This window comes from Methanospirillum sp. (assembly GCF_035560735.1).
Classification (GTDB): Archaea; Halobacteriota; Methanomicrobia; order Methanomicrobiales; family Methanospirillaceae; genus Methanospirillum.
Window position 1 is genome coordinate 1 of record NZ_DATMYY010000291.1, and the last position, 49,227, is coordinate 49,227.

General features: G+C 48.8%; 51 protein-coding genes. 27 read left to right on the forward strand and 24 right to left on the reverse strand.

The features are described from left to right. Nucleotides 1-62 precede the first annotated feature (62 nt). Complete coding sequence (locus tag VN429_RS08260) at nt 63-680, forward strand: RAD55 family ATPase (protein WP_325631986.1); 618 nt, start codon at nt 63-65, stop codon at nt 678-680. A 31-nt stretch (nt 681-711) separates the two neighbouring features. On the opposite strand, the gene VN429_RS08265 is transcribed toward VN429_RS08260, so the two are convergent. Genes VN429_RS08265 through VN429_RS08290 form a run of 6 tightly spaced genes read right to left on the reverse strand, consistent with a single transcriptional unit; the run spans nt 712 to nt 4,961 of the window. Beyond that, on the reverse strand, nt 712-1,068 hold the full coding sequence (locus VN429_RS08265) for a hypothetical protein (protein ID WP_325631988.1): 357 nt from the start codon (nt 1,066-1,068) through the stop codon (nt 712-714). A 3-nt stretch (nt 1,069-1,071) separates the two neighbouring features. Further along, nucleotides 1,072-1,626: an aldolase gene (locus VN429_RS08270; RefSeq protein ID WP_325631991.1), complete on the reverse strand. Its 555-nt coding sequence runs from the start codon at nt 1,624-1,626 to the stop codon at nt 1,072-1,074. A gap of 18 nt (nt 1,627-1,644) precedes the next feature. Beyond that, nucleotides 1,645-2,295 (reverse strand): NADPH-dependent F420 reductase, encoded by a 651-nt coding sequence (gene npdG / locus VN429_RS08275; protein WP_325631993.1) that lies wholly within the window; start codon nt 2,293-2,295, stop codon nt 1,645-1,647. 1 nt (nt 2,296) lies between these two features. Next, nucleotides 2,297-2,569 (reverse strand): thioredoxin family protein, encoded by a 273-nt coding sequence (locus VN429_RS08280; RefSeq protein WP_325631995.1) that lies wholly within the window; start codon nt 2,567-2,569, stop codon nt 2,297-2,299. 55 nt (nt 2,570-2,624) lie between these two features. Further along, the gene (locus VN429_RS08285; RefSeq protein ID WP_325631998.1) at nt 2,625-4,079 is read right to left on the reverse strand and encodes a preprotein translocase subunit SecD; all 1,455 of its coding nucleotides are present in this window, start codon (nt 4,077-4,079) and stop codon (nt 2,625-2,627) included. Beyond that, entirely contained in the window at nt 4,080-4,961 is an 882-nt protein-coding gene (locus VN429_RS08290) for a protein translocase subunit SecF (RefSeq protein WP_325632000.1), read from the reverse strand. It abuts the gene before it with no gap. Nucleotides 4,962-5,084: 123 nt separating this feature from the next. Here VN429_RS08290 and VN429_RS08295 point away from each other — a divergent pair, with 123 nt between their 5' ends. The 14 genes from VN429_RS08295 (at nt 5,085) to VN429_RS08360 (ending at nt 15,985) form a co-directional block, all read left to right on the forward strand. Beyond that, nucleotides 5,085-5,483 carry a DUF2551 domain-containing protein gene (locus VN429_RS08295; RefSeq protein WP_325632002.1) on the forward strand — a complete coding sequence of 133 codons (399 nt, stop codon included), beginning with the start codon at nt 5,085-5,087 and terminating at the stop codon, nt 5,481-5,483. Then, the gene (locus VN429_RS08300) at nt 5,476-5,769 is read left to right on the forward strand and encodes a hypothetical protein (RefSeq protein WP_325632005.1); all 294 of its coding nucleotides are present in this window, start codon (nt 5,476-5,478) and stop codon (nt 5,767-5,769) included. Before VN429_RS08295 ends, VN429_RS08300 begins: the two co-directional genes overlap by 8 nt. Before the next feature lie 2 nt (nt 5,770-5,771). Beyond that, a complete protein-coding gene (locus VN429_RS08305; RefSeq protein ID WP_325632008.1) occupies nt 5,772-6,179 on the forward strand; it encodes an archease in 408 nt (135 codons plus the stop codon). Between the two features lie 8 nt (nt 6,180-6,187). Continuing rightward, nucleotides 6,188-7,621 carry an RtcB family protein gene (locus VN429_RS08310; protein WP_325632010.1) on the forward strand — a complete coding sequence of 478 codons (1,434 nt, stop codon included), beginning with the start codon at nt 6,188-6,190 and terminating at the stop codon, nt 7,619-7,621. A 2-nt stretch (nt 7,622-7,623) separates the two neighbouring features. Further along, nucleotides 7,624-8,244, forward strand: a complete 621-nt coding sequence (locus tag VN429_RS08315) for a type 1 glutamine amidotransferase family protein (protein WP_325632013.1) — start codon at nt 7,624-7,626, stop codon at nt 8,242-8,244. 30 nt (nt 8,245-8,274) lie between these two features. Continuing rightward, nucleotides 8,275-8,697 carry a DUF2111 domain-containing protein gene (locus VN429_RS08320; protein ID WP_325632015.1) on the forward strand — a complete coding sequence of 141 codons (423 nt, stop codon included), beginning with the start codon at nt 8,275-8,277 and terminating at the stop codon, nt 8,695-8,697. Between the two features lie 4 nt (nt 8,698-8,701). Further along, nucleotides 8,702-9,682 carry a biotin--[acetyl-CoA-carboxylase] ligase gene (locus VN429_RS08325; RefSeq protein WP_325632017.1) on the forward strand — a complete coding sequence of 327 codons (981 nt, stop codon included), beginning with the start codon at nt 8,702-8,704 and terminating at the stop codon, nt 9,680-9,682. 2 nt (nt 9,683-9,684) lie between these two features. Next, nucleotides 9,685-10,233 carry a biotin transporter BioY gene (locus VN429_RS08330; protein ID WP_325632020.1) on the forward strand — a complete coding sequence of 183 codons (549 nt, stop codon included), beginning with the start codon at nt 9,685-9,687 and terminating at the stop codon, nt 10,231-10,233. Continuing rightward, nucleotides 10,230-10,940 (forward strand): energy-coupling factor ABC transporter ATP-binding protein, encoded by a 711-nt coding sequence (locus VN429_RS08335; protein WP_325632024.1) that lies wholly within the window; start codon nt 10,230-10,232, stop codon nt 10,938-10,940. Before VN429_RS08330 ends, VN429_RS08335 begins: the two co-directional genes overlap by 4 nt. Continuing rightward, the gene (locus VN429_RS08340; protein WP_325632028.1) at nt 10,924-11,622 is read left to right on the forward strand and encodes an ATP-binding cassette domain-containing protein; all 699 of its coding nucleotides are present in this window, start codon (nt 10,924-10,926) and stop codon (nt 11,620-11,622) included. The genes VN429_RS08335 and VN429_RS08340 overlap by 17 nt, the downstream gene beginning before the upstream one ends. Next, complete coding sequence (locus VN429_RS08345; RefSeq protein ID WP_325632031.1) at nt 11,604-12,230, forward strand: hypothetical protein; 627 nt, start codon at nt 11,604-11,606, stop codon at nt 12,228-12,230. The genes VN429_RS08340 and VN429_RS08345 overlap by 19 nt, the downstream gene beginning before the upstream one ends. A gap of 69 nt (nt 12,231-12,299) precedes the next feature. Beyond that, the gene (locus tag VN429_RS08350) at nt 12,300-14,036 is read left to right on the forward strand and encodes a pyruvate/oxaloacetate carboxyltransferase (RefSeq protein ID WP_325632033.1); all 1,737 of its coding nucleotides are present in this window, start codon (nt 12,300-12,302) and stop codon (nt 14,034-14,036) included. Continuing rightward, nucleotides 14,033-15,508: an acetyl-CoA carboxylase biotin carboxylase subunit gene (locus VN429_RS08355; protein WP_325632038.1), complete on the forward strand. Its 1,476-nt coding sequence runs from the start codon at nt 14,033-14,035 to the stop codon at nt 15,506-15,508. The genes VN429_RS08350 and VN429_RS08355 overlap by 4 nt, the downstream gene beginning before the upstream one ends. A gap of 6 nt (nt 15,509-15,514) precedes the next feature. After that, nucleotides 15,515-15,985, forward strand: coding sequence for a pyridoxamine 5'-phosphate oxidase family protein (locus tag VN429_RS08360; RefSeq protein WP_325632042.1), 471 nt, complete (start codon nt 15,515-15,517; stop codon nt 15,983-15,985). A 27-nt stretch (nt 15,986-16,012) separates the two neighbouring features. Here VN429_RS08360 and VN429_RS08365 read toward each other — a convergent pair whose 3' ends face one another. Next, nucleotides 16,013-16,891 (reverse strand): CBS domain-containing protein, encoded by an 879-nt coding sequence (locus VN429_RS08365; RefSeq protein ID WP_325632044.1) that lies wholly within the window; start codon nt 16,889-16,891, stop codon nt 16,013-16,015. A 473-nt stretch (nt 16,892-17,364) separates the two neighbouring features. Here VN429_RS08365 and VN429_RS08370 point away from each other — a divergent pair, with 473 nt between their 5' ends. Next, nucleotides 17,365-18,465: an NOG1 family protein gene (locus tag VN429_RS08370; protein WP_414675298.1), complete on the forward strand. Its 1,101-nt coding sequence runs from the start codon at nt 17,365-17,367 to the stop codon at nt 18,463-18,465. On the opposite strand, the gene VN429_RS08375 is transcribed toward VN429_RS08370, so the two are convergent. Beyond that, nucleotides 18,358-19,344, reverse strand: a complete 987-nt coding sequence (locus VN429_RS08375) for a presenilin family intramembrane aspartyl protease PSH (protein ID WP_325632048.1) — start codon at nt 19,342-19,344, stop codon at nt 18,358-18,360. The two genes, VN429_RS08370 and VN429_RS08375, sit on opposite strands and share 108 nt — an antisense overlap. Nucleotides 19,345-19,619: 275 nt before the next feature. On the opposite strand from VN429_RS08375, the gene fen reads away from it, so the two are divergent. Together fen and VN429_RS08385 are read left to right on the forward strand one after the other, a co-directional pair. Further along, nucleotides 19,620-20,621 (forward strand): flap endonuclease-1, encoded by a 1,002-nt coding sequence (gene fen, locus VN429_RS08380; protein ID WP_325632050.1) that lies wholly within the window; start codon nt 19,620-19,622, stop codon nt 20,619-20,621. Nucleotides 20,622-20,758: 137 nt separating this feature from the next. Continuing rightward, the gene (locus VN429_RS08385; protein ID WP_325632052.1) at nt 20,759-23,293 is read left to right on the forward strand and encodes a PKD domain-containing protein; all 2,535 of its coding nucleotides are present in this window, start codon (nt 20,759-20,761) and stop codon (nt 23,291-23,293) included. Between the two features lie 22 nt (nt 23,294-23,315). Here VN429_RS08385 and VN429_RS08390 read toward each other — a convergent pair whose 3' ends face one another. The 6 genes from VN429_RS08390 to VN429_RS08415 are packed head-to-tail and all read right to left on the reverse strand — an operon-like array spanning nt 23,316 to nt 29,121. Beyond that, nucleotides 23,316-23,912: a CDP-alcohol phosphatidyltransferase family protein gene (locus tag VN429_RS08390; protein ID WP_325632054.1), complete on the reverse strand. Its 597-nt coding sequence runs from the start codon at nt 23,910-23,912 to the stop codon at nt 23,316-23,318. Then, on the reverse strand, nt 23,909-24,421 hold the full coding sequence (locus VN429_RS08395; protein WP_325632059.1) for an adenylate kinase family protein: 513 nt from the start codon (nt 24,419-24,421) through the stop codon (nt 23,909-23,911). Before VN429_RS08395 ends, VN429_RS08390 begins: the two co-directional genes overlap by 4 nt. Beyond that, complete coding sequence (gene hisC / locus VN429_RS08400) at nt 24,415-25,488, reverse strand: histidinol-phosphate transaminase (protein WP_325632063.1); 1,074 nt, start codon at nt 25,486-25,488, stop codon at nt 24,415-24,417. The genes VN429_RS08395 and hisC overlap by 7 nt, the downstream gene beginning before the upstream one ends. Continuing rightward, nucleotides 25,457-26,611: an acetylornithine transaminase gene (locus VN429_RS08405; RefSeq protein WP_325632066.1), complete on the reverse strand. Its 1,155-nt coding sequence runs from the start codon at nt 26,609-26,611 to the stop codon at nt 25,457-25,459. Before VN429_RS08405 ends, hisC begins: the two co-directional genes overlap by 32 nt. 9 nt (nt 26,612-26,620) lie before the next feature. Then, on the reverse strand, nt 26,621-27,538 hold the full coding sequence (gene guaA / locus VN429_RS08410; RefSeq protein WP_325632068.1) for a glutamine-hydrolyzing GMP synthase: 918 nt from the start codon (nt 27,536-27,538) through the stop codon (nt 26,621-26,623). After that, nucleotides 27,538-29,121 (reverse strand): CTP synthase, encoded by a 1,584-nt coding sequence (locus VN429_RS08415; RefSeq protein WP_325632070.1) that lies wholly within the window; start codon nt 29,119-29,121, stop codon nt 27,538-27,540. Before VN429_RS08415 ends, guaA begins: the two co-directional genes overlap by 1 nt. 185 nt (nt 29,122-29,306) lie before the next feature. Here VN429_RS08415 and VN429_RS08420 point away from each other — a divergent pair, with 185 nt between their 5' ends. The 4 genes from VN429_RS08420 to brxD all read left to right on the forward strand — a co-directional run bounded on the left by VN429_RS08420 (nt 29,307) and on the right by brxD (nt 33,534). After that, nucleotides 29,307-29,714, forward strand: coding sequence for a PaaI family thioesterase (locus VN429_RS08420; protein WP_325632073.1), 408 nt, complete (start codon nt 29,307-29,309; stop codon nt 29,712-29,714). Between the two features lie 62 nt (nt 29,715-29,776). Next, nucleotides 29,777-30,472, forward strand: a complete 696-nt coding sequence (locus tag VN429_RS08425; protein ID WP_325632076.1) for a dolichyl-phosphate beta-glucosyltransferase — start codon at nt 29,777-29,779, stop codon at nt 30,470-30,472. Then, nucleotides 30,465-32,249, forward strand: coding sequence for a tetratricopeptide repeat protein (locus tag VN429_RS08430; RefSeq protein ID WP_325632078.1), 1,785 nt, complete (start codon nt 30,465-30,467; stop codon nt 32,247-32,249). The genes VN429_RS08425 and VN429_RS08430 overlap by 8 nt, the downstream gene beginning before the upstream one ends. After that, nucleotides 32,236-33,534: a BREX system ATP-binding protein BrxD gene (gene brxD, locus VN429_RS08435; protein ID WP_325632080.1), complete on the forward strand. Its 1,299-nt coding sequence runs from the start codon at nt 32,236-32,238 to the stop codon at nt 33,532-33,534. Before VN429_RS08430 ends, brxD begins: the two co-directional genes overlap by 14 nt. On the opposite strand, the gene hisD is transcribed toward brxD, so the two are convergent. Further along, complete coding sequence (gene hisD, locus VN429_RS08440) at nt 33,535-34,785, reverse strand: histidinol dehydrogenase (protein WP_325632116.1); 1,251 nt, start codon at nt 34,783-34,785, stop codon at nt 33,535-33,537. Between the two features lie 55 nt (nt 34,786-34,840). Next, entirely contained in the window at nt 34,841-35,386 is a 546-nt protein-coding gene (locus VN429_RS08445) for a chemotaxis protein CheW (protein ID WP_325632082.1), read from the reverse strand. Between the two features lie 238 nt (nt 35,387-35,624). Between VN429_RS08445 and VN429_RS08450 the strand changes: the two genes are divergently transcribed. Continuing rightward, the gene (locus VN429_RS08450; protein WP_325632087.1) at nt 35,625-36,209 is read left to right on the forward strand and encodes a chemotaxis protein CheW; all 585 of its coding nucleotides are present in this window, start codon (nt 35,625-35,627) and stop codon (nt 36,207-36,209) included. Between the two features lie 5 nt (nt 36,210-36,214). On the opposite strand, the gene VN429_RS08455 is transcribed toward VN429_RS08450, so the two are convergent. The 3 genes from VN429_RS08455 to VN429_RS08465 all read right to left on the reverse strand — a co-directional run bounded on the left by VN429_RS08455 (nt 36,215) and on the right by VN429_RS08465 (nt 38,487). Beyond that, on the reverse strand, nt 36,215-37,135 hold the full coding sequence (locus VN429_RS08455) for a hypothetical protein (RefSeq protein ID WP_325632090.1): 921 nt from the start codon (nt 37,133-37,135) through the stop codon (nt 36,215-36,217). Between the two features lie 73 nt (nt 37,136-37,208). Beyond that, nucleotides 37,209-37,694 (reverse strand): flavodoxin family protein, encoded by a 486-nt coding sequence (locus VN429_RS08460; RefSeq protein ID WP_325632092.1) that lies wholly within the window; start codon nt 37,692-37,694, stop codon nt 37,209-37,211. A gap of 160 nt (nt 37,695-37,854) precedes the next feature. Next, nucleotides 37,855-38,487, reverse strand: coding sequence for a peptidase M50 (locus VN429_RS08465; protein ID WP_325632094.1), 633 nt, complete (start codon nt 38,485-38,487; stop codon nt 37,855-37,857). A gap of 69 nt (nt 38,488-38,556) precedes the next feature. Between VN429_RS08465 and VN429_RS08470 the strand changes: the two genes are divergently transcribed. Next, nucleotides 38,557-38,880 (forward strand): chorismate mutase, encoded by a 324-nt coding sequence (locus tag VN429_RS08470; protein WP_325632096.1) that lies wholly within the window; start codon nt 38,557-38,559, stop codon nt 38,878-38,880. 8 nt (nt 38,881-38,888) lie between these two features. Here VN429_RS08470 and VN429_RS08475 read toward each other — a convergent pair whose 3' ends face one another. Genes VN429_RS08475 through argC form a run of 5 tightly spaced genes read right to left on the reverse strand, consistent with a single transcriptional unit; the run spans nt 38,889 to nt 43,598 of the window. Then, nucleotides 38,889-40,082, reverse strand: a complete 1,194-nt coding sequence (locus VN429_RS08475) for a cytochrome c biogenesis CcdA family protein (RefSeq protein ID WP_325632098.1) — start codon at nt 40,080-40,082, stop codon at nt 38,889-38,891. Next, a complete protein-coding gene (gene argB / locus VN429_RS08480) occupies nt 40,082-40,966 on the reverse strand; it encodes an acetylglutamate kinase (protein WP_325632100.1) in 885 nt (294 codons plus the stop codon). Before argB ends, VN429_RS08475 begins: the two co-directional genes overlap by 1 nt. Next, nucleotides 40,963-42,114, reverse strand: coding sequence for a bifunctional glutamate N-acetyltransferase/amino-acid acetyltransferase ArgJ (gene argJ, locus VN429_RS08485; protein ID WP_325632119.1), 1,152 nt, complete (start codon nt 42,112-42,114; stop codon nt 40,963-40,965). The genes argB and argJ overlap by 4 nt, the downstream gene beginning before the upstream one ends. A gap of 1 nt (nt 42,115) precedes the next feature. Next, nucleotides 42,116-42,604 carry a CBS domain-containing protein gene (locus VN429_RS08490; protein ID WP_325632102.1) on the reverse strand — a complete coding sequence of 163 codons (489 nt, stop codon included), beginning with the start codon at nt 42,602-42,604 and terminating at the stop codon, nt 42,116-42,118. A 7-nt stretch (nt 42,605-42,611) separates the two neighbouring features. Beyond that, nucleotides 42,612-43,598, reverse strand: a complete 987-nt coding sequence (gene argC / locus VN429_RS08495) for an N-acetyl-gamma-glutamyl-phosphate reductase (protein ID WP_325632105.1) — start codon at nt 43,596-43,598, stop codon at nt 42,612-42,614. A 221-nt stretch (nt 43,599-43,819) separates the two neighbouring features. On the opposite strand from argC, the gene mutS reads away from it, so the two are divergent. From mutS to VN429_RS08510, 3 genes are read left to right on the forward strand one after another with little or no spacing between them, the layout of a single operon-like run. Then, a complete protein-coding gene (mutS, locus tag VN429_RS08500) occupies nt 43,820-46,492 on the forward strand; it encodes a DNA mismatch repair protein MutS (protein WP_325632107.1) in 2,673 nt (890 codons plus the stop codon). 5 nt (nt 46,493-46,497) lie between these two features. Then, a complete protein-coding gene (gene mutL, locus VN429_RS08505; RefSeq protein ID WP_325632109.1) occupies nt 46,498-48,276 on the forward strand; it encodes a DNA mismatch repair endonuclease MutL in 1,779 nt (592 codons plus the stop codon). Between the two features lie 51 nt (nt 48,277-48,327). Beyond that, nucleotides 48,328-49,191, forward strand: a complete 864-nt coding sequence (locus tag VN429_RS08510) for an HhH-GPD family protein (RefSeq protein WP_325632111.1) — start codon at nt 48,328-48,330, stop codon at nt 49,189-49,191. Nucleotides 49,192-49,227 lie beyond the last annotated feature (36 nt).

Below are 49,227 nucleotides of genomic sequence, written 5' to 3' on the forward strand. Positions count from 1 at the left end.
CTAATTACTAGAGGAAAATATAATGATACCGTACGCATCATCAGATTATTATCAGATAATTCATGCCCGATGATACAGATACCGGCCGGGTTGTAATCCGAGCTTATAAAGGGAGAAGTCCAACCGGAATTAACGGTCTTGATCTTGCCCTTGAAGGTGGATTCATTCCAGGTAGTTCAATCCTTCTTATTGGATCTGCAACATCAGGAACTGACAGGTTTGCCAGACAGTTCTGGTCCATATCACCAGAAAAACGATCATTTTTCATGATAGATGGATACCTGGAAGAGGGAATGATCGATTCCAGAACTATGCGGTGCTCTGATATTTTTAAGGAAGAAGGAAAAGGGATAATCGTTGATTCTCTCTCTACATTGATCATAAGAGAGGGGATTGAGCCGGTTCTTTCAGGAGTAGCCTCCTGTCGGCAGGGGATTTCAGATTCGCATGATCACGCTTTTTTTACCCTTTACCGGGGCCTTCATGATCTCTATAATGAGATACTTCTGATACGGCTCTGCGACGTAGTCATTGAACTACATGAGGAGATGCGGGGAAATGAGGTTATCAGGGCTCTTGAAGTGAAAAAAATTGCAGGGATGCAACCACCCGGCAGAGTACTGCCATTCATTGTAACCGAGAAGGGCATTGAACTCTCGACCACATCACGTGTAGTGTAATCATCAACAAAAGAAGTGACATCAACTGGTATCAGAGCCAGTCAAACATTTTTTTCTGCCTTACAGGACCGGCCTTATCTTTCGCGCCTTTTTTTGGATCTTTTGGGGCAAATCTGGTGTTGATATCAGCAAAATCGATAACACTCTCTTCCTCGATCATGCGTTCTTCTGCAAGGATGATACCTGAGTTATCAGTCCCGGAGGATTGGAATTCATTACTTTCCGTCTGATTCATGGCAGGATCTGATTCAATACTTCCAAACTCCTCGCTCATCTCTTCATCGGAAGAGAAACCACGCTCTTCACGGGAGAGAAGAAAATCAATGAAAGCCTCTGCTGCATTCTGAGCTGCCGGGTTCAGTCTTTCAAACTTCTCTTCAATACTCATGTTCTACCCCTGAAACGATCGTGTGAGCGAGAGAACACGGCATGCATGTTCTCCAAGAGAGGTGAAGAGGTAACCCTCTTCAATAGTCTTGCCTGCTGCAAATGTCCCATGCCCCCGGGCGATGCAGAGCGGTGAGAGTGCAAGACATTCGGCAATATCTTCAGCGAGTTCCTGTGTTCCCGGTTCGCCATGAGCAATTGGAATGATAGGACAGAACATCTTTCCTTCACTATCAAGAGGAACCACCTCATCAAGCATGAGAGATGCAGCGACAGCATAAGGAGGATGAGCATGGACAATAGCATGGTGCCTAGTATTCTGGTATACTGCCCGGTGAACACGCCACTCACTGGATGCGGTTTTTGAAACTTCTCCAGACATTGGAGCGTAAACCAATTCTCCCGGATCATCCAGGTAAGAACCGGTTCTGGTTATTAAAAACCCATCATCTTCCGTTTTGACGCTCATATTACCGAAGTTTGCACCGACAAGATGCTCAACAACCAGCCGGTTGCCAAACCTCTTGAACTCAGCACTCACCTCTTCTCCTGATACCATAAATTTACCAGATGATAATCAGACGAATCTGACCCCAACATCTTTCATATGATTACACTTGGCGATATTATTCACCAGGGCAGTCAAACCCTCGATGACAGGCGACATCGTGAGCGGACCGGCATCATATGATTTGAGCAGGGAGATTCGATCAATCATATCCATAACAATGAGTTTGGACTCTGCATCGTCACCGCATACTGCAACTGAATATTCCAGTTCGCCATCGATGTCACGCCACCGGTTTCCTGCAATATTGTTGAATGCAACGCAGAGACGGGTTGATTCAGGAAGAATCTTCTTCAGGTGAAGAGCAGCAGATCCCTCTACAGGAGGAATATACTCAAAGAAATCGTGCTTTTCCATCGGATTGATAGGACTTATCACGATCTTCCCTTCAAGACCATGGAGCCCGGCAATCGTTGAATCAAGATGCTTGTATGGGATAGCCAGAATGATTACATCCGCTCCATCCACAACCTCCTGGTTTGTAAGGCCTCTGACAGTGCAGGACAACCCGTTATCATCGGCATATCTCAAACAAGACTCGCAGGTATCCTGTGCCTTCTCAATTTCTCGCGAGCCTACCAGTACGTCATAGATCCGGGACAGGCGCATCGCCATTCCCTCGCCGATCTTACCTGTTCCCCCGACGATCCCTATCTTCACGTTACTCCACCAGTGGTTTCAGTATAGATGCCAGGGTCTCTGCATCAGTAACTCCCTGGATCTTCTGCACCAGGAGACCATCTTTTTCGATAATGATGGTAGGAACAACAGATATCTGGTACTGCTGGGCCTCTGCCATGTGCTGATCAACGTCAAGTTTCTTGATCTCGACTTTGTCACCCATCATGCCTTTGAGTTCCTCAATGATCGGGCCCATCCTCTTACACGGTCCGCACCACTCAGCGAAAAAGTCGATTAGGATCGGTTTTCCCATAATGATAACCTAATCAGAAATTGCGTTAAAAAAACAGATAAAAGTATGGTATTGGTTATTTGGAGAGGATAGCCATGATTATATGGCCATACGCTGGTCTCGTAACCAGTACTCCAACGAGAACACCAAGGATGGTGACAACGGCAAACCCACGCAGTGTTGAGAGATCCATAAGTGCGAGAGGAAGCATGGCGATAAATACCGTTGCTGCCGAGGCGATGATGATCCCAAGTGCCCGTTTCAACCGTTTGAGGTAGATGTTTGGTGAGGGAACTTTTCCCTCATGAAGAATCTCATCAGTCAGGATAACCAGCTGATCGATTCCGGTACCAAGCACTGCAATCAGCCCCGCAATGGTGGCAAGATCGAGCTGGAGGAAGAATGATGTGATAGCCAGCAGGATGATGACTTCTGAAGCATTAATCAGGACCATCGGGAGCACGATGGCGGGCTCGTGATACCTGACCAGAATGCTGATTCCCACTGCAACCAGGGCAAAGATACCTGCAATCACACACCACATCTTGAATTGACCACCAAGTTCTGGAGATACCGAACCTGAACCTGCTATCTTGACTTCTACCGGGAGTGCACCGTTACGGAGGTGAATCTCAAGATTCTTTGCATCTTCTTTTCCTTTGTCACCTGCACCGGTTGAAGCAACCAGATTCGGGCTTGCACGGCTCTGGAGGGTTCCTGCAAGGTCTGGTGAGAGCGGAGCGCTGTATACCATCTTACCGTCAAGCATCATAGCAAGGTTGTGGTTTGATGGATCCTTAACTGCACCATTCTTGATTGCAGCCTGTCTGAACTCCTCCGCTCCTTCAGGGCTGAGTGCGAACGAGACACCCCAATTATTACTGTTCGGCGGGTTCTGTGACGGGTTGGCAACACTCTCAATTGAGTCACCAAAGACAACATGCTCGGTCTCGTTTCCGGTTGTCACAACCCGAATCTCGAACTTACCCTGCTTACCAACGATCTCCTGTGCCTGACTCATTGAGACGCCGGCCATCTCTATCCTGATGTATCTACTGACACCGTTCAGGCCGGTGATTACGTAGGTCTTGGCATCACGGGTTCCAAGGCTGTTGATCTTGTTCTCAAGAATACGCTTGATATCATCAGCAGTATCCTTGGATACACCCTGGCTATATGAAACGAGTTCAGTCTTATTTTCGCTGAAGATCTGACGCAGTTCGTCTTCAGACACCAGTTTACGTATTTCTATTTTATCTGTGCCCACTAACGAGACATCAGCATTGAGCCTTTTGCCAAGATCAGAAACAAATTGATCCACCGGCTGACTGGTCTTGAATGTTACTACAGCAGACTGGAACTCGAGTTGAATCCAGGATCCTCCAGACAGATCCAGACCGAACTGAAGGTTTGTCTGAATGCCGTTTGGACCGGGATGAGGGAATATAACGATGATAGAGGCTATTAAGAGTATGAGATAGATGGCTACCCGGTAGTCCTTAAGGGTGGTCTTGAGTTTCTCGGTATCCATTTACATACCTCCACGGAGGGTTGAGGAGAGTTTACTTTTCCCCTTAGTGGCATACCATTTCAGGATACCGACATTGGTCAGCCATGTGTTCATTACATCGAAAATGAGACCAATCAGGAGAACTTGAGACATCACATGGATAATCTCAATTCCACCGATCCATGAGACCACCCACATCGCAAAAACGGCACAAAACGCTGTGGAGGTCATGATGATACCGGTGATAAATGCCCCGTGGACTTTATCATCAAACTTACCCTGTCTTTTCAGCACCCTTGAGGTCAGCAGAATATCACTGTCCACAGAGTAACCAATCAGCATCAGGAGTGCTGCAGTTGTTCCAAGGGACAGTTGTATCCCAAGGAGATTCATAACCGCAGCAGCCATGGTCATGTCAGCAAAAGCCGAAATGACCACAGCTGCGGATGGAACAAAGGTCCGGAAGATCAGAAAAACGACGATTGACATACCGATAAAGGAGATGATCAACGCAAAAGCCGCCTGATCCTGAAGGGTCTTTCCAAATGAGGAGCCAATCTGATCGATTTTGGCACCATTGTATTTACTCTCAATCAACTTATTCAGGGAGAGGACCTTATCGTCACTCATCGTATCAAACTTGAGATATTTCCCCTGGTTGATCCCTTCCTCAACGTTGAGGAGAGGATAGTCTGCAAACGTGGCTTTGAGTTGATCTACTGTATCATCGGTAACAATAGTCACCCCGATACCTCCAGTAAACTCCATGCCGGGTTTAATCGGAAGCCCGGTGTGAATAAAAGTCATCCCCACGATAACCAGCGAAAGAGCAAGCACTATCATTGGGAATGTGCAGAGTTTCGCAGGAGAGGTGGAGCTGATATCGTATTTGAAAAAACCCATACATTACTGAGTTAGATTCACATGGAGATTAAACCATTAGCCTTCTGCGCGGAGAGGAGCAGTTTAATCATTAGAAATACAGGAGAAGAAACCATTTAGCCGATGTTCCAGATACCTCGGATTATGACTTATCAGGATGAGCGCCATGATATTGTTGAGGAGCGCCTTAGGTCCTGGCTCGCCGGGGATGATGAGGGAATCCGGCATGCAATGCTCAGGATCTTTCTAAACCACAATGACCTCTCGATCCAGGAGATCTACGAAAAATTATCTCTCTCATTCAGGACAAGTTTTCATTCAGTGTCAGGTATGATCGGGATTGTATCATCAAGGATAGGGATACTGGCAGGAACACGTAGTGACCGTGACCGGTGCCGCATCTACCGTCTGCGTGAGAAACACACCCCGATTGTGCGCCGGATTATCTCATCCCACCACCGCAGACCAGAGCAGACACCTTCTTCAGATCCTCATCAGAAGCATTTTTTCCCTCACCGTCTGACCTGTCTGGAAGATGTCTGATCTCTATGCCGGAACCCCAGTGGATGCCGGAGCACAATCTGTCTTCATCGATGATGATGTAATCGCCTATATCAATAAGCGAAATACCAATTTCCGAATCTCAACTTCCTGTGGTGGTCCCGTTCTCCTTCCTGTCTCATACAAACCTGCTAAGCCCACTGATATCACGCTTAAAGCAGGAGACCACCTCATTTACATCTCAATGTATCAGGCACGGTACATTGATCATATTCACATGGATATGATCCCTTATCACATCGAATCGATGATCGAAGGTTCAACCTGATTATGCCCTATGAAGAGCGTGAGCATACCGCAGATATCCTGATGCACGTTTGGGCACAGGATATACCAACGCTCTTTGAAGAATGTGGGCACGCACTTATGGCTGTTATGTACCAGGGATCTGCCCGCCCTGGCTGCCCTTATTCTTTTACTGTTACCGGTACCGATCATGAGCAAATCCTCCAGGCTTTTCTCTCTGAACTTCTCTGTCTTACCGAGATTGAGAATGTAGTCTTCTCTGAGATCACTGTGAGTCTTAACGAGGGAGGCCTGACTGCCAGGCTTTCAGGAGAGCCGTTTGATCGAAAGATTCATGGAGGTGGGAGTGAAGTGAAAGGAATATCATTTTCAGGCCTGTCTATCAGCAGACAGAACGATGAGTACGTACTGGATATATTGTTCGATGTGTGAGTCCTTCAATGATTAATGGTGTGAAGCGGACCGGTGATCTCGAGTGGGAGGTTCCGATAGGATTTGTAGAAGGAATGAGAGTGCCTGGCAAGTTTTTCCTCTCTGAAAACCTGACAGGGACACTTGAGGAAGGAGCGGTTACACAACTTGCCAATGTCGCAACCATGCCGGGCATTATCAGGCATTCACTTGCAATGCCTGATATTCATTGGGGGTATGGATTTCCCATTGGAGGAGTTGCAGCATTTGATTACGAAACCGGCGTGATCTCACCAGGAGGTGTCGGGTTTGACATCAATTGTGGAGTCAGGCTGCTGACTACTCCGCTCACAATCAGCGATATCACGAAGAAAAAGGAGATCCTGGATCAACTCTACGACGCAGTGCCCGTCGGGGTTGGAGCACGGTCCTCACTTCGGCTCTCTCCAAAACAGCTCGATGAAATGATGATCCATGGATCATCATGGGCAGTTGAGGAAGGGTATGGAACCGAACAGGATGTTACCCACTGCGAAGAAGGTGGAAGTATGAAGGGGGCAGACCCCTCTCATGTCTCACAAAAAGCACGGTCACGGGGGGTACCGCAGAGTGGAACCCTTGGGGCAGGTAATCATTTTCTTGAGATTCAGGTGGCATCCGAGATCTGCGATCCTGAAGCAGCAAAAGTATTCGGAGTCGAAGAAGGACAGATCTGTATTATGGTTCACTGTGGATCACGAGGTCTTGGCCACCAGGTCTGCACAGACCATCTGCAGATACTGGAAAGGGCAGTAGATAGGTATCATATCAGCCTGCCTGACAGGCAACTCGCGTGTGCCCCCCTGACATCACCAGAAGGGAGAGCATATTTTGGAGGAATGGCTGCATCTGCAAACTATGCCTGGGCAAACAGACAGGTGATAACCCACCAGATCCGCAATGTCCTCATAAAATGCTGTGGGATTGGGTACGATGACATCAGGCTAGTCTATGACGTGGCCCACAATGTTGCCAAGATGGAGGAGCATGTTGTCGATGGGAAACTGACAAAGGTGTGCGTTCACCGCAAAGGTGCAACCAGGGCATTTGGCCCGGGATGCCCGGATGTCCCCCATGACTACTCAAAGATAGGTCAGCCAGTCATCATTCCAGGAAGCATGGGTTCCTCATCATACCTCCTGAAAGGAACAGATGAGGCAATGATGCGAACCTTTGGTTCCACCTGTCACGGAGCCGGTCGAATCCTCTCACGCTCCCAGGCAAAGAAGACGATCAAAGGTAGTCAGGTAAGGGAAACCCTTGGTCGTGAAGGGATCATGGTGAAGGCTCCTCATGATGGAGCCATAGCAGAGGAAGCACCAGGGGCATACAAATCCAGTAGCGAGGTAGTCTCGGTTGTTGACAGGCTCGGGATCTCCCGGCTTGTTGTACGGTTCGAACCACTCGGAGTCATCAAGGGATAACCATGACAGGAAGGGTTGGGATCATATGGGACAGTCCGACCATGTTTACCCATCTCATAGAAGATTGCGGCTTTACTGCCGAGCTGGTCACCCCCCATCTGCTTGCAGCACCCTTTTTCCGAAGATCATTCTCTTCAGTAATTATTCCCGGAGGGTTCGCCAACCCCGCATACTCTTCAGTCATTCCTGCATTACGGGCATGCGAAGGCAGGATACGCCGGTTTATCCAGGGAGGAGGAACACTCATAGCATTTGGCGCAGGAATCAATCGCCCGGATGTATATAATTGGCTTCCATTGACTATCCAATACAGATTCGGGTTCTCTGAAGGGAAACCTGAAGACAAGGATGATCATCCCCTCGGCTGTATCATCGAGGATTATCCGGAGACAATATCCATTGATGGAGAATTTCAGATCCCGGACACAGAAACCGACGCTGACATTCAGGGCTATGAGCCTGACAAACAAGGGCCGGCGGTCAGGATGAGAATGCGGGGGGCTCCGGTTTTGGTTGAATACTCGCTCGGCGCAGGCAGGATCATCCTGACGAGCCTCCATGAATACCCTTCCCGGAGATTTCTGCGCGATTTTTGCCGGACCGAGGGCGAAACCTTATTGTAGCTGCATGCGAGGGAAATATGAGGGATATCGATGGACCACTATACCATATCGGCTGATGCAACAGCCGAAGATCTCATCCCCATCTGTATGACAATCCACGAGATTGTTGGCAGACTCCCGGTGACTGCAAAGGCACGAAACACTCCTGGTGTCAGAATTGAGGAGGGAAACGTCGTGGATCGTGCATACCTGGGGCCTGTACTGGATGAGGTTCTCTCCTCAAACAAGGTCATAAAAAAGACCCCGAAAACCGGACCATACAAAGGGGTCCCGGTCATCGTTGCCCCGGTCCGGGATGCATCAGGAGATTCCATTGCAGCTATCGGTCTTGTCGATATCACTGGCATTTTTGACCTTGCCACACTCATGGAACATCAGACCATGATCCTGAAACAAGTCTGCGGAAAAGATCCTTGTCCGCTTCCATCTGAACAGATCAACGCCAAACGGTGAACGTATGTACGCAACTGCTTTTAAAGTCCTTGAAATCCTTGAAAAGAGCGATAAACCGGTACCAAGTAGCGATATCAGCACAGAACTTTCCATCTCCAGTTCAGCGGTATGGAAGCATATCAATGAACTCAGGATGATCGGATACGACATTGTCGCTTCTGATGACGAGGGATACATGCTCGATAAGAGCAACATGGACTTCAGACCCCATGTGGTGTACAAGCATCTGAAGACGAAGGTAATCGGCAGAAGAATGCGATACTTCGACAGTATCCCCTCCACAATCTGGTATGGCAAGGATCTCGCTGACCAAGGTGAACTTGATGACCTCCACGGTTTAGTTATCATCGCTGAAGAACAGACCGGGGGCTATGGACGGATGGGTAGAGCCTGGGTCTCTCCAAGCGGGGGAATCTGGATCACCATCGTACTTACACCAAAGATCCCCATCGACCACCTGTTTATGCTCACCTTAGCTGGTGCTGTTTCTGTTGCACGGGTCCTTCGCAAGATGTTTGATATCGGTGCGCTCATCAAATGGCCCAATGACATCATCATCGGCGATAAGAAGGTTGCAGGAATCCTGCTCGAACTCGGTGCTGAGGGAGAACAGGTCAAGTACTGCCTCGTGAGTCTGGGCATTGATGCAAACATCAGTATTGATAAATTGAACGAGCCCATAAAGCACCTTATAACCTCGATAAGTGAAGAAGTGAACCACGATATTGATCGTGCAGCTCTTCTGGCTGCATTTCTGAAAGAGTTTGAGGCACGGTATGACATGATCACCCTTGGAGAATACGATGCTGTCATCAGGGAGTGGAAAACCTTCTCTTCAACCATCGGGCGAAGAGTCAGGATTAACACGCTCAGAAACAGTTTCGAAGGTGAGGCTGTTGATATCGATCCAAGTGGTGCTTTAGTAGTCAGAAAAGATAACGGCAAAATAGAGAAGGTCATAGCAGGTGACTGCGTACATATCTAAAGATGTTTGGCAACCTGGACCGTGCAGCAACACTGACCAATAGTTCCCTTTTTGTCGCCCTGATTGCAGTTTTTTCCTGGATATCAATACCTATCCCCCTCCCAATCTTCCCGGTCCCGGTCACTCTCCAGACCCTTGCAGTACTTCTTGCCGCTGCCGTAATGAAGAGACAGGCAATCATCCCTCTGGTTCTCTATCTCGTCCTTGGAGCACTTGGCCTGCCAGTCTTTCATAACGGAATGGCAGGGCTCGGGGTCATCTTCGGGCCAACCGGAGGATACCTGTTTGGTTTTATTCCCGCTGTTCTCGCAGCAGGGATTGCATATGAGCATGCCTCCCGTGAGATCCGGATCGCGGGCCTTCTTCTTGCCACGGCATTCATCTACCTCTTCGGGATCATCTGGCTCGTCCTATCTACAGGAATGTCAATCAATGCAGCCCTTGTTTCAGGGATGATTCCTTTTCTTCCTGGAGACCTGATCAAAGGTGTAGCAGTCTATGTGATTGCAGCAAGGCTCGAAAAAAACCCGCAGTGTCCAGCCCGTCAATGATATGTATTAGTTCGATCAGGTGCGGATGTCTCTCTATCTCTGATTTAACCATTAAACCAGGGCTGGTAGCGATCACCGGACCGAATGGATCAGGGAAGACAACACTCCTTGAGATGATTGCGGGGATTCAAATTCCGATTGAAGGGAGCATAAGGATCAACAACACCGAACCCAGGAAGACTACTGTCGGATGGGTCGGCGAGTTCCCTGATCTCAACATGACCTTCACCCGGGTGACGGATGAGATCGCTTCGCCACTCAGATTCTCATTTCAGCCATGCAGGGCAATAGAGGAGTCGGTGTATGAACTTGCCAGGACAATGGGCATTACGCAGCTGCTTCACAGACCAGTTCGCTCTCTGTCGGGAGGAGAAAAAGTCCTTATTGCACTTGCTTCTGCCCTCATAACAAAACCTGAAGTTCTAATCCTAGATGAGACTGATTCACACCTTGATGCATTCACACTTGGCACCGTTGATATTATCATCAGGAATGTGGGCGTGCCTCATGTTCTGTTTGCAACCCATCGGCCTGATCGAGTAACATCTGCTGATCACGTGATCGTGATAAAACAAGGTGAGGTTCTTCGTAAAGGGACCCCCGATGAGATACACCTAAACTCAATCCAAGGATCTGAACATCTCTCCCTTCTCCGAACACTCAGGGACCCCACCCTCTGGAGGGCTGTACATGCATCTGACTCTTGAGCAGGTCACAATCAGGAGAGATGACTTCTCACTCCTGGCAAGTGGAACTTTTTATCAGGGAATCCACCTTCTCACCGGGAAGGTAGGATCAGGCAAGTCTACCCTCGGAGAGATCCTTTGCAGGGTGATTGAACCTGTAGATGGCAGGATGACATGTGACGGGATACGGTCTTCTGTACTCTCGATGCAGTTTCCTGAGTACCACATCACCACCACAACTGTCATGGAAGAGATCCTCAGTTGGAAACGCGATCCGGATCAGGTTCTTGAGACTGCCGGCCTTCAGGGAAGGGGCTGCCATGACCTTCTCACCCTTTCGCGGGGAGAACTCAAACGGATTCATCTCGCGTGTATGCTTCTTGGCAGGTATGATCTGATGGTACTCGATGAGCCATTTGCCGGCCTTGATGAAGAGGCCAGGTACTGGATCTCATCTCACCTTTCAGATCATCGGGATGGGATCATTATTATCATCAGTCATGATATCACCACTCTTCCCTCCATTAACCATCTCTGGGAGATGCAGGGTGGGGTTCTTTCTGATATCGGGGAAATACCAGGGGCACTTCGCAGCTGGAAAAATCCTCCTCCACTGATCAGGTATCTTCTGAAGAATGACTCTGAACTTTCAGGACTCTCATGGCAGGATCTTGCGGAGGCGGCATGCAGGATCCGCGGATAAGGCTCGGTGCAGTACTGCTCCTCTCGATTGTTTCCTTTCTCTCCCTTACCGGAGCATTACTCACTGTGCTCTGGTGGCTAACCTGTACAAATCGAAGAACCACATTGCACGATCTCCGTACCGGTGTTATGGTCTTCATGCTTCCTGCCATTGCTGCTATTGCAACCGAGTGGTCGGGAGGCGACGGAGTTTCCTATCTCATACGAATATCGGTTGTGCTTGTAATCGCATTATGGGCCTACAATGAGCGATATCCGGGAGAACTCCTTGATGTTTCAGTCTGGCTTTTCGGGAGGAGAAATGGATTCGATCTCGGTCTTGTCGGAGAGATGAGTATATCCACAACCGAGATCCTTGCTGACGAACTCAGGCGAACACGGATCGCGCTCTCGCAGAAAGATCAGCGGCTTTCAGGAACAAATCTCCCGCCTGTTATTGCCAGTCTTCTTGTCAGGCAACTGAGGCTTGCCCGTGAACGAGCCGATGTCCTTGCACTGCGAGGATATCAGGGGGGTGGCAGCCTGTGTCCCTCTTTTGTGACCTCATATTTTGATATCGCTGCCGGGGCATTTTGCGTGCTGATTTTCGCAGTATCAGTGATACTCTGAGACTTTTTTAAAGTCTCCGGTTGAACCTTTTCTGTTTGAATCGCAACCTGCCGATTCAGAGGTGGCAATATGAGTCCAGCCCGGAATACGAAGCTTCAGATCACCGATACCACACTTAGGGATGCCCATCAGTCTCTCATTGCAACACGGATGAGGACCGAGGATATGATCCCGCTCGCACGGGCAATAGACAAAGCCGGATTCTTTTCAGTTGAGGCATGGGGAGGTGCAACTTTTGACAGTTGCATCAGATTCCTGAATGAGGATCCATGGCACCGTCTTACCACCCTGAAAGAGGAACTCAGGCACACCCCAATCCAGATGCTCCTCCGCGGCCAGAATCTTGTTGGATACCGACATTACTCTGATGATGTCGTTGACCGGTTCATCGATCTCTCATATAAAAATGGGGTAGACATCTTTAGGGTCTTTGACGCACTCAACGACATCAGAAACATGGAGAGGTCGATGACCCGGGTAAAGGAGGCAGGAGCACACCTGCAGGCCACCATCTCATATACAACGAGCCCGGTTCATTCAACAAAAGGGTTTATTGAATTGGCCCGGGAACTCTACGCCCACGAATGTGACTCTATCTGTATCAAGGATATGGCAGGCCTTGCCATGCCTGAAGAGACACGGGCACTTATCACCGGAATAAAGGACGAGATGGATGTAATCGTAGATCTTCATTCCCACTCCACGAGTGGGATCGCATCAATGGCATACCAGGCAGCTATTGAGGCAGGTGTTGATATCCTTGATACCGCCATGTCTCCGTTCGCACTCGGAACCAGCCAGCCACCAACCGAGAGCACTGTTGCATCTGTCAAAGGGACTCCACGGGATACCGGGATCGATCTGCTCATTCTTCGTGAGATCAAGGACGAATGCATGAAAATCAGGCAGAAGTACGATGCTCTCTTTACACCAGTTGCCGAACGGGTGGATAGTGACGTCCTGATCTATCAGCTTCCTGGTGGCATGATCACAAACCTCGTCTCACAATTACAGGAACAGGATGCACTTGACCGGCTTGATGATGTATTTCGTGAGGTCCCCGAGGTACGACGTGACCTCGGGTATCCCCCGCTGGTAACCCCGACTTCTCAGATTGTCGGGAGCCAGGCTGTGTTTAATGTTCTTGTCGGAGGGGAGCGGTACAAGAACGTGACCAAGGAGGTCCGTGATTACGTCAAAGGGCTTTACGGTCGTTCACCAGGTCCGATCTCTGATGAGATCCGCAATCTAATAATCGGTGATGAGGAGGTCATCACTCAGCGCCCTGCTGATCTTCTGGACCCAATGTATTCAAAGATGAAGAAAGAGGCTGAGGATGCAGGCCTGGTAAAGAAGGAAGAGGATGTTCTGACATACATCCTCTATCCGGCAATTGCCCCATCATTTTTGAAGGGCGAGAGACAGGCTGAGAAGATCCCGACCTGTTCTGCAAAGAAGAGTTCAGGCTTTGAGATGCCCGATTCGATGCAGGTAGAGGTTGATGGTGAGACCTTCACTGTCCGGATCCTTGCAATCGGCGATCAACAGGCAAAGGAGAAGCCAAAGGTCTCGGGCCCACCAAAGCAGGATATGCCTGGAGGGGTCAGAAGCAACATGCAGGGAATGGTCCTTGAGATGAAGGTCGGGCGTGGGGATGAGGTAAAAGCCGGAGAGACCCTGCTTATCCTTGAAGCCATGAAGATGGAGAATCCGATTAGCAGCCCGCGTGACGGGGTCGTCACCGATATCTTTGTCGACACCGGCGACACAGTCCTGAGCGGCGACGTGCTCATGGTGATCGAATGAAGTATTTTGACAAGATACTCATTGCCAACCGGGGAGAGATCGCAATCAGGGTTATGCGGGCATGCCGCGAACTCGGGATCGATACAGTCGCTATTTACTCAGAAGCTGACAAAAATTCACTTTTTGTTCATTACGCAGATGAAGCCTTTCCAGTAGGACCGGCTCCACCATCCAAGTCCTACCTGAACATGGAACGGATCATCGCGGTTGCAAAGACCTCTGGAGCTGAAGCAATCCATCCAGGATACGGATTTCTAGCAGAAAACGCTGCATTTTCGGGACTCTGTGAAGAGGAAGGAATCACCTTCATCGGCCCAAAGAAGAAGACTATCGCCGCGATGGGATCCAAGATCAGATCCAAGCAGACGATGAAAGACGCCGGAGTTCCGGTTCTTCCAGGAACTGACGGGGGCATTGACGATATCAGTAAGGCAGCAAAAATCGCTGATCAGATAGGATATCCGGTGATCGTAAAAGCCAGCGCTGGTGGTGGAGGCATTGGGATGCAGATCGTACATGAACCTTCAGAGATCGAGCAGGCCATCGAAGGGGCAATGCGAATTGCAGAGTCTGCATTCGGAGACAGGACGGTCTTCATCGAGAAGTATCTCCAGAAACCACGGCACGTAGAGGTGCAGGTCTTCTGCGACGAACATGACAACGGCGTCCATATGTTCGAGCGTGAGTGTTCGATCCAGCGCAGGCACCAGAAGCTGATTGAAGAAGCTCCCTGCCCGGTGATGACACCAGAACTGCGTGAGAAGATGACAAATTCTGCACTGAAGGTTGCAGAAGCAGTCGATTACGTGAACGCAGGCACTGTTGAGTTCCTGTATGATAACGGGAACTATTACTTCATGGAGATGAACACCAGGCTTCAGGTCGAGCACACCATCACCGAACTGATAACCGGTATTGATCTTGTCAGGCAGCAGATCATTGTCGCTGCCGGTGATCCCCTCGAATATGCCCAGGAAGATATCACCATCAGAGGTCATGCCATTGAGTGTCGTATCAATGCTGAGGATCCACTGAACAACTTTGCCGCAGATCCCGGAAAGATCGTCAGGTACCGCTCACCCGGGGGTCCGGGGATCAGGCTTGACTCAGGTATTCACGCAGGATACACAATTCCTCCGCATTATGACTCAATGATTGCAAAACTCTGTGCCTGGGCAATGACCCGTGACCTGGCAATAGCAAGAATGAGACGTGCTATCTATGAGTACGTGATTCTTGGTGTGAAGACGACCCTGCCACTCCATCATGCCATCATGCATAACCCTGAGTTCATTTCCGGCAACACACATACGCATTTCCTCCAGGAGGAGCATATCTCAAAGACTCTCAAGCGGTACATCCAGGAAGACGAAACCAGGATGACTCAGCTTGCAACACCACTCAGAAACGATCGGAAGATCGCAGCGATCAGTGCCGGTCTGATTGCAGTGATTGAGAAGAATAAAGAATAATTTTTTATGCACAGAACAGACAAGGAAGTCCAGGATCAGGGATGGATTGATACTGTTCTCATAAAGGCACTCTTTTGTCATCTGGCCATCCCTGGTGTTGATGAGTATCCCTGCCTGATACCGATGAACTTTGTTTGGTCTGAAGGAAGGCTCATCTTACACTCAGCCATCGACGGTGAGAAGATACGTCTTCTTAAGAACAATCCTCACGCATCATTCGCGGTTGAGTCTGATGTCGATCTCATCACCAATACCAATGCCTGTGGGTATGGGATGCGGTACAGGAGCGTCATCGGACACGGCACAGTAAGGTTTGCCGAAGAATGCGAGGAGAAGAACCACCTGCTCAAAGTACTCTCTGAAAAATATACATCATACCCGGTTGATGACTTTTCTCTAGATGCACTTGATCATGTGGCGGTGTTAGTTATCACGCCCATATCGCTTACAGGGAAAAATTCCGGATACCCTCTGTAGGTACGGCACACATGGCTTGATAACAGGTTAGTGAGTCGGTATGACCCTGAAGATGTCAGACTGGGTTAGGATCCCAATCGGCTGTCCGTCTTCAACCACAACCAGTCGCCCAATCTGCTTCTCCTTGAACTTGCGAATCACCTCGTAGATCTGGACAGAAGCATCAGCCTGAATTACCTCTTCGGTCATGACCTCGCTTACCGGTGCTTCCAGGCTTATCTTCTCTTCAATTGCCAGGAGAATGTCGGTCATGGTGATAATACCCATGAGAAAATTCCCTTCCATAACCGGTGCCCCGTGAATGCGATATTTATTGAAGAGATGGATTGCGTCCATCAGGGTTGACCTGGTTGAGAGCATCTTGATTGGAGCAGTCATGTAACTGCGGATAGGCTTCTTTGGAAGTGAGACCATCTCAAGGATTGAAACGATGAGTGCAGGCTCATTCTCATCTTTTCCAAACACCTCTCCTTTGATCATCAGTTTATTCATCGGAGTCGGACCGATGGTGATCACATCCCCGATGTTGAAAAGTTTCACGCTCCCAATGATCTTGATCTGGGCATGGCAGATATCAGCGTGCGAGAGGGTGGTGAAGATAATCTCAGCAACCTTGACACCAGGGATGACCTCGCTTTCGCGGGAGATTTTAACCTCATATACCTCCCCATCACGCTTCAGATTGAGTTCTTTGTATGCAACAGCAGTCGGATGATATCCACCCTTGGGCCCGGGAATACCGTCAACAAGGCCAATTGCTTTTAGTGCCTGCATCTGGTTTCTGACAGTGCCAGGATTCCTGCGTATGATATCAGCGATCTCCTCCCCCTTGATCGGTATCGACTTCTTCTCATAGAGACTGATGAGGGTGATGAGGATATCGTTCTGGATAAGAGACAGATCCATAATATTACCTCGTTAACACGTAGATCATGACATTATTCCGCTACACGACTACTCCTCATAATGGTAGATCCACATATAGGGCAGTGCGTGCAGGTATATCTGATTTAATTGAGTTCATCTACATGATAAATCATGATGGTTTTTAAACTTTAAAAAGAACCAGAGAGGATGTATCCTGACAGAATAGTTTCACCAATCAAAACTTATAAGGAGAACGCGAGCACGCTGTAGACCTTATTCAATACGTTTCCATCCGCGCAAATCATTTGCCCATCCGAATTTTACTCCTGCCATTTACAACCCACTCATGGTTTATCTCTTTAGTTCGCATGAACCTGTTAAGGGAGTATAACTATGACTCAAAGACGCGAGGCCGATATAACTGCAACGAGAGAGACGGATAAGAGGCTTTTTTAGTTGTAAACGATTATCCAGTCAGCACCCCCACTAATCCCACAAGCGCAGAGTTTCGTATGGATATCAATAATAATACGCAATCAATGAACTTCGAACGGATACCAACTGTACCAACCGCAGATGAGGTCCTTGACAGGGCACTTCGCCGGGCTGCAGCTAAGATGCGTGAGAAGAAGCAGAAGAAACGTGCATCAGAAGAATTCGTAAGGGCAGCATACCTCTCAGTTCACGACAAACTTGTCTCTGTCATCCAGGGTTTCCCTGAGATGGATAATCTTCCCCAGTTCTACCAGGATCTCTTCGAGGTAATCTGGGGTATCGAACGCCTTCGCAAGGCTCTCGGAGCTGTAGGCTGGGCAGCCAGGTGGTCAAAGGACCACAGGGGGGGTCTTGCCAAGGATGTCAGGTTCTCCAGTGATGAGGATGCTACCGCTTCCCGGAAAAAGGCCGTTGCACGACTTGCATCGGTGGTTCATCAGATCGATGATCAACTCCTCTACCTCAATGAGGTCAGGAATGTCATGCGTAAACTTCCGGTCATTGAGGACGTCTTCACCATCGTTGTGGCAGGATTTCCAAACGTGGGTAAATCCTCATTCATCAGGAGAGTCTCATCAGCAGAGCCTGAGATAGCCTCGTACCCGTTTACCACAAAGGGTGTGATCATCGGTCACCGGATTGAACGCAGAGAAAAGATCCAGCTAATCGACACACCCGGCCTGCTTGACCGGCCCGCAGAGGAGAGAAATACAATCGAAAAACAGGCGATTTCAGCGATCATCAACACCGCTGATGTCATCCTGTTTATTCTTGACCCGAGTACCTACTGCGGATTTCCTCTTGAAGACCAGATGCGTCTGCTCGACGAGATCAGGGAACTTGTCCATGTTCCGATTATAGCCGTTGTAAACAAGTCAGATGTAAAAACCCTTGAAGGATACAAGGCTATGTCAACAGCTTCAGGCGAAGGGGTTGAAGAGGTGCTTGAGATGCTCCTCTCAGAAAAACCGGCTCCAGGTGCAGCCCACCACCCCGGGCGTCAGGGGTACTCAGATCCCGATGAGGAACCAGCCGATAAGGAATCCTATGATCGCCCCTCCATTAAGTGGCGGGAGTCCGGCCTGAGGCCTCCCCGACGAGACGAAATAGAGAAGTAATGCCATTCCTGCAACTGAACCTATCATTGTAGTAATAACGGGGATAGAAAACCCGAACATCCCTTTTGCAGGCAGAAACACCGCTGCTGAAACTACAAGGATAGAGGGCATGATAAGATCACCAAGCCCCATCAGATATGCAGCCCTCTCGGGTTTTTGGTTCTGCTCTCCAGGAAGAGAATCAGAATTCTCACCAGAATTTTCGGGTTTCACCATACCGCCAACACCATCCCTGATGAATGAGTATCCCTCCTTTTTGGGAACAACAACCATGATAGGCATCCTGTTTTCAATGACTCCTTCAGCAAGGGTCAGCATGTGTTTTGTCCGGTACACTGATATCGCATCATAAACTGCAAGAAGAATGAGGAGCAGTATGACGGGTACAGGTTCGAGCGATATTCCAAATATTGAGGCAATCCCGGCTGAAAGAAGTACTCCGAGTACATCAACAACATACCATTCTGGATATTTTGCAAGGAGGGCGGTTGCTCCAACCGAGAGGAGCAACCCGACGACAGTAGACACAGCCATACCAACTCCTACAAGGGAGAGAAGGCCTGTGAAGACATAGATAAACGAGAGGAAGAGCGATGCCCATATGACTAGTTGAATAGCCCATTTCAGGCGGTACTTTAGCAGAGCAAGGAGTACCACTGTAAATCCGAGCAGCATTGCAATGAACCAGAACGGATTTTCAAAAGATGATGGATCTTCAAAAACTGCATACCCTGACTGGATCATCGGAACTGACAGGATAACTGCTCCTGCCTCCACAATGAGGAGCATCAGAGGCATTGCAGCAAGAGAGAGGAGAGGATTCAGGGACCTTCCTCCTTTGGTATATGTATTTGGAAGCTGATTGTCAGAGGGTTCCATGTGTCTAAGAGGGAAGACTCTGAATGGTACATAATTATATCCCACATCAAAAGGCTACTCAACCAGTTCGCATTTACGCTGCCGGAGAGCGAAATAGTCACGGGTTCCGCGCATACTCTGTAAAGAACAAACCCCTATTACGCAGAGAGGAGACATACATCAGAAGACCGGTCACAGTCATATCAGATCAATAGTCCAAACCTGGGATTGTTGCTCATCATAGATCTGATACATATCGATTCTGCTGACCGGTTTAACTGAGGTGGAGAGAATACATGGGTGTAGCCTTACGCGATATTATTGCCCCATATAAACATCCGGCTGAACCACAGGATCTTACCGGAGTTGCATCTGTTGATGCATTCAACGCGCTCTATCAGTTTCTGTCCATTATCAGACAGCCGGACGGAACACCGCTTATGGACAAAGAAGGGCGGGTAACATCACATCTGTCAGGGATCTTTTTCCGTACCACAAACTTTCTCCAGCAGGGTATTCAGCCAGTCTGGATCTTTGATGGTAAACCCCCCGAACTAAAGGCACGGACAATAGGGGAACGCCGGGCAGTCAGAGAAGTCGCTCAGGAAAAATGGGAACAGGCAAAACGGGAAGGTGATACTGCCGGAGCATTCAGGTATGCAATGGCGTCATCAAAACTTGATGAAGAAGTCTTATCTTCAGCCCGTAACCTGCTTGATCTGCTCGGGGTTCCGGTTATTAATGCTCCATCAGAAGGTGAGGCAGAAGCCTCCAATATGGTCAGGACAGGTGCTGCCAGGTACGTTGCATCCCAGGATTACGATACTCTGCTCTTTGGGGCACCACTCCTGGTTCGGAACCTGACAGTGTCAGGAAAGAGAAGATCCCACGGAAGGATGGTTAATGTCCTGCCTGAAACAGTAGTTCTTGATGATGTGCTCACGGGCCTCGATCTTACAAGAGAAGCTCTAATTGATGTGGCTATTCTGGTTGGGACTGATTTCAATGAGGGAGCAGTTGGAGTCGGTGCAAAAACTGCACTCAAAAAGATCAAAGCCGGAGAATTCAAAGAGATTGTCTCATCAAAACTTCCTGACCTTGATCCTGAACCAATACGAAATTTTTTCCTGAACCCCCCAGTATCCGGAAATTACCCTGTCGAATGGAAAAAGCCTGATCACGACAGGATTATATCATTTCTCTGTGGGGATTACGGATTTTCTGAAGATAGAATAAATCCGGTACTTGAGAAGATCAGTGGCAGGGGAAAACAACGGACTCTTGACAGTTGGTTCTAACCTCAAGGCTTGTTTCTCTAAAAGAACAGAACCAGGTACACTTTTTCTTGTCTGCACCGATATCTGATCAGGAGAATATGATCGGAACGACCTGTTTGAATACACATAGGATTTTGTTAGGGGTCTTTCTCGTAGGAATGGTACTCGGATCTTCCATCATCTGTTCTGTGACTGCCGATATTCAAAACCAGGGAAATGAATCGGTCATGGCACAATATGAAAACGGGACCGTAACTTCCGAATGGGCTGTTGATTTTTCAGCCACTCCTCTTGAAGGGTACCCCCCGGTCTGTGCCAAATTCACAGTTTCCGGACCGCTCGCCGATTATACCTGGGATTTTGGTGATGGGACAACATCCAACTCCCGCAGCCCGGTTCACTGTTATCAGAAATCAGGTTCATACTGGGTGAAACTGAAGTATTCAATAGGTCAGAAATCCGGTGAGGTAAATAAAGAAGACTACATCAAAGTCAAGGATCCTGTAAATCTGGTAGATTATTCTGCAGACCCTGTTAACGGGACAGTTCCACTAAATATTCAGTTTACCCTTACCGGAAATCCGACAAATATCCTTTGGGATTTTGATGACGGACAAGAGAGTTCCGATTCAAATCCTCGACACCAGTACCAGCACCCCGGGTTCTACTCACCAACCCTGACCTACTGCGTCGGAGGAAACTGCGATAAGATATCAAAATACAATTACATCCAGGTTTCCCAGGGAGAAGAGGTCAATTTCACAGCAGAAAAACTGGAGGGAGTGGCTCCCCTCTCCACCAAGTTTTCAGTCACCGGACCTGCTGAAACATTTTCATGGGACTTTGGAGACGGGACCACATCTTACGAGAGGGATCCCAACCATTACTATGAAAAGCCAGGCAATTACACGGTGACCCTGACCTACTCGATAGATGAGGCCAGTTATACTCTGACACGACCCGATTACATTCATACAACATCAAAATATGCTCCAGATTTTAATGGGTCTCCCCGGAGAGGAATCGCTCCTCTTTGCGTTGATCTTGACATGATTAACCAGCCCCAGTCATGGACTTGGATGTTTGGAGACAACACAACATCACCTGAATCCCACGGTTCGCATTGCTACGGGTTCAGTGGAAGTTATGATGTCGGGCTTCATTACTGCTACAACGGATACTGTAGCGACGTTATCAAACCGGGTTTTGTCACAGTAGATTCACCAAGGATTTTTTCCGAACGTGGCGACGATGAGGCAACTGTAAAATTCAGATCAGATGCAGGTGAAGGGCTCAGATATATCTGGGACTTTGGTGATTCTGCAACATCGGAGAGTGCAGGTCCCACTCACCGGTATGAGAAACCTGGCAAGTACAACGTGACCCTTTCTGTGCTTGGAACCTGCGGGTGTACGGCTAAGACCTCTGCAACAATTTCGGTAAACCCCAAACAGGTACTTGACTTCACAGCGACCCCGCTTGAGGGGTGTGCTCCGCACAGTGTCCAGTTTAGTACTGCACCACCAGCATCACTTGCAGAGAAACAGAAGTGGGACTTTGGTGATGGCGAAAAGAGCACAGATAACAACCCATTCCACAGTTACCAGTTTGCAGGAACATACTCAGTTACCTTGGTGAAAGAATATCCAGACCATCAGGAGAACGTAACCAAGCCTGATTATATTCATATTTTTGAAGTGCCCCGCCCGACCTTCTCAATGAATCCGACAACAGGAGTTGCACCGGCAACCATTACGTTTACTGATACGACAACCGGATACGAGTCAAAACGATCGTGGGACTTTGGCGATGGTGTAACCGGAACCGATGCACGGATGGAACACCAGTACACACAGGAAGGAACGTTCAACGTTTCTCTCACGATCTGGGGTCAGGGTGACTGCCATGGTGCAACAACTAAAGAGGTACGGATATCCAGCCAGAAAGAGGTGAAATATGACCTTTCCGGACTACCAAGGCGAGGAACTGCCCCGTTGTCAACATCCTTTAAAATTACCGGCAGTCCATACCAATGGTCAATCGATTTCGGGGATGGAAGTCAGCCTACGTCAGAGCAGAATCCTTTCCACACCTATACAACCCCCGGTGTGTACAGTCCGAAACTCCATGTCTGTGACGCAGACGGATGTCAGAACATTATCAAATCCGGGTATGTTGTAGCGATCCCATCCTCCTATCAGAATATAACCCTCTCAAGAGGATGGAACCTTGTATCAACCCCGGTAACCCTTGAATCTGGACAGGATACAATGAGTTTGTTTTCCGGAGTAGATACAGCAAGCCATTCACTTTATTCCTGGGATAGTACTGTAGGACAGTGGAAGCGACTGACTAAGGATTCAGCTCTCGATCCCCTGACTGCGGTATGGATCTACGCAGCAAAACCAGTAGGCGTCAGTCTGCAGGTTGCGACATCAGGGCCCGAAGGAAACCTGACCAAATCCCTTTCAGCAGGCTGGAATCTGATGAGTTTTCCAGGGACAAACACAACTGCTCCTGAAGACGTATTCGATGATCTTCCCTGGTCATATCTTCTGGGCTTTAATGCACAATCCCAGCAGTATTATCCACCTGTTCAGAAAGGAAATGAAGGAGAGCAGTCAATAGACCCAAAGCAGGGATACTGGCTCTATATGGAGAGGCCTGGAACACTTGTGGCACCGGCCACATAACCAAAAATTTTGTTTCCCTGGATCAGGGAAGTTGTTTCCAAACATGGGCAAACCGCTGTGCAGCGGTTATATGCCCAAATATTCCAAAGATGAGAAGCAACCATGCAAAAAGGCTGAACCCCAGAATTTCTATAGGGATAAACAGACTGACGATACAGACACCCATCAAAAGCACGAGCCGGTCAGCCCGGCCAAGAAGACCTCCATAAAAACGGCCCACACCGACAGCCTGCGCCTGTGTTCCCATATATGATGACATCAGAACGCCGGTGAGACCGAAAATCCCAATCCACCATGCACAGAGTGGACCTGAAAATATTCCGCAAAGGATGAAGATATCAGCATACCGGTCAACGGTGTGATCCAGAAAGTCCCCCCTGAGTCCCTGTTGTCCGAGTGCCCGTGCCATTGCCCCGTCAAGCCCATCAAAGAACGCATTAAGAATCACCCCAAAGGTGCCAAAGAGAATGTCACCTCTGAAAAATGCATATCCTCCACCTGCAGCAGCAATCAATGAGAGTATGGTGCAGAAGTTGGGTGTGAGACCTATCCGTACCGTTGCGGATACAACCGGATCCATAATAGGCTTAACCTGTGCTCGGTACGAATCAAGTGTCATAATAGGTCCGCACAGGTGGAAAGCCAGTCTACAACCCCATGTCTGGGAGGTAAATCTCCGGTCATGATCCTTTCTATCATATCTGCAACCTCGGCAACTGTCATATCGGTTACATCTATCTCATATATCATCTCAGGGGTATGTTCTTCCATTGCCTCAATGAGCACAACATCAAGTATTTCCGCTTCCACATTCTCGGCAACCTTTTCATCATGATATCCCCTGGCAACAAGCCGCTCTTTCAGAACATCAGGACGACACCTGATAACAATTACCCGGGATACAGGAAGGAGATGTGTAAGATGCCCTTCAACAATTCCTTCCCGCAGAGGGAACTCATCACGCCACCGATCTGTATCTATGACATGTGCCTGTCTTTCCTCATCTTCTTCGATGATGTATGGACCAATGGTATCGTTCGCCCTGATAACCTGATGACCACGGTTTGCCAGTTCATCTGATACGGTAGATTTCCCAGTCCCGGGAGTCCCGGTCAGGGCAATCAGCATATCTGATTGATTCCTGAGAGAAACTGCTCACATTCCCAATCCTCACCGACACAGACCCTGATGTAGTGATCTGCAAGACCGGGGAAGGAACGGCATGATCTGACGATGATACCTTTCTCTGCAAGTCGTGCCGCGCACTCATCTCCACTCATTGGTGCAGTGTCAATCATCACAAAGTTGGCTCCTCCCGGCAGAACCGGCAATTTGCATATATCGTGGAATTTCTGGATCCAGGATCTCACATGCCTGATTGTACGCTCAACGTACTCCTTATCATCGAGGGCACCGGTTGCTGCAGAAAGTGAGAGAGTATTGACCGTGAACGGGGTTGCTGCCTTTTCATACACCGGTTTCAGCCATGATGGAACAAAAGCATACCCGATCCGACAACCGGCAAGGCCAAAGACCTTAGACATGGTCCGTCCGATAACAAGGTTATCGTGCTTTTGCATCAGGGAGCGGTAATCGATCTCTGAAAATTCAACATATGCATTATCCAGAAAGAGAATGCCATCCAGAGCATCTGCTATCCTTTCAACATCTTCCGGAGAAGTCATGGTTCCAGTCGGGTTGTTCGGACTGCATAGGAATGCTATCTTTGCATTTTTCGCTGCAGATATGAAAGCACCCACATCTACTGTGAAGTCATTTCTCCGTGGGATTTTGATAATCTCTGCGCCCTGGGCCTTTGCCGCAAGCCCATAAAACGAAAAGGTTGGGACTGATACTGCTACCACCTCACCGGGATTAACCAGTACACGGATACAGGTCTCAATAACCCCGTCCATCCCAACGCCGGTTACGAACTCATAGTCACCATGATAATCCCGGAGTGCCTGAATCAGTCTTCCGGCTCCTCCGGTATCAGGATACCGGTGAACAGTTGCAAGTGCTTTCTGCACTGCAGCAACCGCAAGGGGAGAGGGACCAAAGGGATTTTCATTGCTTGCCAGCCGGGCCACTCTTGAAAACCCGTAGGTCTCTGCTATCTCTTCAGGAGAGCGGGCATACACATACCCCTCCTGCTGGTAGATATCACGAACTAGCGAATTTACTGACTGCTGCATTGATGATACCTGTCGCCTTGTCTATTTCGGCATTAGTGATGGTCAGTGGGGGGACAAGCCTCAGGTTCCCATGTGCTGCACAGTTGACAAGCAGGCCATGTACTGCACATTCTTTCTGAACGTCAGCACAATGATCGCCAATTGTTATCCCGATCATCAGTCCCCTGACCCGGGGATTGAGATGAGCCATTGCTGCCCTGAACCGCTCACCCTTTGCTGCAACTTCAGGAAGTGCCTCACCAATCACATCAATCGATGCAAGAGCTGCGGCACAGGCAATGGGCCCCCCTGCAAAGGTACTTCCATGCTCTGACTTCCCAAATTCCAGCCCTTCCCGTGCTACAATAGCTCCCATGGGAAATCCACTCGCTATCGCCTTTGCCATGGTAATAATATCAGGAAGAATTCCTTCCTCCTGGAATGCGAACCAGTGCCCTGTCCGGCCCATACCACTCTGAACCTCGTCTATGATGAGGAGAACACCTTTGGCATCACAGATCTCCCTGACCTCCTTCAGGTATCCTGCCGGGGGAATAATGACACCTCCTTCACCCTGAATCGGTTCAAGAATTACAGCAGCGGTCTCCGTTGTAATTGCAGCCTTCAGTGCTTGTGCATCGCCATAGGGTACAAACGATGTAAACGGCTGAAGAGGCATGAATGGCTCTCTGATAGCAGGTTTGTGGGTACAGGAAAGGGATCCCATCGTCCGCCCATGAAATCCTCCCTCACATGCAATGAACTCTTTCTTCCCGGTTCTGATCCGAGCCAGTTTCAGGGCTCCTTCCATTGCTTCAGCACCTGAGTTGGAGAAGAATGCCTTTGCTTTTCCAGGAAGTCCTGATATCTCGACTAGTTTTTTGGCGAGAGCACCCTGGTGCGGAACATAGAACAGGTTCGAACAATGGATCAGTTCTGTTGCCTGTTCGGTTATGGCTTTGACTACCTTTGGATGGCAGTGGCCTGTACTACATACTGCGATTCCTGCTATAAGGTCAAGGTACTGCTTCCCGTCAGCATCGGTAACGGTGCATCCAGACCCTTTGGTGATCATGATCTCCCTGCTGAATGCAGGCATGATATATTGTGATTCGAGTTCCCGATAATTTGATTCGAAATTCATTATTTCATCTCATTCATATTCGATTGTTGCCGGCGGCTTGGGGGTGATGTCATACACCACCCGTGAAACTGCCGGGATAGTTGAGGTAATCCGACCCTGGATCTCTGCCAGGTCTTCCCAGGTGATCTCTATTGGATCAGCGGTCATTCCGTCGCGTGAGTTCACTGCTCTCACTGCAACGATCCACCCATGCAATCTGTTGTCCCCTTTTACACCGGTACCAAGACCGACGAGAGCTGCAAGACATTGCCATGGACGGTACTTCTCAACCAGGACATCCTCAACGATTGCATTTGCTTCCCTAACCACCTCAATCGCTTCACGGGTGATCGCTCCGACCACCCTGACCGAGAGACCAGGACCTGGGAATGGCATCCGGTGTGCTATCTCACCGGGCAATCCGAGGGCTTCTGCGACATCCCTTACTTCATCCTTGTACAGTTCACGCAGTGGCTCGATCACCTTGCTGAATTCTATCGAGAGGGGCATACCACCAACATTATGATGACTCTTGATGCCTCCTTCACTCTCGATACAATCCGGGTAGATCGTTCCCTGGAGAAGGTACTTGGCGCCTGTTGCACGGGCTTCGCGTTCAAAGATCCTGATAAACTTCTCACCAATGATTTTGCGCTTTTTCTCTGGATCTGACTCACCGGCAAGGGCTGATATAAACTCTTCACCAGCGTCAATAATCCGGACACCCAGGTGACCAAATATTTCCTTTATCCGTGCGGTCTCTCCCTTGCGCATCAACCCGGTATCAACATAAATCGGGATGAGTTTGTCACCGATTGCACGCGATGCCAGTTCAGCACAGACTGAACTGTCAACACCACCAGACAGGGCAATGACTGCATGTTCACCTCCCGCATCTTCCTGAATCTTCCTGATTGATTCTGCAATGAACTTCTCGACCTTGACCATTATTCTGCTCCTTTCTTCATCTTCAGTGCTGCTTCCACAAACCCGAGGAACGGTGGTGACGGTCTTGTCGGGCGTGATCTGAACTCAGGATGGAACTGGGTAGCAAAGAAGAACGGATGATCAGGGATCTCAACGATCTCCATTCTGTTTCCCCACGTCCCTGAGAAGACAAGACCTTCCGCCTCCATATCAGTGATATATGACGGATCCACCTCGTAACGATGACGATGACGTTCGGTGATTTCACCTGCGCCATACAGTTTCATCGCAAGGGTTCCTGGCTTGACTGTGATATTATAATCACCAAGACGCATGGTCCCTCCAAGCTCTTCGACACCGTCCTGTTCAGGCAGGATGGTGATCACTTCAGTGCCAGTGCTGCACTCACTGCTACACGCATCGCTCCACCCCAGTACATGACGGGCATACTCAACAACCGAGAGTTGGAACCCGAGACAGAGTCCGAGCAGTGGAACCTTCTCTTCACGTGCATACTGTATTGCACAGATCTTCCCTTCGATCCCCCTGACACCGAATCCTCCGGGGATGAGAATACCATCGCATTCTTTGAGTTCAGATCTCTCAACCCGTTCTGCATCAAGCCACTGGATTGTGACCTCGGTTGATAGTGACCGTCCTGCATGCTTGAGGGCCTCCTTTATCGAGAGATACACATCTTCTTTTCCGTACTTGCTCACGATCCCGATAGTTACCCGCTGGGTGTACTCCCTGGTCACGATGCGGTACCAGTCAGGATCAAGGGATTCGTTTGCTAATTTCAGATGTTGACAGAGCACCTTTGAGAGTCCTTCTTTCTCTAGCTCCATCGGAACCTGATAGATATCTGGTGCAGTGGTGGCACTGATAACTGCATACTGGGGGATATCACAGAGAGAGGAGATCTTTTTCTTTGTATTGATCGAGATTGGGCGTTCACTTCTTCCAACGATGATATCAGTAAACAACCCGAGTTCACGTAGTGCCTTAACTGAGTGCTGGGTCGGTTTGGTTTTGAGATCCCCCATCGAATCAGAAGGCATCAGGGTGACATGAACAAGTGCGCGGTCTTCGGGCGGCAGTTCGCTGCGCATCTGCCTGACAGATTCAAGGAATGGCATGCTCTCGATATCTCCGACAGTCCCTCCAACCTCTACGATGCAGATGTCTGCCTCTTTCCCATCAAATACCTTCTCTGATGCTGCAATCCTGATGCATTCCTTGATCTGATCAGTGATATGCGGGATGATCTGCACAGTCTGGCCAAGATAATCGCCTCTGCGTTCCTTATCGATGACGAGGCGGTACACCTTCCCGGTGGTAATATTGTGGGATGAGTTGAGCTCAATGTCCAGGAACCGTTCGTAGTTGCCGAGGTCCAGATCCACCTCGCCCCCGTCATGGAGAACATACACCTCTCCATGCTGGGCTGGATTCATTGTCCCCGCATCGATATTCAGGTAGGGATCGATCTTGACCGCAGTGACATTATATCCCCGGTTTTTCAAAAGCCGTCCTATTGATGCAGCGGTGATCCCTTTCCCAAGACCACTCATCACACCACCGGTAATAAAGATATACTTCATGCCTCCCCTCAATAAACTCAGCAAAAGAGTTGGCTCCGATCCCTCTAATACCAAACGGCCCCAGACCAGAAGGCAGGATCGTCTGAAAACTCACCTGGAGAATTCCCTGACCTGAAGGATTTGAGCCTTCAGAGAAACTTTTCATCGTTATCTTCTTCCCTCCGGTTAAAGAAGCCCTAAGTAATATGTCATATCTTGATGATGTCATAAATTCAGGGCAAAAAGCAAACCCATTTTTCTGTCTTATGGGGATAGAACCGAAAAAATGGGGAGAGGGCAAAGCATCTCTCATGATGACCGTCAGGCCCGATATGACCAACGGAGAGGGATGGCTCCAGGGAGGCATGTATACCTCCCTTGTTGATGAGGCCATGGCATTGGCAATTTATACTCTTCTTGAAGACGGGCAGATGATTGCAACCATCTCCTGTACCACCACATTTCTCCGGGGTGTCAGGGCTGGAGAGTGTATTATAGCAGAAGCCTGGGTAGTCAGGAAAGGCAGACAGATCATCTTTACCGAAGGGAGAGTCTGCAGTGCAGACGCAAAGTATGAACTTGCCAGGTGTTCTGCGTCATTTACGGTACGATAGCGGGATGTAGTCCCCAGAATCTATAAAACCACTGACGGAGAACAGCTGGGAAGCCACGATCGATGAGATACAGTATCGTTATTCCGGCATATAATGAAGAGAAACGGATAGGAAATCTTCTGCGAAACCTCTCGGACCCACATGCAGAGTTTATCTTTGTCTGTGATGGAACAGACAGGACCCCGGAAGTGATACAAGAATTCTCATCAGGGCATCCGAATCTCACGGTTCGGTGTCTGAATAATTACTCACACAGACTTGGAAAAGGTGGCGGGGTTTATGAAGGATTCAGGGCTGCAAAAGCTCCCCTGGTTGGGTTTATGGACGCAGACAACTCAACGGAATATTCGGAGATGCTCCGCCTGATAAACCAGATCGGCGATTATGCCGGGATCATCGGCTCACGCCATATGCCTGATTCGACTGTGGAGATTCATCAGCCTCTATCACGAAGGGTCCAAAGCAGGGCATTCAATCTCATCATCAAACTGCTTTTCGGTCTGCAATTCTATGATACTCAATGCGGAGCAAAGGTCTTTCGCAAGGATGCGGTCGACAAAATTCTCCCTGCTTTACGGGCACGGGGGTTTGAGTTTGATGTAGAACTCCTCTGGCACATGAGGAGGGCCGGATTTCAGGTTCTGGAAGTACCGGTTATCTGGAATGATACCGGAGACTCCAGACTTCAGACATCAGATGCATTTTCCATGCTTTCCACTCTTCTTCGTCTGCGACTGGGTATCGGAGCCCATGACTGACGCAGACAGAATCACGACCGAGGCATTCAAACTTTTTGAACAGGAGCAGTATTCAGCCTGCCTCGACCTGATCCAGTCCACTCCTCAGAGGTTGATTGATACAAGAATCCGGATCCTTGAAGCAATCTGCCTGTATAGTACTGGCTCCCTTGATGAAGCGGAAGTCTGTCTGCGTGATCTCAGGTCAAGGGTTCCTGATTCATCTGAAGTCTGTTTATACCTGGGAAAAGTACTTGAACGGAAAGGAGACGAAGGGGCCAGGGCAGAGTTTGCTGAAGCAGTCAGGCTGGCACCGGATCAGACAGAAGGAATCAGGCGATATGCCAGGTACCTTACAGGAGCAGGGGATCATCGGGCTGCACTCTGTCTGCTTAAAAGACTGGTTCTATTCACAGGCAAGGGTGAAGATATTGCTGGACTCATGCACTGCTATAGTGCTCTGGGTTTTTTTGAAGAGGGGATTGCACGATACAAACAGGCAGGAGCACCTGACGAATGCTTCAGGATATATCTCAATCTGCTTTTTGCATCTGGAAGATACCAGGAACTTACTGACGAGATTGAAAGATCTCCAAACAAGCATGATCGCGATCTTATAATCCTCTCCTGTGAAGCCCGGGTTCACATAGATCCAGACAAGGCAGATCAGGAATTTCTTATCCATCTCAGGAAAAACCCCTCTGCTGAACTAGCCTCCCACTATACAAGATATCTTGAATCCCGGGGACTTATCCAGGAAGCACTCGGAGTCTGGTCAACCTGGCTTGCAAGGAGTGAAAACCCGGCATACCAGTTGCAGGGAGCTTCCCTCATCGAGTCAGTATCAGGGCCAGAACAAGCGCTTGAACTTTATTCACAATTCCTTTTTGGAAGGGAGAACCATGATTCATTGAATTTAGGCACATGGCTCTCCTCCTTTCGTGAGCTTCTGGTCAAATCCAGAGGAAGTACTGTAGCACTTGACGAGACACTCACCCGAATCAGACCTGATCTTCATCCAGCCATTCAGGTAGGAATCGCAGAGTGGTGTGAGGAAGAAAGGAGACATAAAGATGCAAAACGCCTTTTCCTTCAGGCATTCAGGTCAGACCTGACAAACTCAGGTTTTTCTTATGCCAAGTACCTCGGACGGAACAGTGAGAAGAGGGAACAGAAAAAAATTCTCGGATATATTCTGAAAACGATCAGAAAGGCAAGGGATCTAGAAATGATAGCAGGAAAAATCCTGACGTTAACAGAGCCTGATCCTGATCTTATCTCACTTCTGAACCAGCGGTTTGAAGGGATTGTTTCTCTGCTCTCCCAGAAGGGACGTGAATTATACGCCCGCTGCCTTTCTCTGGAATCACAGCATGAACTCCAGGCAGGAAGTCCGGACAAAGCTCTCAAGCATGCCCTGACCGGACTTTCGATTGTTCCAGTTGATGCAAGCAGTGTTGCCGAATCACTTTTTACCCTCCTCGTTGCATCTAAAACTCAGGTTCTTCCTGACTTTATCCCGTCACAGATATGTCCGGCAACAAAACCGCAGGGCTCTCTGAGCAACACAGGACAAATATCTCTCTCATGGCTTGATCCAGGTGAAGAGGCAGTAGTTGAATACCTTCGAAAACACCGGGTCTGCAATGAGATGGATCTCAGGAAAGTGGCAGGAACCCGCAGAGTTGCCGGGCTTATGAACAGAATCATGAGAAAATCTGAGGAGCATGGGATCCATCTTGCAGACAAGGAAGGATACTCTGAGTTCGGGGAGATGTACCGATATGCAGGCCCCTGACATCTCTGACGCATCGGTCCTTGAGAGCATCGGAATCATCAACGCACTCAGACGTGGGACGGTTCCTGCCCAGGGACTTGGAAGGTTCGCAGTTGGTCTTTCTACTGAAGAGCAGGTGATCGCTGATCAGATGGATCTTGTCTCAAAAGGTGGCGCAGATATCAAGTTCATCAGAGGGGAGTACGGAAGCGGTAAGACATTTCTCATAGCACGGGCCCTAGAGATTGCACGAAAAAAAGGATTTGTAACTGCCCACGTGGCAATATCTCCGGTTGCTCCTCTTCACCGCCTTCGGTCCCTGTATGCTCAGATCGCAACATCACTTCATGCAGGAGGTGAACAGCAGGCGTTCAGATCTATCATTGATGCCTGGCTGTTTGGGATAGAACAGCGGGTCAGTGCACGGGAGGGGTCAGCGATTCCATCTGAGCGTCTTGAAGAACTCACCCTCCAGGAGGTTGAGTATGCTCTTGCTGACATCAGTCTGCTGAATGCACCTGTTGCCGCTGTTATCAGAACATATTATCTTGCAAACAACGCAGCAGACTTCAGGACTTCTCAGGCAGCCATCGGATGGCTCTGTGGGGATCCCAATATCGGAAGAGACCTGAGACAAAAGGCAGGAATCAGAGGCGATATCGGTGACTCATCTATATTCCCTCTCCTTGAAGCACTCCCGGTGTTCGTAACCGGGGCAGGATACCAGGGGTGTGTGGTCGCCATAGATGAACTTGAGATAACCCAGACCTTCCCCCGAAATCTCCGGGAGCGGGGATTTCAGAACTTGGTCAGAATAATTGATGCAATTGACGGGGGGCTGCTGCCTCGCTGGTATCTTATCTGTGCAGGAACTCCCATGTTATATGATGGGCCGCGTGGAATGAGGCCGGTTACTCCCCTGTACGATAGAATAGGTCAGACACCAAAGGAAGGAGAGTTCCCAAACCCAAGGCAGCCGCAGATTCTGCTCAAACCGTTCAGTCCTGATCGGCTTGAAGAGGTTGCCCACCGAATAGCCGGAGTATACGAAGAAGCATACGGGGAGGTTGACAGGAGCCGGATATCACACAGGTTTATCAGAACAATGGTAAACCGGGTGAGCACGGCATTTGGCGGAAGGATCGACATCATCCCGCGGTTATTTCTCAAGGAGTTCGTGGATATTCTAGATAAATGCGATCTGTACCCTGATTATGATCCGATGTCAGTGTACCAGACAGATCCACTCGACCTTCAGGAAATCCTCACAGACGAAGAAAAAGCAGTGATGCAGATCAGGTTCTGATCAAATCTCCCTTCTGATGCGGGATGATGCTGCGTGAGCATGCAGCCCTTCAGCAGTTGCGAGTCGCTCAACAACATCGCCGATGGCATCTATCCCTTCACGTGAGATGATCTGAACCGTTGATGTCTTGGTAAAATGTGATACATTAAGCCCGGAGTAGAGTTTTGCATTTCCTGCCGTGGGAAGAACATGATTTGTGCCTGAAGCATAATCACCGCAGGCAACAGGAGCATACTGACCGACAAATATTGAGCCAGCATTCCTTACTTTCTGCAGAACGGGAAGAGGATCCTGAACCTGGATGGAGAGATGTTCTGGTGCTATTTTGTCTGATGTCGCAATCGCATCAGCAATATCATTCACAACCAGATATCCTGACTGATCAAGTGCCTGCCTGATGATCTCTTGTCTTGGGGCTTCAGCTACGAGACGTTCAATCCAGTCACCGACCTGCGCAGGAAGACTGGGATCAGTGGTGATTAGAACTGAAGCGGCCTGGGGATCATGCTCAGACTGGGCAAGAATATCTGCAGCGACAAAATCCGGACGGGCTGTATGATCAGCGATGATTGCGATCTCTGATGGGCCGGCAGGAAAGTCAATCTCAACCCTTCCCCTGAGCATCATCTTTGCTGCCGTTACGTACGCATTTCCAGGACCTACAATCTTCTGAACCGGTCTGATCGTATCGGTTCCAAGAGCCATCGCAGCAATAGCCTGGGCCCCTCCTACAGTATAAATGTCAGTCACCCCTGCAATGTCAGCAGCAACAAGGGTCAGGGGGTTTGCAGGAGGAGGAGTACAGCAGATGATCTCATTTACTCCTGCTACCTGGGCTGGCACTGCACACATCAGCACAGTTGACGGGTATGCCGCGCGACCCCCGGGAACGTACATTCCGATTCGTTCCAGCGGAGTAGTTTTAACCCCGAGTGTAATACCATCTTCAGTTCCGGAAAACCAGAGATCTTTCTGCCTCTGTAGTTCATGAAAGGTCCATATCCGTGAAAACGCTTCAGTCAGTGCTTCGACGATTTCAGGATCGACCGATTCATATGCCTCATCGATCTCATCTTCACTAACCCTGAGATGATCCAGCCTGATCTTGTCAAACCGCTCACACAGATCGAAGAGGGCTTCATCACCCCCCCCTGTTACCTCATCAATGATATTCTGAACTGCACCTGTAACATCGGTCAGTGTTGCCTGCTGACGGGAGAGCCAGGTATCAAGCGTGAGAGCGGTCCACACCATGGGATATACGTATGATATGCCCGGTAAAAAATGAGTACGCCAGCAGTTGGCGCTATCCTGATTGAGAACCTATGGCGGCGTCCCATCGCCATACATAGAACCCTGGTGTCGGGCGTGCAACTTTTCCTTTGAGAAGTTCACGCATCATCTTCTCCAGGTTCAGGTACAGAAGAACCATCTGTTCAGTGCCGCCTCCAGATTCTTCCACAACCCGTATTATCCCTTTCACGTAGTCTTCAATACCATGACAGGCAGATATGTCCACAGGCATAACCTCCCTGAATTCCACTTTTCTGATCATGGAAACCTCATCTACAGAAACAGCCATGGGAGTCTCCATCACCTTTCCTGCCGGAATAATCATGGTTCGTCTGCGATTGGATTCTGCTGCCTTTTCCATCCCAAGAAGTGGTGCGACATTAATAGCAGGGATCATCTCCTGCTTCCATTCGACCATACCGTCAATATACGGGGGGGCATCATACACCTCGACTGTCGGAAGTGGAACAATGAACTTATCGATAATGTTGCTGTCTATCAGGTAATGATCTCTTCCAAGTTGTATCTCCACAAGGGTAAGGAATTCCTCCACCTGCATCCCCCTGTCTCCTAAAGGAGACGTATTATATCAGTGTGTGTCTCGCCCATATTGATACCTTCCTGAGTTAAACCTTAGCAGAAGTCATATTCAAAGTCCCACCAGATGGATCTCATTGTTTCGTTTAACCAGGACAGAGATACAAAGGTCTATCCAGATTCATTGTTAATATAAGATCATTTCTGCTTTGGTGCCATCTGCCGTGGGGCTGAAGCACAAGAAGATATGGGCAGGGGACATGGATACAACCGTTCAGTTACACAGGCTGCTTCTTTTCTCACTTGGAGAAGGAACCTATGCGGCAGACGTCTCATACATCAGAGAGATAGTGCAGGATCAACAGAAGATTCCTCTTCCAAATGCCCCGGATTATATTCCAGGGGTCTTCAATCTGCGAAGTGATGTCGTCAAAGTGATAGATATCAGACGTATCATTCCACTTTCTGGAGAAGGGACAAAGAAGAAGATCATTGTATTTATACCTGAGAACGACTCCTCAACACGATTCGGAATGGTCGTAGACGAGGTCTATGGTATCATGGAAATCCCTTCAGACTGTGTCTCTCTTCTTGACCGGACAAATGCAGGCATCCAGAATAATTTTATGATTGGCTTCTTAACGTTCTCACTAACCGAGTTCCTCAACCAGTCAAGCAGAAAATTCGCAGCCGGAGATGATGAAGTCGTCTGGATAGATTTTGAGGATATGATCCAGACTATCATTGATGAAGAAAAAGCCCAGAATATTGTTTTCCGTCTGACTGCCCTCTTCAATCCCCAGTACCTCTTCTCAGACAACTGGAGATCACTACAGAATAAATAAGAAGATCAGACTGCAATTCGCAGTTTCTGATCCTTTCCTTTGAGAAATCCGACCTTTTTGAGATCATCCAGAATTGCATCGATGTACTCACCGCTCAAATGGAGTGCAATCTTCGCCCCGTCGTCGCTGGTTTCTACATCGCGGTTTGCAAACTCGTTGATAATATTCTCTCTGGAGACTTTTCCCTCTTCCTTGATAAGGGCGAGAATCTCGGATACCAGGATGTGCTTGATCTGAAGTCTTGGGAAGAATGAGGCGCCATCCTCTTCTTCGACTTCATATTTCTCAAGAAATTCCCCAATCTTATCCAGATCATCAAGGAATACATATTCTGAACCTATTGAGACGAGCCATTCACCGTCATCCCCTGCTGTGATGGTGCTAACCACGTTGTATTTTTCAAGAATTTCATCCCTGATCTCAGGGATCTCATCTGCAAACACCGTCAGGGTTGACTCGTCAGGTTCTATCTTTTTTGAAAGAACAAGACCGTCCTCCCCAATCTCCAGGAGCTCATTCAGATGAAGCAGCCTGGTAAGATAGACTTCTTCGATGATCTGCTCAAGAATATCTTCGCCCTCATCTCCATCAAGTGTACGGTCTCCTGTGACGAGATCCATCACACCTGATCCCACTCGATCTCCCACCTGGTACTTCTCAAGCGCCTGTGCGATTGCATCGCGTTGTGGAGTCAGTTGATCACGGGCCATGGCGAAAGATTCTGACTCCTCCTCTGTGGTCTGTGGATCTGATATCATGCTATCAAACATAGCAGCGAGATTCAGGTAGGTTCCACTGAGCATCAACCGTACATCAAGGGAAAATTTCTGTCGTACCTGGGATGATATTCCCATATCCTTCAGGACCTTTACAAATTCCCTTGCAATATCATGTGATGAAAAATAGATCTCTTCTTCCAGAACCATGGAGGACTCCACATTTCTTTTGTTTCTGCTGATGATATCCTTGCCGGCAGCCTGAGCCACAAAAAGAAGACATTTATGAGTGTATCTTTTTTAAAAGCCATGCCATGTTATGACTCAGCAATTCCATCGTTGCAAATCCTTCTTCATCATCTTCAACGCCGCCCAGTCCGCTACCAAGGCCCACATTCCAGTAACTGGACACGGGAATGATCATCTGGGAGGTCAGAAAGAAGTGGTTGATGGTATCTAAAGCATGAATAGCCCCTGCCCTGCGCATAGAAATTACAGTTGCATCCACTTTACACTGAAAGAGATCTCCGTTTGCCTTTCCAATCATTCCGCATCGATCAATGAATGCTTTCATTTCAGCAGTTACATCTGCGAAGTACGTAGGGGATGCGAGGATAATGCCATCTGCCTCAATCATCTTTTGTACAAACTCATTGAGAGAGTCTGATCCGATGATGCATTCTTTATTCTGGTTTTCATAGCACCGGCTACAGGCTTTGCATCCCTGGAGAGGTCTGCACCCAATCCTTACCAATTCTGTCTCTACCACTCCCTCAAGACCTCAAAAAAACTCTGATCATAAGCTCACTGTTTCCTTCCTGGACTTGCGGAGAAATCCACCACTTTCAAAACTGATGGATGGACGCTCATGATATAAAATTACAGACTCTGTGATCTTCGTTCACATATGGGTTGAACAAAAAAGGAATTTAGAAGAAAGGTCCTGCAAGATTATAATTCAGGGCTGAAAAGAGAATTGCAAACGCAATGAGCACCATCGCAATGTATACAGGGGTGTTCCAGGGAAGGATTTTTGCTCCATCCAGTGGACCGAGAGGCAGGAGGTTGAATGCCGCTATCATTGCATTGATCCTGATTCCCATAATGCCCACAAGAGCAACTTCGAATATGCCAATATTTATTCCGACTATCAGCAGGAGTGAAAACGGGATGAGAAGAAGCAGATTGCTCAGGGGCCCTGCCAGTGAGATCTTTCCATTCTCCTCCTCTGATATTTGAGAACCGTAGATCATGGTTGCTCCGGGTGCAGCAAATACTACTTTTGCGAGAGCAGCTACCGCGACTGCAACCACAAGCATGGTAGGGTTCATCTGAAACTCTGCCCAGTATCCATACCGCATTGCAGTGAATTTGTGAGCCATCTCGTGGACGATAAACGCCACTCCCGCAGTGATCATTGAGATCACGAACATTTCAAGGATCAGAGTTGGTATGAGTCTGCTCGTCCCGATCATAGCCACGGTGAACGCCGCAGAAAGTGCAAGCCAGGCGATCAGGAGATCGCGTCTCTCTCGCTGCGGTATTTGTTCCCAGATATGCATGGGTATCAGGTTTAGCATCAGGTCTTAAAAATCAGGGTCATCAGTTCATGTCAAGGCACTTGTACCACAATGACCCGACGCCCTTATTTCAGCCAGGCAGATATCTGTACTCATAAAATGTCACTGGAGAAACTCAGGGGTGAGATAGAAGCTGTTGATCTTGAGATCATGAGGCTGATTAAAGCGCGGATGGATATATCTATAAAAATCGCAGAGGAAAAGGCGGCTGTCGGTGCTCCCACCCGGGATCCTGAACGCGTGGAAGTGGTCCTGAACCACGTTGCCAGACAGGCTGAACTGTCAGGTATTGATCCCGGTCCAATAAGGAACATCTTTACAACGCTTATCAGGATGAGCGAGAGTCTTCAGGATAAAAAGAGGGGAAGTGAGTGACAACTATCTCAATACAGACCGGACATGACAAGAAATGCGAAGACCAGCAATAACATTCCGGTAAACAATCTAAACCTTCCCGGATTCCTTCCTGACCCTTCATCAGTATCTTCCGCCGGAATCCACCAATAGAAGAGCAGTGTTATCAACAGGAGTGGCATGATGAAGGCGAGATTGTACAGGAACAGATACACGAGACCCTGTACAATGTCCACCCTGAAAGATATCATATCCTGGATTGCCAGGTAAATTCCACCGGTACATGAGAGTTCAAGGACCCCGATGAGTAGACCCAGACCAAAAGCAATCAGGATGGTCATTGTGTGCAGTTTCCCACAGAGTACCCCACAAGACCACTGTTCAGTTGTCTCGGCCACATTTGAAGAGATTATGGCATCCCTGATCCAGAGGAGTCCAGTTACCACCGCAATTATCCCTACAATAAGAGAATAACCCCGGAGAATACCAGCGATTGCAGGAAGACTGTATATCCCGGTACCTGATACGAAGTACATGAAGTAGACAGCACATGTGAACACAATGCCTGCCAGAAGTATCCGCTGTTTCTGTCTGATGGTCATCAAAAGGATGAGTAGGAACACAAGCACTGCAGATGCGCAGGGATTTATTCCATCAACGAGTCCGGCAATGAGGACCAGGGGGATACTGATTACATTCCAGGTCCCTTTTTTGGCAGCAACTGGAGTTGAGTTCTGACCTGATAGACCGGTTTTTTTGTTCTGTCCATACCAGGTTACAAGGGTATCAAAGTTCTCCCTGATTGCAGACTCTCCCTCAAGGCCCGCATTACCAATGAAGACCGAGGGAACCGAGACATACTGGCGGTGATATTCTGTCTTGTACTGTTCGAACAGAACCTTGCTCTCACTGCTATTGAAGAGATCGTAAGAGGTGATCACCACTCCGGGATGGGCAGCACTGTATTCGTTGAGGTAGGTCATCGCAAGATGACAGGCACCACAGTGCGTGTTATAAAAAAAAGTTGCAGAGTAGTCTCCGGGAGTGGTATTTGGATCAGAGAGGATCGTTTCTACAGGATGATCACTGACCACATCACTTCCGTTTTTGAAAAAGACACCTGCAGAAACAGGTCCGGTACAGAGTATCAGCACAATAAGCAGACCGGTCAGCACAGAGGCAAGAACCCAGTCATGGTGCTGACAAGACTGCTTTACACTCATCAGAGACCGACCTCTTTCATGGTGATCATGGTACCTACACCTTCTGATGTAAAGAGTTCAAGGATAAGATTGTGGCCGATATTCCCGTTGATGATATGGGAGTATGGCACACCATCCTGAATTGCATGTAGGACAGCCTGGACCTTAGGGATCATTCCTTCTGACACCACACCAGTTGTTATCAGATGCTCTGCTTCTGACTTGGTGACCTGACGGAAGACCTTTGTCCGCTCCTTATCCATGATCCCGTCAACATCAGTCATACTGATAAACTTATAGGCTTTGAGCGCGATTGCAATCTCACCTGCGGCTGTATCTGCATTGATGTTGAGATCATTGCCTGCACGATCAATCGCAAGAGGAGCTATGACCGGAACATATCCATTGTCAAGCAGGGTGTTCAGGATATCAGGATTGATCGTCTCAATCTCTCCCACATGACCAAGATCGACCTCTTCTTCTCTGTTGTTTACCCGAACACGCTGCCTTTCCATCTTGCGTGCTATGATCAAATTTGCATCGTTGCCTGAGATCCCAATTGCTTTTCCCCCTGCCTTTGAGATCAGGGACACAATATTGGTGTTGATCTTGCCGACAAGAACCATCTGGGCTACTTCCAGAGTCTCATCATCAGTAATCCTAAGACCGCCAACGAACTTTGGCTCTTTTCCAAGGGCCTTCATCTTTTCAGTGATCTCAGGGCCTCCGCCATGAACCAGAACAACCTTGATCCCGACCAGCTGAAGCAGAACCACATCACTGACCACGGTATCAAGAATCTCCCCTTCAACCATGGCATGACCACCGAGTTTGATCACCATGGTCCTGCCGTGAAACTTGCGTATATAGGGCAGGGCCTCCATGAGGACGTCTTCGCGTTTCATGTTGTGTACTTTCCGTTTATCTCGACATATTTCTCGGTCAGGTCGCATCCCCATGCAATAGCCTTACCATTTCCTGCAGCCAGGTCAAGTTCTATCTGAACCTCGCGTCCAGCAAGCGAGGCTTTAGCAGTGCTCAGATCCTCTGTAAGCACTCCCCTCTCACAGACTGCTGCTTTGAGTCCTGATCCTGCTATCCAGCAGGAAACCTTCTCTGGATCAAACTCAGCACCAGAGCGCCCTGCTGCTGCAACAATCCGCCCCCAGTTCGGATCTTCACCATAAATCGCTGTCTTGACCAGCGGAGAACCAACAACAGTTCTGGCAACAAGATCTGCTTCATCCTCACTGCGGGCGCCCCGTACAATTACCTCGATCAATTTGGTCGCACCTTCACCATCGCTAGCAACCTGTCGCCCGAGGCTGACACAGCATTCCTCAAGTGCTGCTGTAAACTCATTCAGTGGCACTTTTCCGGCAGCACCGGTTGCGGTACAGAAGACAACATCGTTGGTGCTCGTGTCCCCATCCACAACTACCCGGTTAAAACTCCTCTTAACCGCCGTCTTCAGAGCGGTCTGAAGATCTGATGCACTGATCTCTACATCGGTATAGACGTACCCGAGCATGGTCCCCATATTGGGGGCTATCATTCCAGAACCCTTGCAGATGCCACCAACGGTAAATCCTTCACGGGTTACACGAGAGTGCTTCTCAACAAGGTCAGTTGTCATGATCGCTTTTGCAGCACTGATCTCTGCAGAAGGGCTGTGCTCAAGAAGAGGAGCAATCCGGTGGCACTGGTCCCTGATGAGAGGAAGGTCAAGGTACCTGCTGATTACTCCAGTGCTTGCGACTCCAACCTCAAGCGGATCGAGTGAGAGTTCTTCTGCAGCGATTGAAGCCATCTCCCCCGCATTATCAATACCCCGCTGCCCGGTCAGGGCATTTGCACATCCGCTATTTGAAATAATTGCTGCAAGCCGTCCTCGTTTTATCCGTTCCTGCATCAGGATGATCGGGCCTGCACGGGCGATATTCTTTGTAAAAGCAGCAGCTGCAGTACCCTCTGCCTTAATTAGGGCAAGGCCATACTTCCCTTCCTTGATGCCTGCTGCAGTCACACCATCAACTGAACAGATAGACTGCATCTCACTCATGAGCGTCCGTTCCTTTTCCGCCTGAAATCGCCCAGACAATATCTTCCCTGGTGATGATGCCTTTCAGAATCTCACCGCTCACTACCGCAAGCCGGTCGATCTTCTTTTTGAGCATGAGATCTGCAGCAGCCTCAATATCCTCTTCAGATGTTATGGTTATGATCGGGCTGCTCATGATCGTTCCCACCTTTTTACTGCCAATATCAGTGAGGGCCTCTTTGGTGCGTTCCCAGTTTATGAACTCACGAATCGGGAGTTCTATCACCTCAAGCGGTGATGGAAGCCAGAGGTCATCAGACGGACCTTTCGTCATGAGAAGTTTCAGCAGATCGGTTTCAGTCACCATTCCTGCGAGACGGGTTCCATCCATCACCGGAATACCTCCGATATGTTTCGTCCTCATCACTCCCCCGATTGAAGAGACAGTGTCATCAACACTGCAGGTCACCGGGTCCGGGGTCATTGCATCCTTTACTAACATTGTTACTCTACGGCAGAATCGCCGGACTCCATAATCCTTCTGTCTCGTTGAATCCGCACATGAGATTCATATTCTGTATTGCCTGTCCGCTAGCACCCTTGACCAGATTGTCTATTGCCGATACAACAACAACCCGTTCTTCTGATGCTTCTACCATCAGATCGCAGAAGTTAGACCCACGTACCGAGTTCAGGGATGGGCGCTGGTACCTGACAAAGGGTTCGCCTTTATAGTAATCATGGTAGAGCCGCTCCACTTCCCTCTGTTCCATCGGCTCATTCAGAAGTATATGAGCAGTGGTCAGGATACCACGGTTTACAGGGAGGAGATGGGGAGTGAAATATGCCTTAGCTCCTGACTTTAAAAATCCAATCTCCTGACGCATTTCAGCAAGATGCCGGTGACTCGTCCATTTATACGCAATGAAATTGTCTCCTACATTTGGATAATGAGATCCTTCAGAAGCATTGTCTCCCATTCCAGAGACCCCTGACTTTGAATCATAAATGATCGTGTGAGCACGTCCTGCAAGAGGTGCTGCTGCCAGAGTGGCACCAGTAGGGAAGCACCCTGGGTTTGCAACAAAGGATGCATTTTTACACTGATTACGGTGTAGTTCACAGAGTCCGTACGGAGCCGGGAAGTATGCAGTATGAGGGACCCCGTACACCTTTTCGAACACATCCTTTGGAAGACGGTAGTCAGCTGAGAGATCAACGACTTTTATCCCCTGTTCAACCATGGAAGGGGCATATGCCATTGCCGCTGTATGAGGTACTGCCAGGAAGGCAACATCCACGTCTATGGATGCGATTTCCGGGTTTGTAAAGGTCAGATCAGTAAACCCGGTGAGGTGGGGATGCCGGGAGGTCACCGGTTTTCCGGCCAGCTGCCGGGAGGTTGCACAGACAACTTCGGCTCGGGGATGTGTATGCAGGAGCCGGAAGAGCTCCCCCCCGGTATAGCCGGAAGCGCCGATAATGGCAACTTTCATATTATCAATATCTGCTCTGCATCGGGTATTAACCTCCCTTCCCTTCTTCAGAGTCACCATCCAGACATAAGGCTTGAAAATGGATCCGAATGGCTGATGAGAGGGTGTTTATCGCATTGCAACCAAATGTTTATTGACGTAAATATCAGGTTACGCTCCTTTCCTTCACTAGTGAGAGAGACAGATATCAGAACACCAGGCATGAGAGAACTCCTCCATATATGACATCATCCCAGGAATCAGGCAATGGTCTGCGCGAAAAGCCGGGAAAGGTAACCCCGGCAATGCAGCAGTTTTACGAGGCTAAACGACAGTACCCGGATTGCATCATTTTTTTCCGGATGGGTGATTTTTACGAGACCTTCTGTGAGGATGCGGAGATATGCTCCAGAGAGATGGAGATTACACTTACGTCCCGTGGAAGGATGCCTGACGGCCAGGATATTCCGCTTGCTGGTATCCCGTATCATGCACTTGATGGGTATCTTTCCCGGATGATAAGCCGGGGATACAAGGTTGCCATCTGCGAGCAGATCGAAGACCCCAAGAAGGCAAAAGGGATTGTAAAACGGGATGTTGTTAGGGTGGTCACACCGGGAACCGTGATAGATGCTGCCCTTCTCCCGGGAGAAGGAGCCCGTTACCTGATGGCAGCAGTCCTTGATAAGAAACGAAAGCGGATAGGCATAGCATTTCTCGATATTTCAACAGGAGATTTTCAGATATCAGAAGTGCCTGCTGAAGGGCACGGTGAGGAACTGAGAGCGGAGGCGGTCAGGTTCAGGCCTGCCGAGTGCATTACACCAAAAGGGGCTGAACAGGAGATAGAGGGAAAACTAAACCGCCTTATTCCTCTCATATCACCACAGGATATCTCCCTCTTTGATCATCAGGCGGCAGAGGATCTCCTCTGCCGGCAGTTCAGTATGCAATCATTGGATTCTCTTGGTTGTTGCGATATTCCTGCAGCCACAGTCGCTGCAGGAGCCGCACTTGCGTATGCCCAGAAGACACAGTTCGATCCTCTTTCACATATCAGATCCCTCTCACGAAATCTACAGTCAGAGTATCTTGTGCTTGATGCAGTCACTCTCAGGAACCTTGAGATTGTCTCAAACATTCGTGATCGAACTGAAGAGGGAACACTGGTTAAAACCATTGATATGACCCAGACCCCCATGGGGAGGCGTCTGCTCAGGCGATGGATAACTGCACCGTTAAAATCAGTCGAAGCCGTAAACCAGCGCCTTGATGCAGTGGAATTTTTTACTCATGAAACTCTTTTGCGCCAGGACCTCAGGCAACTCCTTTACAGGTATGCAGATCTTGAACGCATTGCCGGCAGAATATCATTTGGAAATGCAAGCCCGCGTGACCTGGTAACATTAAGTAATGGCCTCACTGCGGCTTTATCTGTCAGGGAACTCTTTGATAGTCTTGCAGATACCCCTGAATCGATCAAGAAGTCAGTCAATGGAATTTCGGATCTTCAGACTCTTGTCACCCTGATCGGACAGGCCATCGTGGACGAACCACCTCTTTTGATAAGAAAAGGTGGAGTCATCAGGGATGGATACCACGAAGAGCTCGACCGGCTCCGGTTGATCTCAAGGGATGGACGTCAGTGGGTCGCCGACCTGGAGCAGCAGGAGAAAGAGCGGACCGGGATAAAGTCACTAAAGATCAAGTATAACGCAGTTTTCGGATTTTTCATAGAAATCACCAAAGCAAATCTATCATCAGTCCCTGATGATTATGAACGCCGCCAGACAACAGCAAATGGTGAGCGATTTACAATACCAGCTCTTCGTGAAGTAGAGTCACAGATAGCAACCGCTGATGAACGCCTGTTAAGTCTGGAAGAGGAACTCTATACTGCCCTTCTTGCTACTCTGCGTGAGCATGTCTTGGCTCTTCAGGAGACAGCCCATTCAATCGCAAGAATCGATCTCTTTGCGGGTCTCGCTGAATCTGCACTAAAATTCAGGTACGTGAGACCCCACCTGACTGATGAGCCTGTTCTTCTGGTACGGGAGGGACGTCATCCGGTTGTAGAAGCCTCGCTAGAGACAGGTTTTGTGCCAAATGATGCAGAAATGAGTGCTTCTGGTGAGCAGATCCTGATCATCACAGGTGCAAACATGGCTGGAAAGTCCACGTATATGCGAAGTGTTGCTCTGATCATTGTTATGGCACAGATGGGGAGTTTTGTCCCTGCAACATACGCAAAAGTGGGCCTCGTAGATCGGATTTTTACCAGGGTCGGGGCGTTTGATGACCTCGCAAGCGGGCAGAGTACATTCATGGTGGAGATGCTCGAACTCGCCACAATCATGAACCACGCAACTGATCAGAGTTTGGTAATTCTCGACGAGATCGGGAGAGGTACCAGCACGCTTGACGGGTACTGTATTGCCAGGTCAGTGCTTGAGCACCTGCATGGAAAGAAGAGTAAAGGGCCGAGAACCCTCTTCGCTACCCATTTCCATGAACTCGTCGGAGTGGAAGAGGATCTGAAAAGGGTGCGAAACTGCCACTTTGCAGTCAGGGAAACAGATAAAGATGTGGTATTTCTTAGGAAACTTATACCCGGTGCAACCGACCGCAGTTATGGTATCCACGTAGCATCACTTGCGGGAGTTCCTGCTCCCGTGATCATGCGTGCTGAAGATCTGATGAAGAAGGTCATGAGGGGAGAGGAGTCTCCGGGGGGTGGTGTGAAAAGATATACACAGATGATCCTGCTCGATGCACCCGCTGCCCCTTCAGCCATGGCACCAGAACCTGATCCCATCAGGGAAGAACTAGATTCAATAGATGTGAACTCGCTCACTCCTCTTCAGGCCCTCTCCCTGCTTGCTGATCTTAAGAACAGGACAAAGGATCCACAGTGACAGAAATGGGTAATCCCCATATCCGGCTACTAGACGGCGATACAATCAATCAGATAGCAGCAGGTGAAGTGGTTGAACGTCCTGCATCTATTGTTAAGGAACTCATTGAAAATGCCATTGATGCCGGAGCAACCACAATTACTGTTGAGATTAATTCAAACAGGAAAGAGGTTACCAGGATACGCATTATTGATGACGGCTGTGGCATACCAACAGATGAAGTTACACTAGCCTTCTCTCCTCATGCAACAAGCAAGATCCAGACTGTAGAGGATCTAAATACCTGTCTTACGCTTGGGTTCAGGGGAGAGGCACTTGCCAGCATCGCTGCCATCGCATACGTGACCGTGGTAACCCGTTCGAAGGATGAAGATGCAGGAACCCGCCTGATTATCAGCGGGGGGGAGATCCTTGAGCATGGTGCAACAGGCGCACCTGTCGGAACAAACCTGACAGTGGAAGAGATCTTTTTTACCACTCCTGCACGGAGAAAATTTCTCAAGAGCCTTGCCACAGAACTCTCCCGGATATCATCGGTGATCGAGGTATTCAGCCTTTTGTACCCGGAACTAACCTTCAGATACCTCCTAAACGGACAGGAAAAATCCACCAGTCATGGAACCAGGACCCTCGAAGAGGTACTGCGGGCGCTGAGGCCTGATGAAGCAGGACAGATGATCAAGGTAAGTGGAGAAGAGAATGGAATTTCCCTGGAAGGATACATCTCACATCCAGAACTTATCAGGCAGAACACCCAGCGGATCCTGGTTGCGGTCAACGGTAGAATGATTGTCTCATCACGCATTTCCGGGGCAATACGATCAGGGTATGGTACACTTATCCCGTCACATTCGTTTCCAGTTGCGATTCTGAAAATAGATCTGGATCCTGCCCGTGTTGATACAAATATCCATCCGACCAAACGGGAGATCAGAATATCTGATGAACCTGAGTTTCTCAGGTTCATCGCTACTAGAGTCAAAGAAGCACTGCAGAACCAGGATCTCTCTCATTCAGGTGTATCCATTAAGAGTGAACTCCATCTTGTGGCTGATGATAAAGAGAATCAAAGCCCGGGCCAAATATACCGGATATCTGAAACACCAGCGCAGCGTGTCTGTGAGGCTACCCTTGCCGGATACCGTACAACTGCACGACAACTCAGGCAGACTCGTCTTTTGATGGAACCTACAGGAGCAGAAGAAGAATCACAGTTCCCTACTCTGAACTATATCGGGCAGGTTGCTGCAACCTATCTTCTGGCTTCAAATAGTTCAGGTGATCTAATCCTCATCGATCAACATGCAGCCCATGAACGGATCAGATATGACCAATTAAAAAGGGAACAGAGAGAGGGAACCCTCTCACAAGAGTTGCTCGTTCCCATCGTTCTCCAGTTAAGCACATCAGAAGTCCATCTTCTCAGTGAGATCAGACCAGATCTCGAAAAGGAAGGATTTCACCTTGAACCGTTTGGGAAAGATACCTGGTGTGTGAGAAGTGTTCCAGTTGTACTTGGACGGTGTGAGGACCCTGATGCAATAAAGGAGATCATCTCCAGTGCGCTTGGTGGAGGACAAGAGAACAGGATGAGTGAATCTGTCTCCCGAATGGTTGCCTGCCGTGGCGCAGTAAAGGCAGGGGTCATCCTTACACCAGAACAGGGAGAGGAGATCATCAGCCAACTCTCCCGCACCTCTGAACCATATACCTGTCCACATGGAAGACCCACTATCGTTTCATTCACCAGGTCAAAACTTGAAGAACTTTTCAGGAGGAGATGAAGTCTCCGTCTTTGATGTAATTCTTTCAGCGATATTGGGAGAATATATCCATTGACTCAACACCAACTCGAAACTGGGGTCGTCCATACCTTCCAGGGTTCTGATCCTGATGATATAGAAGCGTTTGTTGATATTATCCGTGGGTTTTACACCAGAATGAGGCGCCCCATGCCATGGCGCGATGAGATAACCCAATACAGGGTCGTAGTGTCTGAGATCATGCTTCAACAGACCCAGGTTTCGAGAGTTATGGAAAAATTCCCTCTTTTTATTAGCAGGTTCCCGAATTTTATATCTCTCGCTGATGCTTCTCTGACAGATGTACTGGTAACATGGCAGGGCCTTGGGTATAATAGAAGGGCAAAGTATCTACATGGATTCGCGCGTTCGGTTGTAAACGACTGGAACGGTGCGCTCCCCGCAGATCCAGAAATCCTGGTAACATTTCCCGGAATAGGCAGCGCTACTGCGGGCTCGATCACTGCTTTTGCCTTCAACAAACCCGTTGTTTTTATTGAAACCAACATCAGACGGGTGTTTATTCATCATTTTTTTGCTGGTAAGGAGAAGATTGCGGATTCAGAAATTCGTCCCCTTGTAGAGAAAACACTAGATCATGGGAATCCCCGTGAATGGTATTATGCTCTTATGGACTACGGTACCTGGCTTGCCGGGAGGATTGAAAACCCAAACAGAAAAAGCAGCCATTATTCCAGACAATCGGCGTTTAATGGGTCAGATCGCCAAATCAGAAGTTCTCTTCTTAAAAAATTGCTTGCTACAAAAAGTTCACCCCTTGAGGAAATAATACAAAATTCCGAAGAGGATACACAGAGAATGAGACGAATAATTGCAGGTATGGTCAAGGAAGGGCTTCTCTGTATAAATAACGGAATCATAACGGTTGCAGAATAAAATATGATTAATTGGCATTATCTTCGACAATTACCT

Coding starts and splice junctions, on each gene's coding strand:
- VN429_RS08260 (WP_325631986.1), top strand. CDS start 63: ATGCCCGATGATACAGATACCGGCCGGGTTGTAATCCGAGCTTATAAA.
- VN429_RS08265 (WP_325631988.1), bottom strand. CDS start 1,068: ATGAGTATTGAAGAGAAGTTTGAAAGACTGAACCCGGCAGCTCAGAAT.
- VN429_RS08270 (WP_325631991.1), bottom strand. CDS start 1,626: ATGGTATCAGGAGAAGAGGTGAGTGCTGAGTTCAAGAGGTTTGGCAAC.
- VN429_RS08280 (WP_325631995.1), bottom strand. CDS start 2,569: ATGGGAAAACCGATCCTAATCGACTTTTTCGCTGAGTGGTGCGGACCG.
- VN429_RS08285 (WP_325631998.1), bottom strand. CDS start 4,079: ATGGATACCGAGAAACTCAAGACCACCCTTAAGGACTACCGGGTAGCC.
- VN429_RS08290 (WP_325632000.1), bottom strand. CDS start 4,961: ATGGGTTTTTTCAAATACGATATCAGCTCCACCTCTCCTGCGAAACTC.
- VN429_RS08295 (WP_325632002.1), top strand. CDS start 5,085: ATGACTTATCAGGATGAGCGCCATGATATTGTTGAGGAGCGCCTTAGG.
- VN429_RS08300 (WP_325632005.1), top strand. CDS start 5,476: ATGTCTGATCTCTATGCCGGAACCCCAGTGGATGCCGGAGCACAATCT.
- VN429_RS08305 (WP_325632008.1), top strand. CDS start 5,772: ATGCCCTATGAAGAGCGTGAGCATACCGCAGATATCCTGATGCACGTT.
- VN429_RS08310 (WP_325632010.1), top strand. CDS start 6,188: ATGATTAATGGTGTGAAGCGGACCGGTGATCTCGAGTGGGAGGTTCCG.
- VN429_RS08315 (WP_325632013.1), top strand. CDS start 7,624: ATGACAGGAAGGGTTGGGATCATATGGGACAGTCCGACCATGTTTACC.
- VN429_RS08320 (WP_325632015.1), top strand. CDS start 8,275: ATGGACCACTATACCATATCGGCTGATGCAACAGCCGAAGATCTCATC.
- VN429_RS08325 (WP_325632017.1), top strand. CDS start 8,702: ATGTACGCAACTGCTTTTAAAGTCCTTGAAATCCTTGAAAAGAGCGAT.
- VN429_RS08330 (WP_325632020.1), top strand. CDS start 9,685: ATGTTTGGCAACCTGGACCGTGCAGCAACACTGACCAATAGTTCCCTT.
- VN429_RS08335 (WP_325632024.1), top strand. CDS start 10,230: ATGATATGTATTAGTTCGATCAGGTGCGGATGTCTCTCTATCTCTGAT.
- VN429_RS08340 (WP_325632028.1), top strand. CDS start 10,924: ATGCATCTGACTCTTGAGCAGGTCACAATCAGGAGAGATGACTTCTCA.
- VN429_RS08345 (WP_325632031.1), top strand. CDS start 11,604: ATGCAGGATCCGCGGATAAGGCTCGGTGCAGTACTGCTCCTCTCGATT.
- VN429_RS08350 (WP_325632033.1), top strand. CDS start 12,300: ATGAGTCCAGCCCGGAATACGAAGCTTCAGATCACCGATACCACACTT.
- VN429_RS08355 (WP_325632038.1), top strand. CDS start 14,033: ATGAAGTATTTTGACAAGATACTCATTGCCAACCGGGGAGAGATCGCA.
- VN429_RS08360 (WP_325632042.1), top strand. CDS start 15,515: ATGCACAGAACAGACAAGGAAGTCCAGGATCAGGGATGGATTGATACT.
- VN429_RS08365 (WP_325632044.1), bottom strand. CDS start 16,891: ATGGATCTGTCTCTTATCCAGAACGATATCCTCATCACCCTCATCAGT.
- VN429_RS08370 (WP_414675298.1), top strand. CDS start 17,365: ATGGATATCAATAATAATACGCAATCAATGAACTTCGAACGGATACCA.
- VN429_RS08375 (WP_325632048.1), bottom strand. CDS start 19,344: ATGGAACCCTCTGACAATCAGCTTCCAAATACATATACCAAAGGAGGA.
- fen (WP_325632050.1), top strand. CDS start 19,620: ATGGGTGTAGCCTTACGCGATATTATTGCCCCATATAAACATCCGGCT.
- VN429_RS08385 (WP_325632052.1), top strand. CDS start 20,759: ATGGTACTCGGATCTTCCATCATCTGTTCTGTGACTGCCGATATTCAA.
- VN429_RS08390 (WP_325632054.1), bottom strand. CDS start 23,912: ATGACACTTGATTCGTACCGAGCACAGGTTAAGCCTATTATGGATCCG.
- VN429_RS08395 (WP_325632059.1), bottom strand. CDS start 24,421: ATGCTGATTGCCCTGACCGGGACTCCCGGGACTGGGAAATCTACCGTA.
- hisC (WP_325632063.1), bottom strand. CDS start 25,488: ATGCAGCAGTCAGTAAATTCGCTAGTTCGTGATATCTACCAGCAGGAG.
- VN429_RS08405 (WP_325632066.1), bottom strand. CDS start 26,611: ATGAATTTCGAATCAAATTATCGGGAACTCGAATCACAATATATCATG.
- guaA (WP_325632068.1), bottom strand. CDS start 27,538: ATGGTCAAGGTCGAGAAGTTCATTGCAGAATCAATCAGGAAGATTCAG.
- VN429_RS08415 (WP_325632070.1), bottom strand. CDS start 29,121: ATGAAGTATATCTTTATTACCGGTGGTGTGATGAGTGGTCTTGGGAAA.
- VN429_RS08420 (WP_325632073.1), top strand. CDS start 29,307: ATGTCATATCTTGATGATGTCATAAATTCAGGGCAAAAAGCAAACCCA.
- VN429_RS08425 (WP_325632076.1), top strand. CDS start 29,777: ATGAGATACAGTATCGTTATTCCGGCATATAATGAAGAGAAACGGATA.
- VN429_RS08430 (WP_325632078.1), top strand. CDS start 30,465: ATGACTGACGCAGACAGAATCACGACCGAGGCATTCAAACTTTTTGAA.
- brxD (WP_325632080.1), top strand. CDS start 32,236: ATGCAGGCCCCTGACATCTCTGACGCATCGGTCCTTGAGAGCATCGGA.
- VN429_RS08445 (WP_325632082.1), bottom strand. CDS start 35,386: ATGCAGGTGGAGGAATTCCTTACCCTTGTGGAGATACAACTTGGAAGA.
- VN429_RS08450 (WP_325632087.1), top strand. CDS start 35,625: ATGGATACAACCGTTCAGTTACACAGGCTGCTTCTTTTCTCACTTGGA.
- VN429_RS08455 (WP_325632090.1), bottom strand. CDS start 37,135: ATGGTTCTGGAAGAAGAGATCTATTTTTCATCACATGATATTGCAAGG.
- VN429_RS08465 (WP_325632094.1), bottom strand. CDS start 38,487: ATGCATATCTGGGAACAAATACCGCAGCGAGAGAGACGCGATCTCCTG.
- VN429_RS08470 (WP_325632096.1), top strand. CDS start 38,557: ATGACCCGACGCCCTTATTTCAGCCAGGCAGATATCTGTACTCATAAA.
- VN429_RS08475 (WP_325632098.1), bottom strand. CDS start 40,082: ATGAGTGTAAAGCAGTCTTGTCAGCACCATGACTGGGTTCTTGCCTCT.
- argB (WP_325632100.1), bottom strand. CDS start 40,966: ATGAAACGCGAAGACGTCCTCATGGAGGCCCTGCCCTATATACGCAAG.
- argJ (WP_325632119.1), bottom strand. CDS start 42,114: ATGCAGTCTATCTGTTCAGTTGATGGTGTGACTGCAGCAGGCATCAAG.
- VN429_RS08490 (WP_325632102.1), bottom strand. CDS start 42,604: ATGTTAGTAAAGGATGCAATGACCCCGGACCCGGTGACCTGCAGTGTT.
- argC (WP_325632105.1), bottom strand. CDS start 43,598: ATGAAAGTTGCCATTATCGGCGCTTCCGGCTATACCGGGGGGGAGCTC.
- mutS (WP_325632107.1), top strand. CDS start 43,820: ATGACATCATCCCAGGAATCAGGCAATGGTCTGCGCGAAAAGCCGGGA.
- mutL (WP_325632109.1), top strand. CDS start 46,498: ATGGGTAATCCCCATATCCGGCTACTAGACGGCGATACAATCAATCAG.